The sequence below is a fragment of the Flavobacterium rhamnosiphilum genome (assembly GCF_004349195.1).
Taxonomy (GTDB): Bacteria; Bacteroidota; Bacteroidia; order Flavobacteriales; family Flavobacteriaceae; genus Flavobacterium; species Flavobacterium rhamnosiphilum.
Genome location: NZ_SMLG01000009.1, coordinates 57,672 through 115,342 on the forward strand (window position 1 = coordinate 57,672; position 57,671 = coordinate 115,342).

The following is a 57,671-nucleotide window of genomic DNA, read 5'->3' on the forward strand; positions in this document are numbered from 1 at the left end:
GCAACCCCTCCAAAAAGCCTTTATTTGGCGGAATACAACCCATATTTCCCGCAACAGGTTCCACGATTATTGCCGCAATTTCATTTTTATTTGCTTCAATTAAAGTGGCTACATTTTCTAAATCATTGTATTTTGCAAGTAAAGTATCCTTGGCTGTTCCTTCAGTAACTCCTGGACTGTTTGGCGAACCAAAAGTAATTGCTCCACTTCCCGCTTGAATTAAAAACGAATCCGAATGACCGTGATAACAACCTGCAAATTTTATTATTTTATCTCTTTTGGTAAATCCGCGAGCCAATCTTACAGCACTCATACAGGCTTCGGTACCTGAATTTACAAATCTGATTTTATCGATATTTGGAACCATAGCAACGGCTAGAGCAGCAATTTGTGTTTCTAATTCTGTTGGCATTCCAAACGAAGTTCCTAATTTTGCTTTCTCGATCACGGCTTGTACAACCGGTTCGTAAGCGTGTCCTAAAATCATTGGCCCCCAAGAATTGATATAGTCAATCAAACGGTTTCCATCTTCATCATACAAATAAGCACCTTTGGCACTTTTGACAAAAATTGGAGTTCCACCCACTGCTTTAAAAGCTCTTACTGGTGAATTTACACCTCCCGGAATTACTTTTTCTGCTTCAGCAAAAAGCTGACTGCTTCTTTTATACAACATTTATGAATTATGAATTATAGTTATTTTTTAATTATTTTACTACCAATCTCTGCCCAATAGAAAGTGTATTCTCAGAAAGATTATTTTTTTGTTTTAAATCATCGACTTTTAAATCGAATTTTTTTGAAATGGAGTACAGCGTATCTCCTTTTTGAACAACATATGAAAATAAGTCTTGACTGATTGTATTTCTGGATTCTATAGTCAATTCCTCAACCATTTGTTTTTCATTCGACACATAATCAACATCTAAAACCTGATTGTCATATTGATACAAATTGTAGCGCTCAATGTAAGAAATCAGCTTGTCCGGATATTTAGGATCTGTGGCATAACCCGCAGCTCTTAGTCCTTTTGCCCAAGCTTTATAATCGCCTTTTGAGAATTCAAATAGTTTAGAATACCTGCTTCTTCCCGTTAAAAACAAAGCATGATCTTTGAATGATTCTGAGGGGTTATCGTATTTTCTAAAGCATTCCTGATCAGCATCATCATCGTGCTTAACGCTTTCTCCTGTCCATCCTGCATGACATTTTATTCCAAAATGATTGTTGGCACTCATTGCTAAATCACCTCTTCCTGCACCTGATTCTAAAATCCCCTGAGCTAAAATAATACTTGCGGGAATCCCATAATTCTTCATGTTCCCCATCGCAATTTCTTTAAATTTAGAAATATAAGATACAACAACATCGTTTGTAACTACTGTTTTTGAAGTTGAAACGATTACTTCTGTTTCTCGATTACTTGGATCTTTTTTTACAGGTGTTGCAACAGTCGTTTTTACTGTGTTAGAGCTTGGCCTAGCTGGTTTTTTAATCGTGCGTACGACTTCTGATTTTGGTTTTAAAGGAGCTTTCTTTGTTACAATAACAGGTTTTGCGGCATTACAACCTATTAAAGTAATTATGGTAAGAAGCAGTAGAATTTTTTTAAACATAGATATCTATTGTTGGTAATTGTTTGTTTATTAATTTCATATTCATCCCTTGAATTCCCTGAATTCCACCCGTATGAATTAGTAAAATTTTTGATTCGGTAGGAAAATAGTTTTTTTTAATTAAATCTATAACGCCAAAAACCATCTTTCCCGTATAAATGGGATCCAAGGGAATTTGGTTTTCGGTATAAAACTGATTGATAAAAGCAATTAATTCCGGCGTCACTTTTCCGTAACCTCCAAAATGATACTCGGTAATTAACTCCCAGTTTTCATTTTGGGCAAAAATACGAATTTCCTCTTTCAAAAAATCTCCTTTTAAAGCGGGAAATCCTAAAACTTTTTGGTGTGGTAAAACACTGTTAATGATTCCCGAAATGGTTCCGCCAGTTCCTATTGAACAACAAATATAATCAAATTCAGCATCTTCCGGAGTTAGAATCTCCTGACACCCTTTGATAGCTAACGCATTTGTCCCGCCTTCAGGTATTAGATAAAAATCGCCAAATTGCTGTTTTAAGTTCTCTAAAAATGAAACCTCACTTTTTAATCGGTATTCCTCCCTTGAGATAAATTCCAGTTGCATTCCGCAATTTTGAGCGAATGACAACGTGGGGTTTTCCGAGATTTTACTCCCTAATTCATCCCCACGAATAATTCCGATGGTTTTAAATCCTTTTTCTTTTCCTGCAAAAGCGACTGCCGCAATATGATTCGAAAAAGCACCTCCAAAAGTAAGCAGCGTTTCGTAATGCTCCGTTTTCGCTTGCAGCAAATTGTATTTCAGCTTTCTGAATTTATTTCCGGAAACAAAAGGATGAATCAAATCTTCCCGTTTGATGGCTACTGAAATGGCGTTTGGAAACGAAGTTGTTAGGTGTTGATTCAAGCTAAGTAATTTTGGTACAAAGGTAAAATTTATATATAACAAAAATGCAACCTCTGCAGATTGCATTTTGCTTTCATTTATATTTACTCTTATCTTCTGATGATTATTTTCTGACCCACTTCTATTTTATCTTTAGTTGCTATTTTAACGATATAAATTCCATCACTAAGTCCCGAAGTAGAAAAGGTATAAGACGAGTTTGATCCCAAATCTTTTTTATTGAAAATTAATTTTCCGGCTACATCATACAAATTGCAAGTGGCAAGATCCAGTAGTAAAGGATTACTAATTGTTAGTTTTTTAGTGGTATTGTCTTGATAAACCACAAAGCTTTGATGCGCTGCATCCTCAACTCCTAAAGTCGAATTATTTTTAAAAGTAATTTCAAATTGTGTATTGTTCACTCCTCCGGGCAATGTCAAATCATAGAAATCGTTTTTGATATCATGATATAAATCAGTTGCTTTATCGTGCAAATAAACAGAATTAGCAGCTGTAATGTTCAACATTTCTTTCACTGTAATCTTAAAATTGGCTTGATTAGTATTTTTAAAACCGATTGGAATTTTTTTATCCATATCAAAACTTACTGTGTTTATAAGATACTCATCATCATCTATTACAAAGTAAACATCTGCCGGTGAATCATCACTAGAGGATATTGCATCCATAGCGCGATCAACTCCGTCTGTAGCTTCTGGAGCAAATGCCAAAACAATCTGACGAATTCCTTGATTGTTCAATAAGGTATTTAATCGTATTTGCGGTGTTGGGACTGTACTTACCGTTTTATAATCAAATCCGGATACTGATGGAATATCTGACAGGTAAGCCGAGATAGTTTTCGTTTTATTAGAACTTGTATTTCTTTCAAATTGAGAATAATTTAGTGGAGCTTCCTTAACAAATACTCTATAACTATTTTTCATTTCCACAGTTCCATTTACAAGTCCATCAATCATGAAACCTTGCCCAACAGGACTAAAACGTCTCTCATAAGCTCCTCCTGTTCCGGTCTCCCCTCCTTCATTACCTGATCCGTCATAAGAATAAAAGGTTGCAGGAACATAAATTCCAGACCCCAGTCTGCTTATAGGTGAAAAAGCGCCATATCCGCCTTTGTATTCGGCAATGTAATGCGTGTCAACTGTTTTATCCTGTTCCCAGAAATAAGCAATCCCAGTACAATTAGTCGCATCTGTTAAAAAAGCAGACAAATCTATTGCTGATGGATAAGGATTTCCTGTTAATGTAAATTGTTCGACAGCAACTGGAATAGAAATGGTTCCATCATTTGGCTTCCCTCTGAAATCGTACCTTTGTTTACTTCCTGGGTTGTTTTCAATTCCATTTACTGTTGTTAGATTGGTCCCTGAAGTTCCCTTCATCGTAAATCCTTCTCCTGCATTTATTGCAGAAGTTGTCCCAACCGAAACCCAATCTGAATAGCCCGATGAAGCGGTTAACTTAAAAATCCAATAGGGTGCAATTGCAAAAGGACTAGCCGTACCATCGTAATTGTTCATTGCTAAAGGAGTTGAATTATTACTATTTGTCAAGTCTACAATATCTTTAAGCTGAGTAATTCCAAAAGCAGCGTTTCCAGCAGTTACATCACCCCCTCCAACAGGCGAACACCAATAATTGAATTGAAAATTATTTGTAGTTCCTTCTTGAAAAACAGATAAGCTCCCAAGTCCTTTATTTGCTCCGGATGATGTAGAACCTTGAACCAACTGGGCGTCTTTCCTTAAATAGAAGTTACTGTTGGCAGCATTTAACTCTAATTGCTGTTTTATAAAAACGACTTCGTTATTCGCAAAAACGTAACTATTCGGACTTACATACATCTGGGCATTGACACCGTTCTGTAAAAATAATCCAGTAACAATCAACAGCGTTCGTCTAAGTAATTTTGAGTCCATAAGCTTGCTTATTAAATTAATTCGTCTAAAATCAGATTCTTTTATAAGACATTTTATTTCAGTATATTATTTTAATTATAAAAAAAGAAGCCCTATTATGAGTCCTAAAAAAGCTAAAAACACACATTTACAATCAAGGGTTTTAGAAAAAAAATCTGTTTTGAATTATTTTTATCTAAAGTTACAAAAAAATAGAATAAGAGTTAGTATAAAAATCGATAAAAAGTACAAATAATCGATTAAATACATGTTTTTATATTATAATTACATCATTTCTTACGATTAATTGAATTCCAAAATATTAAATATCAGTAATTAAATGATTCATAATTTTCAATAAAAAATTACTTTAACAAACTGTAAGTTAATCCTGTACATTGTTTTAGATTAAAAACAGAAAGTCGTAAAATGCAATCGAAAGTAACATCAAAATAGTATTAAGTCCTAAAATAATTCTGACAAGCACTACTTATTTTTTAAGTATAAATAGTTCCTAAAACCTAAAAAAGGCCTGCTTTTTAGATATTCAAAATTAGATTCATTAGCGTAAGCTTCTCTTTCAAAACTGATATTTCTATACGCCAAATAGGTATTTTTATATTGAAACAAGCGAACAAGATATTCTAACAAATACCAAACAAAAAAAGGCAGTATTAAAAGTTCCAGTTGCTGCCGAAGATGAATTTTTTCATGGTTGATAAAAATGACATTCTCTTTATCTACACCATATTTTACAAACACAAAAGGAAATACAGTTAGTCCGCGATATCCTTTAGGAATTAAATATTTAGCAACAATCAGAAACATTCGCTATAAAATTTATAAATTTGTAATAATAAAATGGTTCTATTTAATGAAAAACTCATTCGTTTGAGTTGATTTCATGAATTTTACAATCGAATAATCCCAAATATGATTGACCAAAGTAATGAAAATAAATTAATAGAAGGGGAAGATTTCTATTACACGCCTGAAGGCTATAAATGTTTTACTGAGAAACACCATTTAAAACGTGGTTATTGCTGTAAGAGTGGTTGTCGTCATTGTCCTTATGGATTTGATAAAAAAACAGGAACGAATAAAAAGTAAACAGTTTTCAGATAGCAGTTTTCAGTGTTCAATCACAAAATTAACTAACCCTAAAATATGGATAATCAATCATTAAAGTATAGGATTAAAATATACAAATCCTACCATAGATCGGATATCCGTTATCCATAGTCGTTTTTTTTTATTGGCTGCATTCCTTAACTAAAATGAGGAACAAAATGCGAATCGAGTATAAATACAATTCGAAAATGAGTTAATTTGAAGACATAAAAATGTAGAAAACATTGCTATTTCTTTAAATTTTTCAATATTTAAATTTTTCAATAAAAAAACATGACTTTTCAAGAACAAATACAACAAGGAATTCCATCGGTTTTACCAAAACCGAAACCATACGAAATAGACATCAATCACGCTCCAAAACGTAAAGAAATCCTTTCGATTGAAGAAAAAAAATTAGCGTTACGTAACGCCTTACGCTATTTTGAACCACAACACCACGCTGAATTAATAAAAGAATTCTCGGAAGAATTGGAAACGTATGGTCGTATTTATATGTACCGCTTGCGTCCGGATTATAAAATGTACGCAAGACCTATTGCCGAGTATCCCGGAAAATGTGAGCAAGCTAAAGCAATCATGTTAATGATTCAAAATAATCTCGATTATGCCGTAGCACAACATCCGCATGAATTGATTACATACGGTGGGAATGGAGCTGTTTTTCAAAACTGGGCACAATATCTTTTGACGATGCAATACTTATCGGAAATGACCGATGAGCAAACATTGACGATGTATTCCGGACATCCGATGGGATTGTTTCCATCACATAAAGAAGCTCCAAGAGTTGTAGTAACAAACGGAATGGTAATCCCTAATTATTCTAAACCGGACGATTGGGAAAAAATGAATGCATTAGGTGTTTCTCAATACGGACAAATGACTGCCGGAAGTTACATGTACATCGGTCCGCAAGGAATTGTTCACGGAACAACCATTACCGTTTTGAATGGTTTTCGTAAAATAAAACGCAGTCCAAAAGGTGGCTTATTTGTAACCTCTGGTTTGGGCGGAATGAGTGGCGCACAACCGAAAGCCGGAAATATTGCCGGTTGTATCACCGTTTGTGCCGAAGTAAATGCAAAAATAACACATATTCGTCACAGTCAAGGCTGGATAAACGAAGTGATTGAAGACATAGATAAACTGGTGCAACGAGTCGTTTTGGCTAAAGCCAATGAAGAAATCGTTTCTATCGGGTATCTAGGAAACGTGGTCGATATTTGGGAAAAATTTGATCAGGAAAACATCCATATTGATTTAGGATCGGATCAAACATCTTTACATAATCCTTGGGCTGGAGGCTATTATCCAATTGGAATTTCGTTTGAAGAAGCCAATGAAATGATGGCCAACAATCCCGATTTATTCAAAGAAAAGGTACAGGAAACGTTACGCAGACACACAACTGCAATTAACAAACACACTGCAAAAGGAACCTATTTCTTCGATTACGGAAATGCTTTCTTGCTGGAAGCTTCCCGTGCCGGTGCCGATATTATGGCAGAAAATCATATCGATTTCAGGTATCCAAGTTATGTACAGGATATTATGGGACCTATGTGTTTTGATTACGGATTTGGACCTTTCCGTTGGGTTTGTGCTTCGGGAAAACCGGACGATTTAGCCAAAACAGATGCTATTGCTTGTCAAGTTCTGGAAGAAATGGCAAAAACGGCACCTGAAGAAATTCAACAGCAAATGCAAGATAATATCCATTGGATAAAAGGCGCCCAGGAAAACAAACTGGTTGTAGGCTCACAAGCCCGAATTCTTTATGCCGATGCCGAAGGTCGTGTAAAAATTGCCGAAGCTTTTAATCAGGCTATTGCCAAAGGCGAAATAGGAACAGTAGTTTTGGGCAGGGATCATCACGATGTTTCCGGCACTGATTCCCCATACAGAGAAACTTCTAACATTTATGACGGCTCCCGTTTTACGGCTGATATGGCGATACAAAATGTTATTGGTGACAGCTTTAGAGGTGCCACTTGGGTATCCATTCACAATGGCGGAGGAGTTGGTTGGGGCGAGGTAATTAATGGTGGTTTTGGTATGGTTCTTGATGGTTCAAAAGAAGCTTCAAGGCGTTTAGCATCAATGCTTTTCTGGGATGTCAACAACGGGATTTCCAGAAGAAGTTGGGCTAGAAATGACGGAGCACTATTTGCCATAAAAAGAGCGATGGAGACGCAACCTTTATTGAAAGTTACCATCCCTAATATAGTCGCCGACAATTTGTTGGATTTTTAAAAAACTTGAGTATATCTTTAGTAAATATATAGTAATCAAATAATCACACCATGAAAGCAATGAAACTCCTTCCCGTATTTCTACTTTTCGTAATTGCCTCTTGCAGTTCCGTAAAAGTATATTCAGATTATGATAATAATGTAGATTTCAGTCAATACAAAACGTATGCTTTTCATAAAAAAGGCATCGATCGAGTGGAAATTTCAGAATTGGATAAGAAAAGAATACTTAATGCCATAGACCGAGAACTAAGCAGAAAAGGGATGTCCAAAAGTGAAAATCCAGATTTGCTGATTAACATTCTCACCAAAGAAAGAGAAAAAATTGACGTGAACCAATACAATGCCGGATGGGGTTATGGATGGGGTTACGGATGGAATCCTTATTTCTGGGGAGGACGCAGTACGTATGTTTCGTCTTCAACCGAAGGAACATTGTATATTGATTTAATCGATGCCAAGAAAAAAGAATTAGTTTGGCAAGGTGAAGGAGTTGGATATTTGACTGAAAACCGCAATGAAAAAGAAAAACAAATCAATGAATTTGTGGCAAAAATTTTAGAACAATTCCCGCCTTCGGCTTCAAAAAAATAAATATTTTGATATGATCTTATCAGATAATCTATATATTTGCAGCTCAAACAAAAACAATGAACAACTTAAATAACATTATTATCGCTATTAACATTATTGTAATTCAACAATAATGGCGAGGTGTTATATAAATAAGTAAGCAATATACAATTTATCAAACCTCCCACATCGGGAGGTTTTTTTATTTAAATCAACTATGAAAAATTTAGCAACAATTATCATTATCGTAATTATCATTATTCGTTTCACATGACGAGTCAGGATTATAGTATCAACTATCAGCCTTTCTCATCTAAAACTGAGAAAGGCTTTTTTTTTTTAAATCTAACACAATACCCAAAACAGAAAACTCATAAAAATCCAGAAACAAAAACAAAAAAATGAAAACAACAGTACGCTCACTAAAAGAAAAAACCAAAACAATCAATACAACAGGCAGTCTTGCCGTTATTGACGCTTTATTATCTGAAAAAGCAGATACTATTTTTGGCTATCCCGGAGGAGCCATTATGCCAATATACGATGCACTTTATGACTTTAAAGACAAGCTAAATCATATATTAGTGCGTCACGAACAAGGCGCTATTCATGCGGCTCAGGGCTATGCAAGAGTAAGCGGAAAAACGGGTGTTGTTTTTGCGACTAGCGGACCCGGCGCAACCAATTTGGTAACAGGCTTGGCCGATGCGATGATAGATTCCACTCCGTTAGTTTGCATCACTGGACAGGTATTTGCTCATTTATTAGGCACCGATGCTTTTCAGGAAACCGACATCATCAACATAACGACCCCAATAACAAAATGGAACTACCAGGTTACAGATGCCAAAGAGATTCCTGAAGCAATTGCAAAGGCTTTTTTTATTGCAAAAAGCGGGCGGCCAGGTCCCGTTTTAATAGATATTACCAAAAATGCACAATTACAATTGTTTGATTATATTGGCTACAGACCTTGTATTCATGTCAGAAGTTACCGTGCAAAACCAAATGTTCGTATAGCATACATTGAGAAAGCGGCCGTCATAATCAACCAAGCCAAAAAACCATTCGTAATATTTGGTCAAGGCGTATTATTAGGCAATGCCGAAAAAGAATTCCAAGCTTTTATTGAAAAAGCGGGATTGCCAGCCGCTTGGACCATTATGGGAATGAGCGCGATTCCTACAGACCATCCGCTGGGCGTAGGCATGCTTGGGATGCACGGCAATTACGGCCCGAATTATTTAACTAACGAATGCGATGTTTTGATTGCAGTAGGAATGCGTTTTGACGACAGGGTTACTGGGCGATTGGATAAATATGCCAAACAGTCTCAAATTATCCATATGGATATTGACCCGGCTGAAATTGACAAAAACATTCAAACGACCGTCCCTGTTTGGGGAGATTGCAAAGAAACATTGCCCTTGCTCACCCATTTATTAGATAAAAAAATACATCGAGAATGGTTCAACGAATTTGAAATAAAAAGAGAAAAAGAAACCACCGTAGTAATTCAAAAAGAGCTACATCCTACCGAAGGCGGCTTGACTATGGGGGAAGTAATAAACATACTTAACGAATTAACGGGAGGCGATGCCGTTATTGTTACCGATGTAGGCCAACACCAAATGGTAACCTGCCGCTATGCCAAACAAAACAAAACCCGAAGCAACATCACCAGTGGCGGTTTAGGAACCATGGGATATGCCTTGCCAGCTGCTATTGGGGCTAAATTTGGTGCGCCTGAAAGACAAGTCATAGCCATTATGGGCGATGGAGGTGCACAAATGAACATCCAGGAACTAGGAACCATTATGCAGTTTCAACCCAATGTAAAAATCTTAATTCTCAACAATAGTTTTTTAGGAATGGTACGCCAATGGCAAGAATTATTTCATGAAAAAAGATACTCCTTTACAGATATTCAAAGCCCCAATTTTGTTCAAGTTGCCAAAGGATATAAAATTGACGGAAGGCAAGTTTCCAAAAGAGAAGACTTAAGGGAAAGCCTGAAGCAAATGTTGGATCATCCAAGTGCATTCCTATTGGAAGTGGCAGTAATTCATGAAGACAATGTTTTCCCCATGGTGATGCAAGGAAAAGGGGTAGCAGAAATTATTTTAAGCAAAGAAGAAATCTAAACTCCAAACCCAAAAAAGGAAATTTAAAAAAATAAAAGCGATGAAACAAGAATATACATTAACCATCTACACCGAAAATCAAGTAGGTTTAATCAACAAAATTGCCATCATGTTCTCTCGGAGAAAAATTAGTTTAGAAAGTCTGAATACATCCCCTAGTGAAATCGAAAAAATATATAGATTTACCATCGTGGTAAAAGAGACCGAAACAGTGGTAAAAAATCTGGTTCGTCAAATAGAAAAAATAGTAGATGTTTTCAAAGTATATTGTAATACTAATGACGAAATTATCTGGCAACAAATGGCTTTGTACAAAGTGCCTACTGCTATCATTATGAAAGAGGTAAAAGTTGAACGATTATTGAGAGAATATGGCGCAAAGGCAGTAGTAATACAAGAAGATTACACCGTTTTTGAAGCCACAGGACAAGATGAAGAAGTAAACAATCTTCTTCAGGAACTGGACAAATTTGGCTTAATAGAATTCGTCAGAAGTTCCAGAATCGCTATCATCAAATCGAGTGAAGGAATCCACAAAAAGGTTTTGGACATGGAGAAAAATGACCCAACAAAACAGCCCATCAATAACGAATTTTTAAATCATAAGAGCGTAATTTTTGAAATGTAATAAAGAAAATCATGAATATATTTAAAGAAGTATTAGCGGCAAAAAATCAGTTACAAGGAGTGGTTCCCGCTACTCCATTGACTGAGAACCTGAATCTTTCCGATGAATTCGAATCAACCATCCTGCTAAAACGTGAAGATTTACAAATCGTTCGCTCCTACAAAATCAGAGGAGCCTACAACAAAATGAGTTCTCTTACTGAACAAGAAAAAAAGCAGGGTATTGTTTGCGCGAGCGCGGGAAATCATGCACAAGGAGTGGCATACTCTTGTAATCTGTTAAAAATAATGGGCAAGATTTACATGCCCAAAACAACACCTAAACAAAAAGTAAAACAAGTACAGTTGTTTGGAAAATCATATGCAGAAATTGTTTTAATAGGAGATACTTTTGATGACGCTTACGCAAAAGCCGTAGCAGACGCAACACAAAGCAACAAAGCTTTTATTCACCCGTTTGATGACGTAAAAGTCATTGCAGGTCAAGGTACAGTCGGATTAGAGATTCTAGAATCGTTTAAGGATCCTATCGATTATGTATTTATCCCTATTGGCGGTGGCGGATTGGCGGCTGGACTTTCGGAGGTTTTTAAACAGTTGAGCCCCAATACCAAAATTATTGGTATAGAACCCGAAGGCGCTCCTTCGATGAAAACATCTATTGCCAATGGCAAAAACACACCACTGGAAACCATTGACAAATTTGTAGATGGCGCAGCGGTAAAACAGGTAGGCGACATCACTTTTGAAATTTGCAGTAAAAATTTAGATGATATCATTCTGGTTCCCGAAGGGAAAGTATGTACCACTATTTTGCGATTGTATAACGAAGAAGCCATGGTTGTTGAACCTGCCGGAGCGTTAGCCATTGCGGCTTTGGACTTTTATAAAGACCAAATAAAAGGCAAAAACATAGTTTGCATCGTCAGCGGAAGTAACAATGACATTGAAAGAACTGCCGAAATAAAGGAACGCTCTTTACTGTATGAAGGATTAATGCATTATTTCATGATTCAGTTTCCGCAACGTCCTGGTGCATTAAAGGAATTTGTAAATGATATTTTAGGCCCTGATGATGACATTACCTATTTTCAATTTACCAAAAAGAACAGTCGTGAGGTAGGTCCTGCAGTAGTTGGATTAGAACTAAAAAACAAAAATGACATTCTATCCATCAAATCCCAGATGACGAACAAAGGTTTTGAGTTTAAATACCTCAATGAAAAGCAAGATTTATTTACGCATTTAATTGGGTAAAAGAATTATCCATTTTCAGCATAAAGGCCTACCTTTGCGTAGGCTTTTTTACACCCAATCATGACAACACTCACTGATATTACCAACTTGGAAGACATCAAATTACTTGTTGACACCTTCTATTCTAAAGTTCAAAAAGACAGCTTTATTGGACCCATATTCAACGAAAAAATAGGCAATAACTGGCCCGATCATTTGGAAAAAATGTATCGTTTTTGGCAAACTATTTTACTCGAAGTACATTCTTATTCCGGAAGCCCGTTTCCACCACACAAACAATTACCGGTTGCCAAGGAACATTTTGAGCGTTGGATGGAAATTTTCACAGAAACTACCGATAGTTTATTTGCAGGTCCATTAGCCGAAGAAGCAAAACTACGCGCCAAAAATATGGCTGAAATGTTCAATTATAAAATTGAGTATTTCCGCAATGCCGAAAAAAAATAAAATTAACAATCCGTAGTTTTTACAGCAGCTTTTTAATCCAGACATCAGTTCACTTTTGCAAATAGTAACACATTCTTTCATGCGTAAACTTTTATTTCTCGTTGTTTTACCAGCCGTTCTTCTTTCTTGCTCCAATTTAAAACAAACCATTGAAAACAAACCAACTCCCAGTTTAAGGCTAATCAGTTCGATCGAAATTCCATTTGATAAAACTTTTCAGAATACAAAAGTGGGCGGTTTATCCGGAATCGATTATGATGCGAAAAACGATTTGTATTACTTGATAAGCGATGAAAGATCCCAGACTAATGATTCCCGATTTTACACTGCAAAAATTCGTTTGGTCGAAAACAAATTAGAAAGTATTGATTTCACAGCTGTCATTACTTTAAAAAATGAAGCAGGAGAAAATTATGGCAATTGGAACACCATCCCATCAACCTCAGCCGATCCCGAAGACATCCGATTCAATCCTAAAACCAATTCCTTAATTTGGAGTAGCGAAGGAGCTCACGTGCTCACAGCAGACAAGACGGTTTTACAAAATCCATCGATAAATTTCATGGATTTAAAAGGTGATTTTCTTGGCAATGTCACATTACCGGAAAATTTAAAAATGCAGAAACTGGAAAAAGGTCCGAGAAATAATGGAACTTTAGAAGGAATTACTTTTGACAAAAACTACAAAAATATTTACACCAACATTGAAGAGCCGCTATTTGAAGATGGCGACCAAGCCAATACCAGCAAAGGAGGTTTGATTCGATTGTATCAATTTAATGCCAAAACAAAGAACAACACCGCCCAATACGGGTACCAACTGGAGCCCATTGCACATGAGCCCAGTCCAAAAGAAGCTTTTGCCGTAAATGGCATTTCGGCAATTCAGTATTATGGTAAAAACCAGTTGCTGGTTGTGGAACGTTCGTACTCTACAGGTACGCAAACCTGCACGGTAAAAGTATTTTTGTGTGATTTAAAAAAGGCAACTAACGTTAAAAATTACCCCTCGTTACAAAACCAGAAATTGGAATTAGCTTCTAAAAAACTGATTCTAAACATGGATGATTTAGGGATTTTTATTGATAATATTGAAGGACTTACTTTTGGACCAAAATTGACAAATGGCAATCCATCTATCATTTTTGTTTCAGATAATAATTTTTCAGATAAACAAAAAACGCAGGTTTTGGTGTTTGAGTTGATGAAGTAGTCGATCGCGCAGATATGCACAACCGTTCGCGCAGAATTGCATTCTGTGCCCACAACAATGAGAATACAAAACCTTTAAAGTAAAAAACTCAATGAAGCATAGTTGGAGAATATTTGAATTTATTCTATCAGGAATTCAGATTTGTTGTGGACTTGTTATATTATTTTTTGTCTACATAACATGTACTGAATATTATATTTTTTTATGGAAAAACCCATTAGTGGACCATCAGAGTATTGTTCAAATGGCTCTCAGAACAAATTCAACTTTAGTAATCGTTTCTCTTATTGCTATTTCATCAGCGTTACTTTTAATTAAAAACGTATCAAAAGGCTGGGTTATGAGTATTATAACTTGGATTATGTTTGTAGTAATATTGATAATTAACTCTTACAGATTAAACCTACTCAATCCTAGTGCGCTAGATTTGGTTTCAAAATTTATTTTAGGTGTAATGGCAATTGGATTTACAACAATCGTAGTACTATTAAATAATATAGAATTCAGACAGAAATACAAACCAACCAAAAACAATTGGATTGTTATAGCAATTTCTATTACTGCACTAACAGCTTTAAAATTTTTATAGACCTAAACGAGAATGACAAACGAAGCGTAATTTCTTTGAGAAATATTTTAGTGTGATTGCTTCGTTCCTCGCAATGACAGAATGCCGCAAAAATTATCTTAAATCAGACCTAATCTCAAATTACACCACAACTTCCCTAGCCCCGATTGCAATGAAAAGCTTTTTGCGAAAGCCGTTTTGGTTTTTCTTGTTTATAAAAAGCGACCGGAGGAAGCTATTTTATAAACTTTAGAAAAACAAACGGGTTTGCAAAAACTTGCAATGAAAAGCGGGAAATAGCTCCTGAAATTCGTACTTTTGCAGTTGAACTACAACGTTTTCGATATGAACACAACTATAGAAAGTAATCCGTTATTGGACCGATTGCCAAAACACTTAAAGCAATTTATTAAGCCTCAGGATTATAGCGATTATACGCCCATAAATCAAGCGGTTTGGCGTTATGTGATGCGCAAAAATGTGGATTATTTATCAAAAGTGGCTCATAGTTCCTACTTGGAAGGTTTGAAAAAAACAGGAATCGAAGTCGACAACATTCCTAGTATGTATGGCATGAACCGTATTCTGACCGAAATTGGTTGGGCTGCAGTAGCCGTTGACGGATTTATTCCACCGAATGCTTTTATGGAGTTTCAAGCATATAATGTCCTTGTAATTGCATCTGATATTCGCCAGCTTGAGCATATAGAATACACGCCTGCACCAGATATTATTCACGAAGGTGCCGGTCATGCGCCCATTATTGCCAATCCCGAATATGCGGAATACCTGCGTCGTTTTGGTGAGATAGGATGCAAAGCGATTTCTTCGCACAAAGATTACCAAATGTATGAAGCCATCCGACTACTTTCTATCCTGAAAGAAGCCGAAGATACGCCTCAAGCCGATATTGATGCTGCCGAAAAAGCAGTGGAAGATTTGCAGAATAACATGGGCGAATTATCGGAAATGGCGCAAATCAGAAACCTGCATTGGTGGACCGTGGAATATGGTTTGATTGGAACTATTGACAATCCAAAAATATACGGTGCCGGACTGCTTTCGTCTATTGGAGAAAGCGCCTGGTGCATGACGGATAATGTAAAAAAAATCCCTTACGACCTATCGGCAGCCAACCAAAGTTTTGATATTACGAAACTGCAACCACAGCTTTATGTCACTCCAGATTTTGCTTATTTAAGTTTGGTTTTGGAAGAGTTTGCCAATAAAATGGCGTTGCGTACTGGAGGATTATCAGGAATTAATAAGCTGATTCATTCCAATGCTTTAGGAACGATTGAATTGAGCACCGGAATTCAAATTTCGGGAGTTTTCACCAATGTTATCGAAGAAGAAGGAAAACCCGTTTATATCCAAACAACAGGAAAAACAGCATTATCATATAGAGAAAAAGAATTAGTGGGTCATGGAACTGCTAAACATGCCGAAGGTTTTGGAAGTCCTATTGGAAAACTAAAAGGAATAAATCTTGCGATTGAAGACATGAGCCCAAGAGATTTAAGTGCCTATTCTATTACTGAAAATCAAAGCGTAACGCTTGAATTTGAAGGTGATATTATCGTAAAAGGAGAAATCATTACCGGATCGAGAAACCTACACGGAGAGATTATTTTAATCAGTTTAAAGAATTGTACCGTGACACACAGAGAAACTATTTTGTTTCAACCGGAATGGGGAAATTATGATATGGCTGTAGGTAAAAAAGTGGTTTCGGCTTTTTCTGGTCCTGCTGATGTGAATAGTTTTAATTTAATTTCGCATGTGCCAACAAGTAAAACTATCAAGGCGAAACACACCGCGGAACGTGATGATTTAGAGGTTTTATACCAAACGATTCGAAACATAAGAGAAACCAAGGATACAGAAACTTCTTTGGTACCAATTTTTGATAAATTACGTAACAACCATCCAAACGATTGGTTGTTAGCTGTTGAAATCACTGAGCTTTTGAAAGACAGAAATGAACCACAATTACTACAGGAAATAATGGTTTATCTCGATCAATTAAAAGAAAAAAGACCCGAAGTAGCGCATTTGATTATTGGTGGTTTGGATTTAATTTTTGACAAAGAGAAAGCTTAAAATTACTTCAAGGAAGCGGACAGAGAATTTAAACACTAATTTCAGGAATTAACACAAATTAATTCGTGAAATTAGTGTTATTATTACTTTTTACAATTTTATTTTTTGTCCAAAATCTTTTTCACTTTCGATTACTTTTCCTTCGTATTGCAATTTCCAACCCATTGTATTGGTCAGAATTAATATTTTAGACAATTCACTTATTAGTCGGTTTTGAGCATTCGTTTTCAATGACGATTTTTCAATTTTCTTGGCAAGATTCGCTTTAACCGATTTATTGATTTTGTTGTAATCATCTCCCGTAAACGGATTCAATTTACTTTGTTCCACATCATAAAATTGAATATCGGAACTGATTTTTATTTCTTCTTTTGGAATGTATTTTATGGTAATCGTTTTATTTTTCTCATCAATATCGTAAACGACTTTACGCAAATCATAAGCCACTGTAACATCGGCATTGACAACAATGAGTGCTTTTTTCTCGAAAGAAAGCATCTCCATTAAATATTTTTCTTGATTTTTGTAAGTCAATACTTCCGAGAAATGACCTTCGGTAACAACTAGTTTGCCTACGTTTACAATTTGCTGCTGAATGAGATTCGTGTTGTAATCGATATCGGAATCATCGTTTTTCTTGAATTCACAAAATTTAAATAATAAAAATATCCCAACTATAATTCCTATTCCAATAAGTATTCTTCTAAGCATAATTAAAATTTCATGAATGAATATTGTGAAACCAATTTAGTGATTTTTTCTTTGAGTTTGGATTCAAACTTCAGGTGACTTTCTGAATCAGGATTAAAAGGTCTGTGAGACAAACTTTTTTGAATACTCTCTACTTCTTCCATCGTAGCAAAAGCCATTTCTGAAATGGTAGTTTCTTTGAAACGCTTCCAGATATAATCGATTGCCACTTGATTGGGATGCAACATATCTTCGGCATAAAAACGGTAATCCCGAAGTTCATCCATCATGATTTCGTAGGAAGGAAAATAGATTGCAGATTTTAGATTGCAGATTTCAGATTCCTCTAAAACTTGATGGATTGCGGAAATCAAATGTGATTTGCTTCTTTGATTTTCGACAAAACCGTCTTTTATGTGACGCACTGGCGAAACTGTGAAAATGATGTTACAATCAGGATTTACCGAGTGAATTAATTTGGTTGTCTTTACCAGACTTTCTTTTATCGTTTCAACTGAAAGTAATTCTTTCTGAAACTTCTTTTGTGGCACTTTATGACAATTCGCCACAATAGAATCGCTTTCAATATTTCGATAGACCCACGATGTTCCATACGTGATAATAACATGAGAAGCTTGATGTAATTGCAGTTTTGTTGATTCAAATATTGCGTTTAAAGATGCTAATAAATCCTCTTTATTTGAATTACTCAAATCCGAATGCACATCAAAACAATGCCAGCGTTCGTTATAGAAAAAAATATCTTCTTCCGTGAATAAAGTCGCATGTATGGCTTTATCAATAATTTTTTCAATAGAAACCGGATTAAAAATTATCCCGAAAGTATTTATGGTGTTTTGAAATTTAAAATATTGGAATTTTTCAGAAATATTTTCTGCAAAACAAGAACCTAAAGAGACAATCTTTGAATTGTAATCTAAAGGATGATTACTTTTAGAAATAGGTACTGGGGTCCTGAATTGCATTGTTATTTTATTTACTGCAAATTTGAATAATTTTAGCGAATTAAATGGTGTTTCACTCTTTTTTCATTCATCAGACATGCTTTAAATTAAAAAACCCTTTCAGAGTTTACTATGCTGAAAGGGTTGTTATAAAAATAAATATTTTCTTAGTAGAAGTATACTGATTTCAGATAACCGGCATTTCTATTAGTAGCACTAGCATTTTCTGAAACCTGTTCCGTTGGGTAATTATCTAAATCGTATTTAAAAGAACTTTTATAAAAATTAGCAGAAGATGTTATTTGGTCGTCTTTAGAAACACTTGTAATTACTGTACTTATTAAACTATTATTTGACGAGATTCCTTCATTATAATCCAATAGTTTTTTGTATCCCAATATATTATACAACGGATTGTGCTTAGAATCATAATCAAAACTCACACTATATTTTGACAAAACACCTGGTGCAGTATTATCCAATATCCTTTCCTCTTTGATGAGATTTTCGTTTTCAAAATACAATGTTCCGTGAAATTCTTTTACTTCCTGATTCCCTGAATTAATCGTTAATTTTTCATAAGAAACGGTTTTATCTGAATTATGAATGTAATTTATTCTATAATTACCTAAAGACTCCGCTTCAACCAATTTTCCCTCCAGATAACTATATTCAATAGTCTCACTTTGTTGATTTATTTTATTTAACGTTACAACTTTTGTAATCAAACCATCGGTATACGTAAAATCTGTACGTTTCTGAACACCGTCAATACTGGCAATTTCACCACCGTTATAGGTAAATAAAGTTGTTGCGGAAGTTCCATCTGCGGAAATCTCAACTGTCTTTTTTAGCAATTTTACACCCCCGTCAGTATCATTTGAGCACGAATAAAGTGTCAATAAAAAAATTGATAAGACCCAAAATATATATTTTTTCTGTTTCATAATAATTAAACAAATCGTATTAACCCTTTATAAAACCTTTTTAGCTCTATATAAATCAAACCTAAAAAAATAAAATAAAAGCTACAATATTCATCGTTACAATTCCTATATTTCGGTTAAACTGCTGTTTTTAAACCAAATACAACCCTATAAGTAACAGATTATCAAACAACAAACCCTTTTAGAACTTAAGCTCTAAAAGGGTTTTTATTATAAAAAATAAATTTGTTCTACTTTACAAACTCAACTGCTTTTTCCAAAGCTTGCTGAATTCCTGCGACATTCTTCCCTCCTGCTGTAGCAAAAAACGGTTGTCCGCCACCGCCACCTTGAATAAATTTACCCAATTCACGAACTACTTGTCCTGCATTTAGGTTTTTCTCAGCGACTAATTCTTTAGAAACATAACAGGTTAACATTGGTTTTTCTTCGTCGGCTGTAGCCAAAACTAGAAATAAGTTATTCCCTAAATTTCCTAATTCATACGCTAAATCTTTAGCTCCTTCCGGATTCAAATCTACTTGTTTTGCCAAGAATTGGACACCGTTTATTTCCTGTATTTCAGCAATTAAACTCGCTTTCAAATTTTTAACTTTATCTTTTACCAAAGCCTCAATTTGTTTGGTCAATTTGGCATTTTCTTCCTGCATCGAATGAACGGCTTTCAAAATATCCTGAGGATTTTTCAAGGCTGTTTTTACTTCATTTAAAGTGTTTTCATACGAAGCAAAATGTGCTTTTACCGCATCACTTGTAATCGCTTCGATACGACGAATTCCCGCAGCAACCGCTCCTTCCGAAACGATTTTGAAATGCCAGATTTCAGCCGTATTTTTCACATGAATTCCACCGCACAACTCCATGCTTTCGCCAAATTTAATAGCACGTACATGGTCTCCATATTTCTCTCCAAACAAAGCCATCGCTCCTTCTTGAACTGCTTGCGCAAAAGGAATATTTCGTCTTTCAATTAATGGCAATTGCTCTTGAATTCTTGCGTTTACAAAATCTTCCACTTGTTGCAATTCGGTTTCCGTCATTTTAGCAAAATGAGAAAAGTCAAAACGCAAGTAGTTTGGGTTTACCAAGGATCCTTTTTGCTCTACGTGAGTTCCAAGAATACTTCTCAAGGCTTGGTGCATCAAGTGTGTAGCCGAGTGATTTCTAGAAGACAAGCTTCTCAAATCCTGATTTACTTTGGCAACAAAACCAACATTTACATTTTCTGGTAATTGTTTTGTAAAATGTAAAATCAGGTTGTTTTCTTTTTTGGTGTCGATGATTTCGATAGTTTCATTTGCAGAAACCAATGTTCCTTTATCCCCAACTTGTCCACCACCTTCTGGATAGAATGGCGTGTTGTCCAAAACGATTTGGTATAAAATACCGTCTTTTTTACTGTCAACTTTACGGATGCGAGTGATTTTTACGTCACTTTCTGATTGGTCGTATCCTACAAATGTTTCTACATTTCCAGGAATCAATACTGACCAATCTTCGGTAGAAACTTCTGACGCAGCACGTGAACGTGTTTTTTGTTCTTGCATGGCAGCGTTAAAACCAGCTTCGTCCAATTCGAATCCTTTTTCTCTAAGAATTAATGCGGTCAAGTCAATTGGGAATCCGAAAGTATCGTATAATTCAAATGCTTTTGTTCCAGAAACGGTTGCCCCTTTAGTTTCGGCAACTACATTTTCCAATAATTGTAATCCTTGGTCTAATGTTCTCAAGAAAGAAGCTTCTTCTTCACGAATCACATTCGTAACCAATTGTTGTTGCGATTTGATTTCCGGAAAAAACTCCCCCATTTGATTGGCCAAAACAGCAACCAGTTGATTGATAAACGGTTCTTTGGTATTCAAGAACGTAAATCCGTAACGAATGGCACGACGTAAAATTCTACGAATTACATAACCAGCACCTGTGTTTGAGGGCAATTGTCCATCAGCAATAGCAAAAGCTACCGCACGAACGTGATCGACCACTACACGAATAGCGATATTGGTTTTATTTTGCTCTTCGCTGATATTTAAAACTTCGTTTGAAGTGTATTTTAATCCTGTAATTTGCTCTACTTTTTCAATAAGTGGCGTGAAAACATCGGTATCATAATTAGAAGTTTTTCCTTGCAATGCCATACACAAACGCTCAAACCCCATTCCGGTATCAACATGTTGTGCCGGTAATTTCTCTAAAGAACCGTCAGCTTTACGGTTGAATTCCATAAATACATTGTTCCAAATTTCCACAACTTGCGGATGGTCATTGTTCACTAAACTTTTTCCTGAAACTAAAGCTTTCTCTTCTGCAGAACGAATGTCAACGTGAATTTCTGAACAAGGTCCGCAAGGTCCTTGATCGCCCATTTCCCAGAAATTGTCTTTTTTGTTTCCAAGAATGATTCGGTCTTCGTCAATTAATTCCTTCCAAATATCCCAAGCTTCCTGATCGAATGGTACATTTTCATCCGGATTTCCTTCAAATACGGAAACGTATAAATTTTCTTTTGGAATTTTATACACTTCTGTTAAAAGTTGCCAAGCCCAGTTGATGGCTTCTTTTTTGAAATAATCACCAAAAGACCAGTTACCAAGCATTTCAAACATGGTGTGATGGTAGGTGTCAAAACCTACATCTTCCAGATCATTATGCTTTCCTGAAACACGAAGACATTTTTGTGTATCGGCAATTCTATTGCTTTTTGGCGTGGCGTTCCCAAGAAAATATTCTTTGAACTGCGCCATTCCTGAATTGTTGAACATCAGTGTTGGGTCATCCTTAAGAACTATGGGTGCTGATGGAACAATCAAATGTCCATTTGATGCAAAAAAATCCAGAAATTGTTTACGTACGTCTTGTGATTTCATTTTTATTGTTTGTTCGGTTATTTGTTAATTTGGTTAATCGGCTGTATCGCATAAACGAATGACCAAACGATCAAATCAACATTTTTTGCCCCAGATAACAGTATAAAGCTTCGAGATTTATAGATTTATTTTTTCTTGAGGTGGCAGAGCGGCCGGAGGAAGCTCCTGCTGACTCATTAGAAAAAAAGATTTATAAACGAGAACTTGCAACGAATAGCTGGAATAGGCACATTATTTTATTTATTATTGAAAAAAGGGTGTAACAAATGAAACATTTATTAAATTTGTTCGTCTAACCTTTTACAGTGTGCAAAAATAGGGTATTTTAAAATATGTCGAAAGTAAAATATTATTACGATTCCGAAAATCTAGCCTATAGAAAAATAAAAACACGAAAAAGAAGAAAATTTGGTGTTATTATCCTGTTTTTATTGGCATCGGTATTGTTTGGTTTTTTGAGTTTTATTGTTTTATTGAACACTCCTTATTTTGAAACGCCAAAAGACCGTTTACAAGCGCGTGAAATTGAAAATTTGAGATTGAATTATGCGCTGCTGAACAAAAAAATGGATCAGGTAAATGGTGTTATTGAAGCCATTGAAGATCGAGATAATAATTTGTATCGTGTGTATTTTAACAAATCGGCGATTCCTGATTCTATTCGAAAAGCGGGATTACCCGGAAAAAATAGGTATAAAGTATTAGAAGGTTATGACAATTCCCAGTTGGTAATGAATACCACAAAAAGGATTGATGTCCTTAGCAAGGAATTAGCGGTTCAGTCAAAATCATTGGATGCGATTTTGAAATTGGCAGAAGCCAAAAGTGATTTTTTGTCAGCTATTCCTGCCATTCAGCCAGTACGAAATGAAAATTTAAAACAAGTGGCATCTGGTTTTGGATACCGAACAGATCCTTTTACAAAAGTGAGAAAAATGCATAAAGGCATGGATTTCACAGCTAAAACAGGATCTCCCATCTATGCCACCGGCGACGGAGTGGTAGCAAAAGCAGACAATACCGCCTCAGGATATGGAAATCATATTGTTATTCGGCATGGATTTGGATACGAAACTTTATACGCACATTTGAGCAAATATAAAGCTAGAGCGGGACAACGCGTAAAACGAGGAGATGTTATAGGTTATGTGGGAAGCACGGGAAGATCCGAAGGACCGCACTTGCATTATGAGGTTCTCAAGAACAAAAAAGTGGTGAATCCGCTTAATTTTTATTACGGCAATATTTCGGCAGTGGAGTATGTTGCCATTGCACAATTGGCGAATCAGGAAAATCAATCATTAGACTAATGCTCCAAAAGAGTGTTCCGTATTCAGTCTTAACAGTTTATAAAAGAAGTGTTCAAAGAAAAGATTAAAATAAAAAAACATGCATATTGAACTTTCTAAAGATAAAAGATATTACAGCATTGGCGAAGTAGCCAAAGCATTTGACGTGAATGCATCGCTGATTCGTTTTTGGGACAATGAATTTGATATTCTGAAACCAAAAAAGAATGCTAAAGGCAATCGAATGTTTACTCCGGAGGACATCACTAATTTACAATTGATCTATCATTTGGTCAAAGAAAGAGGTTTTACGCTGGAAGGTGCCAAAACCCATTTGAAAGAAGGACAAAAGAAAACACTGGATAAGTTTGAAATTATTCGAAAATTAGAAACGATACGCACACAATTAACAAATATTAAAAACGAATTATAATCAACAGGACTTCTTACTGATATAAATTTTTAAACAATTAAATACTAAACTTAAATTAAATAAACATGAAAAGATTTTTGCCTTGGATTATCGGAGCAGTTGTAATTTTTGTAATTTACAGCTGGGTTAAAGGAATTAATAATACTGCAGTAACTTTAAACCAAAATGTAGAACAATCCTGGGGTGATGTTCAAACAGCATATCAAAGAAGAAATGACCTTATTGGGAATTTAGTAAATACTGTAAAAGGTGCCGCTGATTTTGAAAAAAGCACATTAACAGCAGTTATTGAAGCACGTTCTAAAGCTACCGCTGTAAAAATTGATCCTGCAAATATTACTCCGGAACAATTAGCGGAATTCAACAAAGCACAAAGCGGTGTGAGCAGTTCATTGTCTCGATTATTAGTAACGGTTGAGGCATATCCTGAATTGAAAGCCAACCAAAATTTCTTGAAATTACAAGACGAATTGGCTAGTACTGAAAATCAAATTCTAACGGCGAGAACTCGTTTCAACGAAGCTGTAAAACCTTATAATTCTCATATTAAAACGTTTCCAAACAGCTTATTTGCTGGAATGTTTGGATTCAAAGAGAAAGCATACTTTAATGCTGTTGAAGGTGCAGATAAACCTGTTGAAGTAAAATTCTAAAGTTAGATTATTAGACTTCTTAGATTTTTAGAAGCCAAAATAAATCAAATTTAAATTGAAGAAACAAACTTTAAAAATTAACGATTTTTGATTGCAGATTTAACAATTCTGAAATCAAAAATCGCTAATCTTAACTCAAAAATATTTCAATGTCAAAAGTAGAAGATTTTTTAACCAAAGAAGATGAACAAGAAATTGTTGAAGCTATTCGTATGGCTGAAAAAAATACTTCTGGCGAGATTAGAGTTCATATAGAAAAAACAACTTCCATGGATGCGTATGATCGTGCCTTGGAAGTTTTTCATGAACTAAAAATGGATGAAACCGAGCTTCAAAATGGTGTTTTAATTTACTTAGCTGTAGAAGATCGACATTTTGTAGTTTGTGGTGACAAAGGCATTAATGATGTAGTTCAAGATGATTTTTGGAATTGTACCCGCGATATTATGGTGGCAGAGTTCAAAAAAGGAGATTTCAAGCAAGGTCTAATTGATGGAATCACCAGAGCCGGAGAGCAATTGCAGAAATACTTCCCTTGGCAAGAAGGCGACACAAATGAATTATCAAACGAAATATCTAGAGGATAATGCTATTACAAAAAAAGAGTACCTTAATTTTTCTGAAGCTGTTTGTTTGTTTGTTATTCACACAAATTGGCTTTGCACAATTTACCATTCCTGAAAAACCAACTTTACAGACTTCTGTTTATGATTATGCGAATGTTTTAAGCGCAACCGAAAAAGCACAATTAGAAGAAAAGCTAATTAAATATTCTGATTCTACCACAACCCAAATTGTGGTGATTACCATCGAAAGCCTTAAAGGAGAAGACATTGGTATCCTTACTCCAAAATGGGGGCATGCCTGGGGAATTGGTGGAACCGCAAAAAACGACAATGGTGTACTTATTTTATTGGCAAAAGCCGAAAGAAAAATATGGATCTCGCCAGGATATGGTCTTGAAGATCGATTAACTGCCGGTATTGGTGGAGAAATTACCCGAAACATTATTATTCCTGAATTTAAAGCGGGAAGTTATTTCAAAGGGCTTGATAAAGGAACGGATGCTTTATTTGATGTTTTCAAAGGAAAATATAAAGGCGAACGAGTTAAAAAAACCAAAGATAAAGGATTCCCCATTTTACCATTAATCGTTATTGTCATCATTATACTGGTGCTGATTTCCAGAAACAAAGGCGGCGGTGGAAATTCCGGTAACAGAGGCGGTGGTATAGGACCCAGTTTATTAGATGTTATTATTCTAAGCAGTCTTGGAAGAAACAGCGGCGGAGGTAGTTTCGGTGGTGGTTCATCTGGTGGTGGATTTGGCGGAGGCGGTTTCGGTGGTGGATTTGGTGGCGGAGGTTTCTCTGGCGGTGGATCTGGTGGAGATTGGTAGTATACCGTTTCCATCTTGATAAGACAAGTACATCCGAAATTCAAAAATTAAAGGCTCTTTTAAATTGTAAATATTTTTTTAAATATTTGCAGCGTCTAATCTATTCAAAAAACATAAATCAATCATAGTAAATGCTTTCACATAAAGCCAAATACGCACTAAAGGCCCTCTTATATTTAGCGCAACAAGAAGAAACCCATGTTTCTCGAACTATCGAAATTGCCGAGGCGGCCACTATTCCAAAAAAGTTTTTGGAACAGATTTTATTGGATCTAAAACGCGGACATTTCGTAGGAAGTAAACAAGGGAAATTTGGCGGTTATTATCTTTTAAAACCTAAAAACGACATTACTTTAGCCGATATTCACAGACTTTTTGATGGCGCTATTGCTTTACTTCCTTGTGCCTCATTGAATTTTTACGAACGCTGTTCTGATTGTGTCGATGAATCGGAATGCCTGTTAAGACACGGATTAATTACCATTAGAGAGGAAACTTTAAAGGCAATGGAAGGCATTACTATTGCTTCGTTAGTAAAAAAATAAAAAAATATTTTTTAAACTCTACTAATTTTATAGAATTAATTATATATTTGCCTCAAATTTAACTCATGATTAACAATCAACATTTTAACTTATGAAAAAGTCTCGAAGTAAACTCCGTTTATCTACCCAAAATCAGAAAGAAACAAATCCAATACGTATTGAAAATTTCAACACTTTAATGATGTGTATGTGCTAGTTAAAAAAAAATTAATTTAAATTCTACTAATTACATATAATTAATAAAATAATGAAACCGATTTACACAAAAATAATTGCAAGCATAGTATTACTACTTATATTTTCTAACTCTTTTGCTCAAAACATTGAAGGGGTAATAACCAATAATCAAAATATACCTCTGGAAGGAGCCAATGTTGTAATAAAAGGCACAACCTTAAGTTCTACTGCCAATGCAATAGGAAAATTCTCAATTGACTCTCAAGAGAGATTTCCTTTAATCCTTATAATCCAACATGTTGGTTATACATCCAAAGAGATTATAATCAACAAAGTATCCAGTACTCCTTTAGAAATAATTCTGGGAGAAGAAAACCAACTTATAGAAGTTGTAGTTTCCTCAAGACGCCGAATAGAAAAAGTTCAAAATGTGCCTATCGCAATATCAGTTATAACAGGAAAACAGGCAGAACAAACTGGAGCTTTTAACGTTAATCGCATAAAAGAACTAGTGCCATCAGTTCAATTATATTCTTCAAACCCAAGAAATACAGGTATTAATATTCGAAGCCTAGGTTCACCTTTTGGACTTACAAATGATGGAATTGATCCAGGTGTTGGTTTCTATGTTGATGGTGTTTACTACGCACGTCCAGCGGCAACCACTTTAGATTTTATCGATGTAGAACAAATTGAGGTATTACGTGGCCCGCAAGGATCATTATTCGGTAAAAATACAACTTCGGGAGCCTTTAACATCACAACTCGTAAGCCAAGTTTTACTTCAGGTGCTGACTTCGAACTGAGTTATGGAAATTATGCGTTCCTACAAGCCAAAGCTTCTATTACAGGAGCTTTGAGTAAAAAAATTGCAGGTCGTATCTCTTTTTCTGGTACGCAACGTGACGGTCTAATAGATAATGTTGCAACAGGAAGAACTACAAATACACTAAATAATCAAGGAATCAGAGGACAATTACTTTATACGCCAACAGAAAACACGAATATTACATTGGCAGCAGATATTACAACGCAGCGCCCAGACGGTTATGCGCAAGTGGTTGCCGGTGTTGCCCCTACTAAAAGAGCTGCTTACCGTCAGTTCAACCAAATTATTGCTGATTTGAACTACTCTCTTCCAAGCCTAAATGCCTTTGATCGTAAAATTGACCACGATACTCCATGGCGTTCAGGACAAGATTTAGGTGGCGTATCTCTAACTATTGATACAAAAATTGGAACTGGAACACTTACGGCAACTACCGCTTGGCGTTTTTGGAATTGGGATCCATCCAATGACAGAGATTTTACAGGATTACAAGTATTGGCAAAATCGCAAAACCCTACCAGACATACACAAATAACGCAAGAAATTCGTTATGCAGGTCAACTTACATCTAAATTGAGTGGTGTTGCGGGTGTATTTTTTATTGACCAAACATCAAAAACAAACGGTACAGAAGAATCGGGTAATGCACAATGGAGATTTGCACAAAGTACTACCAGCTCATTATGGAAAACTCCAGGCCTTTTTGAAGGATACGGAATAAAAACTGATGCCAGAATCAGATCTTCCAGTGCGGCAGTGTTCGGTCAATTAGACTGGGCAATAACAGATCGCTTACATGTATTACCAGGTTTACGATACAATTTTGACAAAAAAGATGCAGATTACAGCCGTAAAACATACGGAGGTCTTCAAACTACCGATCCTGCACTACTTGCTTTAAAAAAATTAGTTTATTCTGACCAAGCTTTTACATCAAATACTGATAATACTGACTTTTCTGGAAACTTAACCGTGTCTTTTAAAGCTTCAGACAAAATCAATGCGTATGCAACTTATGCAAAGAGCTACAAACCAGTTGGTGTGAATGTAGCCGGGCTTCCAACTAATTCAGCAGGTCAGCCTTTACTTGACCTTGCGGTAATTAAACCAGAAAAAGTAGATCATTATGAAATAGGGGTAAAAACTTCTCCTTTTAAAAACTCAATATTAAACTTGACATTCTTTAATACAGATATTAAAGATTTTCAAACAAATGTTCAAGCTGCCGAATTAGGTGTAAACCGTGGCTATCTTGCCAATGCAGATAAAGTACGTGTAAGAGGTGCAGAACTAGATGCAAGTTTTGTAATTAACAACCACCTAACCATAAACGGAGCTGCAACTTATACTGACGGAAAGTATATTAAATTCACAAATGCCCCACTTCCACTAGAAGAAACAGGAGCTTCAGTAGCTTTTAAAGATGTTTCAGGAACTGATTTACCTGGTGCTTCAAAATGGGCTGGATCTTTAGGAGGTGAGCTTTCTGACAATGCAAAATTCTTTGGGAATTCAGGCAAAATTTTCATTGCCGTTGATTCTTATGCTCGTTCTGAATTCTCATCAAGTCCTTCTGCTTCAAAATACTTAATCGTTCCCGGTTACGCTATTTTTAACGCCCGTTTAGGTTTCCGTGCATCTCAAGGTTTATCTGTTCACTTCTGGGGACGTAACCTTTTAAATAAGGATTACTACGAACAACTATTGCCTGCTGGTGGAAATACAGGACAATATGCTGGTGTAATAGGAGATCAAAGAACCTATGGCATCACTTTGAAATATTCATTATAGTGGTTGAAAAACCTTTACATTAGAATAAAATTGTACATTTCTAAAAATACCGCGATTCGTTTATGACTGCGGTATTTTTAATTTCTATTACTGAAATCTAGATATATTTTAAACAAACTTCCGATTTGGAAATCACAAAGTATCTCTTCTTAAAGACTGCTTTTTCAATTTGGAATCGCATTTTAATAAACTATTCATTTAAAATACATGAGTGAATTCAAAAAGACAACTGCAAATTATACCTTATTCGACTTAATAAAATATTTTCTTAAGTTGGGGACAACTGGTTTTGGCGGTCCCGTTGCTTTAGTTAGTTATATGCAACGTGATTTGGTTGAAGATAAAAAGTGGATTAGTGAGTCTGACTATAAAGAAGGTTTGGCTCTTTCGCAATTAGCCCCAGGTCCGTTAGCCGCACAATTAGGAATTTACATTGGATACGTACATTATGGTATTTTAGGCGCTACGGTTTCAGGATTAGCATTTGTCTTACCTTCTTTTATCATGGTAGTATTATTAGGAATAGCATATCAAGCCTATGGCGGTTTGCCATGGATGCAAGCTGTTTTTTACGGTGTAAGTGCCGCTGTAATTGGCATCATTGTTCTGAGCTCCTATAAACTCACCATTAAATCTATTGGCAAATTTGAAATTTCTACTATCAAAAAAAATTGGTTGCTATGGGGATTTTATATCTGTTCAATCATTCTCACAGCGGTCACACAAAAAGAAGAAGTCCTTTTGTTTGTAGGTCTAGGTCTTATTTATATGATTGTAAAAGCTCCTCCTGAATGGATAAAACGTCCTAACACAGCATCTTACTTGTTATTAGGCACTGCAGGTTTCTCTACTATCGAACTGGAGAAATTAGGAGATATTGCTTGGTTTTTTATTAAAGCTGGAGCCTTTGTTTTTGGAAGCGGACTGGCAATTGTTCCTTTTTTACACAGTGGGGTTGTCAATGAATACGGATGGTTAACCGAAAATCAATTTGTTGATGCAGTAGCCGTGGCCATGATTACTCCGGGCCCAGTTGTTATCACAGTTGGCTTCATTGGCTATTTAGTCGCAGGATTTACAGGAGCTTGTGTCGCTGCTTTAGCCACTTTCCTGCCTTGCTATTTGTTCACCGTTATTCCTGCCCCTTATTTCAAAAAAATCGCCCAAAACAAAAGCATTAAAGCATTTGTTGACGGAATCACTGCTGCGGTAATTGGTGCTTTGGTTGGAGCAGTAATTGTAATTGCCAGCCGTTCGATTGTAGATTTACCAACAATACTGATTGCCATAGGAACCATTTTGCTTCTGGTTTATACTAAAAAAATTCAGGAACCTCATATTATTGGTATTGCTGCCCTTTTTGGTGTTTTATTGAAACTGGTATAACCCCATAAAGAAAGCGGTTGTGAATCACAACCGCTTTCTTTTTAATTCTCTCCCATAGTCTCCCGGAAGCCCTCTCTCCTGTTTTCACCTCTTGGAAGCTTCTTCATACCCGAAAAATCTTGAATTTTATAGGTTAGCGAAAACATGCCATATCGTTTTAAAATGGTGTTTTCTTCATCGCGAATGGTAGTAGCCGAAATAGTTCTGGAAAAATTCTGATTCTGATTGAGAACGTCATATACTTTTACTTTGGCAATCATGTTTTTATTAAAAAAGCTATAGGACAAACTGGTGTTCCAGAGATAAAAATCTTTCTTAAAACCACTTGCAATTCTGGAATTGTAGTTATAACCGAAATCATTTCCGAAAATCCAGTTTTTTGGCCAATAACTGGTAGTTTGCAGATTAATCCGATGAACCACATTAGAACTTCCATTGGTTACATAATTGGAATATTTTGATTCATTATAAGATAAACTATATGATGGCGCTATAGTCAACGCTTCTCCGTAATCATAATTTAAATATACCCTTGGTGTAATTACCAATGATTTAGCACTATACAAAACGCCATTGGTAAACCCTTTATCCAAAGAATAACTACTGTTCAAGCCAACCCCATATCGTAACGTATGTGCTTCTCTTTTTATGGATTGATTCCAATTTCCTCCTATAGCAGTAGCGTATGTTCCTGAAATATTTTCATAAGTCGTAGTCCTTTTTCTACTGGCATCGTATACCGAAATGGAAACCACTTGACTATTATTATAATCTCCCCTTGCATACAAACTATAACCCGAACGGGTACGGAAATCAAAATTCCTGAAATTGATATTGGCACTATGCTTTTCATTGGGATTCAAATTAGGATTTCCTATTATCGTATTCAAAGGATTAGCCAGATTTTCTACTGGCAGCAATTGACTTGACGAAGGCAGACTTTTGGAATAATCATATTGCAAAGTGATAAATTTCGAACGATCCAACTTGTATCTAATTTGTGCTCTTCCATAAGGCAGTACATATTTTTTGTTCAAATCGGTTACTTTATTTAAGTATAGCGAATGATTATCAAAATCAATAATGGAAGTACTGGAATTCAAATTAAATGTAAATTTATTTTTTTCGAAAGTGATACCCACTTTGGGACTAACGGAATTTTGTTTGGAGGTGGTGAAATTAGACAAGGACTCATTTAGAACCGAATACGATTGAGAATTACCATCAAAATCGAAAGTTTCCAAATCTTTTATCTCCTTCCTCCAATCAAAATCGGCACCAAAACGAACTCGTATAGAATCGGTTATCGGCTCTGTATATTCAATATCAGCTGAGTAGGAATCATTCGTGTTTTCATTTTTACTATTTTGATTTCTCTCATCATCAGATTGTCCATCTTGATAAAAAATAGTTTTAGACTCTGTTAAAACATCTGAACCACTATTGGTATTACTATTAGTGAAAACAAAACTTAGATTACGAGTCTTTTTTTGGAAGGCTTTATTAAAATTTATCGTGTTCCCAAAATTAGTCGATTTGTTTTCTCTATACGATTTTGATTTGCTTTCATTTAAAAGTTCTTCATCTTCATCTCTGGAGAAACTTGCTGCACTTGAATTACTATTAGAATTTGAAAGGTTCAATTTTGGAGTAACTACAAGTCTCATTGTTGGATTAATTTTATATTCAAACTCCAGATTTGCTTTATTTCCGGTATTTTCGTCTCTTGACTCCGACTCCGATTCGGTGGAGAAACTACCGGTAGGCAATAAATTGATTTGTTTGGACTTACTGTCATTTTGGGTATTGGTATTCGAAAAATTATAACTTGCAGTAGCATTGAAATCTTTGTACCACTCATCGGTATAATTGAATCCCGCCAAATTAGACTGGGTAATTCCTTTTCCACTTACTGAAGAAGTATTCCCTCCTCTACTGTTTCTTCCTCCACCCATACTATCAAATACCTCATCCATAGAAAAACCGGAAGAATTAATGTTGTTGGAAGAAGCTAAAACACTTATTTTTTGTTTGTTATTAAAAAAGTTCATTACCATACTGCTTTCATAACGATCATCAGTACCATAACCACCTAAGAATTTTCCAAAAAAACCTTTATTTTTCTTTTCGTCAATAGTCAAATTGATACTCGAATAATCTGAAGTTGACTCTTGTTTAGACAATTCCTCTTTTTTGGTTTTAAAATCGGAAACCTGAACTTTATTAATGATTTCTGCGGGAAGGTTTTTTAATGCCATTGCCCCGTCCTTATCAAAAAAAGTTTTACCGTTTACTAAAAACTGGGTAACTTCTTTACCATTTACCGTAATCTTTCCGTCATTATCAACTTCAAAACCGGGTAATTGCTTTAATAACGTTTCTACATTAGAATCAGGGCGCACCTTAAAAGATCCTGCATGAAACTCCAGTGTGTCTTTTTTTACACGAATTGGAGGTGCTTCGCTTTTTATAGTCACACCGGCTAAAGCATTTGCATTTTCTAACAAATAAAGTCTTCCAAAATCTTTATTCTCCAAAATCCCTTTTTGTTCCTCAACATAGGTTTGATATCCCAAATAGGATATCTTCAAAAAAACGGGTTTTTCATATTTTTTGGACGTAATTTTAAAAAGGCCATTTTTATCCGTGGTTGTATATTCTAATACCGTAGAATCTTTTACATTGGAAAAATAAACCGTTGCCGCCTCTAAAGGAATTTGGGTATTCACATCAAGAACAGTTCCTTTAATAATATATTCTTCTTGTGCATTGGCAGAAAAACAAAAAAGCAAAAAAAGTAAAAAAAAGTACAATTTAGACATATAAAACTTTGTTTAGAAAGGGGTAAGACCCCGAAATAAATAAAAGGTTTAACCTAAGTGATTCTTTTTAAAACGTTTGCTTAGATTTGCCGAAAATTGAATGAAACTTCATGAAAATAACCAAAATCCTCTTCTTTTTCTTAGTCTGCTTTATATCCCGAGCTCAAACGGAGAAAAACATAGATCATCAAAGCATTCTTTGGACACGCTATTACAATCAATTGCTATTAAATGAAAAATGGTCTTTACATACAGAATTTGATAATAGGCTTTTTTTAAAACCCGTAAAGGAAAATTTATATGTCATACGAATTCAAGGCCGCTATAAAATCAATGAACATTTAGAAACAGGAATTGGCTTTACTCATTTCTCCGTTGCTACACAAGAACCTGAAGTATCTTATACTTTTAAAACTCCGGAATACAGAGGACAACAAGACATTACATGGAAACTAAACGTTGGCAAAGTAACATTGAATCAACGATTTCAAGCAGAAGAACGATTTATACATAATGCCAATAAAGAAGCGTTGTTACCTGGCACTACATTTTCTTGGAGATTCAGATATAGACTTCAAGCCGATTATACTTTTTGGAAAAAAGAAAATCAATATTTAAAAACTATTCTTTCAGATGAAATAATGTTCAATGCGGGAAAAACTATCCTTAAAAACACATTTGATCAAAATAGAATTTATGCCGCAGTACAATACGGCATAAATAAAAATATTGCATTAGAATTGGGCTATTTAAACAGTTTTCAACAACGAACCAATGGAATCGATTATTTCAACAGAGATATTATCCGGCTCAGTATTTTCCACAAAATAAAAGTCTCAAAAAAGGTTTAAACAGTATTTATGACTTTTCATTGATAAGAAAAACAAATAATTAATTTTATTTTAAATATTGATTATCAATACATTAACTTAAAATTTAAAATTCCTGGCGTAACTTTATTAAAAAGATATAGCCATGAAAAATTTTGCAATTAAACTCGTGTGGTTTACCACCATTTATGTTTTTGTATTTGCCGGTTTATGTCAAACTAACGTTACTTTGCCGGTAATAATGACCCTATATTGCATTGGCATACCATTAATCCTGTTTATGGTTTATACCGTATTGCATGATGATTATAAAACCACTAAAACATTTAAAGATTGGTACGGCGATCATCCAATGGAAACTTTGGAAGAAGAAGAAAATTAGGAATACTCTTTACTATTAAATATTGATTTTAACCAAAAAAAGTCCCGATTTCTCGGGACTTTCATATTATTTCTCTCTGATGTAAATATCGATTGGCACTCCTGAAAAGTCCCAGTTTTCTCTAATTTTATTTTCCAGATAACGTTTGTACGGTTCTTTAACATATTGTGGCATATTGGCAAAAAACACAAACTGTGGTGTTGGTGTTGGCAACTGCATGCAATATTTAATTTTTACATATTTTCCTTTTGTTGCTGGTGGCGGATATGCTTCAATCACTTTCAACATAAATTCGTTGAATTTAGAAGTCGCAATACGTTGCTGTCTGTTTTCGAAAACTTTTACGGTTGCTTCCAATGCTTTCAACAAACGTTGTTTTGTTAAAGCTGAAACAAAAAGAATAGGCACATCCGTAAATGGCATTAATTCTTCTCTGATTTTAGCTTCATAATCACGGGTTGACATCGTTTCTTTTTCGACTAAATCCCATTTATTTACTAAGATTACAACTCCTTTTCGGTTTTTCTCGGCCAACCAAAAAATACTTTGGTCCTGACCTTCAAATCCGCGAGTAGCATCAATTATTAAAATACAAATATCAGCATGCTCAATCGCACGAACCGAACGCATCACCGAGTAAAACTCTAAATCTTCCTTTACTTTCGCTTTACGACGAATTCCTGCCGTATCAACCAAGTTAAATTCGAAACCAAAACGGTCAAATTTTGTATCAATAGAATCACGGGTTGTACCCGCAATGTCCGTAACAATATATCTTTCTTTACCAATCAAGGCATTTATAAAACTTGATTTTCCAGCATTAGGTCGACCTACAACTGCAAAACGCGGCAATACCACTTCTTCTTGTGTTGGTTCTGGTTTAATTGGAAAAGCATCAATCAATGCGTCCAATAAATCTCCGGTTCCACTTCCAGAAATACTGGCAAATGTGTAATATTCTCCTAAACCAAGGTTATAAAACTCAATGGCATCTTTCTCACGCATGGCGTTATCCACCTTATTTACAGCAAGTAAAACAGGTTTAGTCACTTTACGCAACAATCTCGCAACAGCATCATCCATAGGCGTAATACCTTCTTCGACATCAACTACAAAAATGATAACATCAGCTTCATCAATAGCAAGTTCTACTTGTTTACGGATTTCGGCTTCAAAAACGTCGTCTGATCCACGTACATAACCGCCCGTATCAATTACAGAAAATTCCTTTCCGTTCCATTCGCTTTTTCCGTAGTTTCTATCACGGGTTACTCCCGAAACCGAATCTACAATCGCTTCTCTTCTTTGTATCAGCCTATTAAAAAGGGTTGATTTCCCTACATTAGGTCTTCCTACTATCGCAACAATGTTATTCATAATTCTATTTTCAAATATTTTGCAAAGGTAGTCTATTATTTTGTATTCTTACTATCCGTTTTTTGCGTGAAGGATAGCAGTGAAAATCCTTTGTTGCAATTCTTTTTGCAACAAAGATTGTAACGTATAGCCTGACCCTTGTGGTCACGCCCAAATTATACTATTGGTTGTATCCGAAACGCTTCAACATATTAGCGTTGCTTCTCCAGTTTTTATTCACTTTCACGTACAACTCAATATGGATTTGTTTACCAAAAAACTTCTCTAAATCGGCACGGGCTTCCATTCCTACTTTTTTCAAAGCGGCACCTTTATGTCCTATAATGATTCCTTTTTGGGTATCGCGCTCCACCATAATCAAAGAACGGATTCTAATGATGTTTTCGTCTTCAAAAAACTCTTCGGTAACAATTTCTACCGCGTATGGGATTTCTTTGCTGTAATTCAACAGTATTTTCTCACGGATAGTTTCATTCACAAAGAAACGTTCCGGTTTGTCTGTCAATTGATCTTTCGGGTAATATGCAGGAGATTCCGGTAACAATTCAATGATTCGTCCAAAAACTTCCGGCACATTAAAATTCTGTAATGCCGATATTGGGAAAATTTCTGCATTAGGAACTTTGGCAGTCCAGAAAGCCACTTGCTCTTCCAGTTGCGCCTGATTTGAATTGTCAATTTTATTCAACAACAATAAGACAGGAATTTTGGCATGGATTATTTTATTGAAAAACGCTTCGTCTTTTAACTCTTGTTCTCCAATTTCCACCATATAAATCAGCACATCAGCATCTTCAAAAGCGGATTTAACGAAATTCATCATCGATTCCTGCATTTCGTAGGCCGGTTTGATGATTCCAGGTGTATCCGATAAGATCATTTGAAAATCTTCTCCGTTTACAATTCCAAGAATTCTATGACGTGTTGTTTGTGCTTTTGAAGTAATAATTGATAATCTTTCTCCAACAAAGGCGTTCATCAACGTTGATTTCCCGACGTTTGGATTCCCTATGATGTTTACAAAACCTGCTTTATGTGACATTTTTATTATAATTTATTTTGCAAAGGTAGGCATATCAAGTCAATAGACGAAATAAAACATTTTTTAAAGTTTTTATTGGAAATACGATATTTCGTCGTACATTTGCACCCGAAACAACGCGGGATAGAGCAGTAGGCAGCTCGTCGGGCTCATAACCCGAAGGTCACAGGTTCGAGTCCTGTTCCCGCTACTAAGAATTTATTGAAATTACAAACGCACATCGCGGGATAGAGCAGTAGGCAGCTCGTCGGGCTCATAACCCGAAGGTCACAGGTTCGAGTCCTGTTCCCGCTACTGAGAGAAACCCATCAACATTTTGATGGGTTTTTTCATTTCTAACACCTTCCTCAACCCCTACAAACACTGAGATTAACTCAAAAATACCATTCACTTTTTTGGTTAGATACTCCCTATTTTCTGCCCTAATAGACAAGCCTTGTGGAAATACTAAATTTTGAATTCTTATTTTATCCTCGATATCTCCTCTACCCCAGCATTCACTGATGTTTTTAATTTTATCGACCACTTTTTCTACATGTATTTTGTGGTTAGATATTTTTTTTTCGTTCCTATCCATTTGTTCTTCAATTGCCTTTAATTCGTCTGTAAACTGCAATACATACTTGTTGTATTTTTCATCCCCAAAATTTGGATTATCAAAATAGCGCTTGTCCAAATTCTCTATTTTCATTTCTAACTCTTTTTTCTTCACCAGCAAACCCTTCATTTCACCCTTACCCTCAGTGTTCATAGTATCAAAGAGCTTATGCAACTGCAATTTAAAAGGTTCGATAAACCGACTGTTAAGTGTATAATTTGACAATAAATTTTCAAAAGAGTTATTCAAACCTTCCGATTTTGATTTTTCAGTAGTCGAAGCGTTAAAACTAACATTTTTACATTTTTGACATTTGTAATAATGTTTGTTTTTTATCCGAACCTCGTAACTTGTAAGTAAGCATCCGCATTCACATCGTAGAAAACCTGTCAGAGGTCTAAACTTGCAAATTCCAGTGATATTGACCACCCAATTCCAATTTAAAGTGAGCACTTGATTCCAATTCAAAATGACCACCCAATTCCGGAGCAAAATGACCACCCCATTTTTTATTAAAAACTACTCTTTTTCATCTGTTAATTAGTATTCAAATATACTTAAATATTACCCTTTGTTTATCCCTCTTTTTTTTCTCATAGATTCTCCATGTAATTCGAGTCGATGAGATTGATGTATGAGTCTATCCAAAATGGCATCAGCTATGGTTTTTTCTCCAATTATGTCATACCAGCCTTGCACTGGGATTTGTGAGGTTACAATAATAGAACCGTTATTATGTCTGTCTTCAATGATCTCTAAAAGGGTAATTCGGTTACTGCTATCCAAAGCTTGGAGTCCAAAATCGTCTAATATAATAACATCTTGCCGTTCTATTTTGGCCAATTCTCGCAGGTAAGAACCATCTGCTTTGGCCATTTTTAATTTAGCAAACAGCTTCGAAGTATTAAAATAACTTACTTTAAAACCTTGGATACAGGCTTGATAACCTAATGCGGTGCCTAAATAGCTTTTACCTACACCAGTACTTCCCGTGATTAAAATGTTTTCATTTTTTTCGACAAATTCACATTCTGCCAGACGCAGTATGGTATTTCTATCCAGATTACGGGTTTGGTCAAAATTGATACTTTCAATATTTGACTTGTAATGGAATCGGGCGTTGGTGATACTGCGGGCAATACGCCGATTGTGCCTTTCATCCCATTCGGCATCAATAAGCATCGATACAAACTGATCGAGCGTATAATGGTCTGTTTTCCCGCTTTCAATGGCTGTTTTAAAGGCATTATGCATGCCGTAAAGCTTCATTTGTTTCATTTTTGTTACTGTGGATTCATTCATGATTACTGTGTTTTAATTTAATTATAATACTGTTTTCCTCTTATGTTACCGTGAATTGGAAGTTCCTGCTCAGGTTCTTGTTCAAATTCAATATGATCTAAGTTGTTTTCTAAAATATTTTGGATGGTCTTAAAATTGTAAATTTTAAAATCAAGTGCCCGCTTACAGGCATTTATTAATCGCTCTTTCCCTACCTTTTTTTCGAAGTTTAATATTCCCAAACAACTTTTATAAGCCTGTTCAGGATGGTTTCTACTTTCGATTATTTGCATAATATATTCTGCTACTGACTCGTCAATACTACTGGCCCAATCAATGAAGCGGGCAGCACTCCACTGGGCTACAAATTGATGCGTGCTGGCTAAATGTTCCGGGGTTGTGGTATAGATATAAGGTTTGTAATTCCTTGGATGGATGGCTATTCGATTGTATTTGTGATAGATCTCTACCGTTGATTTGGTATACAATAGTTTCGCTTTTTTCTTGACATATTGATACGGAACACTGTAGTAATTTTTGTCCTGACTTAATTGAACATGTCCGTTTTGCATCACTGTTGCAAAGGATTGGTATTTGATTTCAAAACGTTCTTGTGGTAATGGACTTAGTTTTTGTTGCTCATCTTCTAAAAATAATTCTATCCGAGAGTACGGACGTCCTGTGAGTTTTCGACTATTATGAGCATCTAATAAATCCCATATTTGCTGGTTTAATTCTTCCAGAGAAAAGAATTTAGTTTCTTTTAGATTTACATAAATCCTTCGATACAAGATCTTGACAGCTCCTTCAACCAATGACTTATCTCTTGGTTTGTAAGCCCTGGCAGGCAAGATTGTAGTTTGGTAATGTTCGGCTAAATCAGCCAAGGTTTCATTAATTGTGGGTTCAAAACGACTACTTTTTATTACTGCAGATTTTAAATTATCCGGAACAATTGCCGCAGGAGTACCTTCAAAAAAACGCATAGCATTTTCTACCGAAGTAACAAAATCTTCTTTTTGCTGGCTCATGGAAGCTTCTGCATAGGTGTATTGGCTGGCTCCCAATATGGCTACAAAAAATTGTACTTCTTTGATTTCTCCCGTGTCTTTATCAATAATGGAGAGTGTTTTTCCAGCATAATCCACATACATTTTATCACCAGCTTTGTGATTCATATGCATCACTGGATTGACTCGTTTGCTCCATGTTTTATAATGATATCCAAATTGCGAGCTTCTGTAACCATTAGGATTTAGGGCAATATATTGCTCCCACATATGGTGTATAGTAATGCCAACTTTTTTTAGTTCGCGTTCCATTTTAGGAAAAAAATCATAAAGAATCTGCAGTTTGGGACTGATTGATTCCACGGTAGTGTGTGAGAACAAAAGTTCTAACTCAGCATCTGTTTTTTCGTTAATTACTTCAAAACTTAATCCTAGCACTTCAAATAAAGAAATATACTTCTTTACCGTATTTCTAGAAATAGATAAGTACTTACTTATGAATAACTTACTTTTCCCGTTACAGTAGAATTTAATTGCTTTTCTAATTTTACTCATGTCTGTTATTTTGTTTGCCATAATCCGTATTTTTTTAACGAATGTATGGTGCTAACAACATGAAAAAGTTAGTAGTTTTTAATGTCCAATTTTACCCCAAAATTAGGTGGTCAATTTGAACTGGAAAGTGGTGGTCAGTTTGCTCCGAAACTGGTGGTCAATTTGCACTGGAATAGGGTGGTCAATTTGACCGGTTTTTCCAGAATACATATAAAAAGCCACCAAAATTTAGGTGACTTAACTTCATTATTTAAATAAATCCGTATTTCTTTTTGAGAATTGGCAGAATAGTTGTTGCACTTTTTATTGTTTGATAAACATCTGTTAAAAGAGCCACATCGATATTTCCCACTACTCTTTCAGGGTTAGTAATTAAAAAATCAATAATTTCTTGTTTAGGAAATTCTTTCAAATCACTACAATTAATATAACTATCATGCGCTAAAAAACCATGTCTTGCTCTATCAATTTGCAAATGAAGACTTTGTAAATATGATGTTGGAGCTACGTTTTGATTTACTTCTGTGTTAATAATTACATAAGCCACAGCCATCTCCATGTTGTTAATCCCAACAATAATTATGTATTTGTCATAATTGACTTGAATATCTATCAATTTAATCAACAGAGCATTACCGATATTTATATTTCTTTCGGCAAACTGTTCTTTTAAATTATCTGGAAATAAATCACCTAAACTCATGCAAGCTCAATGTTATCGTTAACCATTTGTTGGTTAATGTACATCAAGGTTTTGTCATCTGCCCCTATAGCTCTTGCCATATCAAGATAATCAATTGCCCAATTGGCTTTGTTGTAGGCATAATCATGAGACTTATCAGTCAAATCATCAAAAATTAAATTTTTATTTTCATTGATTGACTCTGTCAAACATTCAATATCACTCTCAGAAAGGTAGTCTAAGTTAACTTCTCTCAAAGGTTTGATAAAATATCTATTGTATTTAGCAACAATTTCTTCTAACCCTTGAATTTCTTCGTTTACTATATCTTTAATAAACGATGGGACAGGACCGTATTGCATTTTTACATAAGTATCGCCAACAATAGGACGACCATATTTTAATAAATGTTTTTGGTCTGCGAAGTATAGAATTTTGTATGTTTTGTGCGTATCAGCTTTCTCTAGTCGACTTATCACAAACAAAAGACTATTAACCGCTTTCTCTTTATGTAAATTAAAATTTTTCATATTTAGAAGGGTGCACTTTAGGTAAAGTGATTAATGCAAAGGTATAAAAAAATAAAAGCGCACAAGCTTTATTTTGAATAAATAGCTAATTCCGTGCCAAATACGCCTTTTCACAAGTCTTTGAAAACAGAAACTACAATGGGAAAAATTTAATAAATAGTTCCCGCTGTTCCAAACTATCCATCTTGATATACTTCTCTGTAGCTCCAGTCCACTTGTGTCCAGCTAATTCTTGAACATCTTCTAACGTCATGGGTTTAAATTTAAAGATCATCAATACAAACAATTTTATAATAATCATCCGGAAATTCGTTAGGCTTTTCAAGATTATCCGCCCTCAATATTTGGATATTTTTTCTTTATTTTCCAGCACACCGCCCTTAATCCAATGTCATAAATACAATTAAACCAAAAACATTGTTCACTTTTTTTAGTTAGATACTCGTTTTTCCAAATACATCATTTATGCTTTGTAGAAGGTGAAATCTATTTATGATTTTAGCCATAAATAAAAGAGCTGCTTTTCAGCAGCTCTTTGTCTTTCAAAAAAATAACTAATTCAAACTTCTACAATAAAATTAATGAAAGACATTACAATTGTTTATGGAATAGGAATGCCGTCTTAATTTGACAATTACCATTTTTATCTAATTTTGGATACTTTTTTATTACATCATTTACTTCTTTCAATGTAACGCGCTAAATATCTTTGGGTTATTTTTCTACATTTAAAAGAATCCGAAACTTCCTCAACAAACCTTAAAATAGTCCATGCCATAGTACTTTTACCCGACTCCTAAACACTCAGAGATAATTTTTATAAAACAAAAAATAAGGCGGCTGATTTTTCGACTCGAAAAGCATACTGCGCAGTATCAGGAGTACGATCGAAAACCTGTAACAGAGTAGATCATAAACATTAATACTTTTTATTATGAGAACAAATTTTAAAAAACTGATGATGCCTTTGGCAGTCATCATTTTGGGATCCATTGGAGCATTTGCAACAATGTCAATGGGTAGTGTAAAAGATGCACCGGGCGATAAGCGTGGTTACTTATTTGTGGATGCCCTGCACCCATGTGTTCAGAATATTATGTGTAGTACCATAGTAGATGACATCTGCAAGACACCATCGTTGCAGACATTAAAGGGCAAAATAAATGAAAGTGATACCTCTTGTCCACAAACACTTTACAAAAAAATATAACGATCTTCGTTCTATTTTTAAAGTACGATGCGGTTAATCAATGATTAACCGCATCGTTGTTTAGTATAAACTCTATTCCGGACTACTCCAGACTGGTTTGGGACAATCTTTAAGATAATGATTAAACCAATCCATAATTTTTGAACTCAGGTCAGCCTGACGAACCATATCCAAAATAACATGGCCTTCTTTGGGATACCTCAGCATAACATGATTCTTTTTCAATCTCCTCATGGCCATATAAAAGATCATGCTTTGTTCTGGATTGACTTGCGTATCAGAATCCCCAGTCCACGACAAAATCGGGCTTGAAAAATCACGGGCAAATGTAATAGCCGAATTTCTCCTATATCCTTCAGCATCTTCAAAAAGGGTCTTCCCCATGCGAAACTGCTGGTGTTCAAAACGCCAGGCATCAGGTGTCTTGTAATTCCATCCCATTGAAAGATAAAAACTGCCCATATCGGAAATGCCAGCACCAGCTATAGCGGTCGCAAATAATTGCGTTTGCGAAGCAATGAAAAAAGTTTCATAACCTCCAAAGGATTGACCAATCAGACCTATTCTTGCAGGATCAATACACCCCTTTGAAATAACAGCATTGGTGGCAGCAATCACACAATCTACCGCTGAAACACCCGGATCACCAATGGTATAATTGATATCGGGATGCAGTACAAAGTATCCTTGGCTTGTCAAATTTGAAGTATTGTAGCCCGTTGTATTATACAAGGAGGGAACAATGTAGGTATGCAGAGAGTTCCCTTGTTTTTGATAAATCCGCACCACCATTGGGTATTTTTTTTCAGGCTGATAGTCAAAAGGATAGAATAAAACCCCTTGCAAAGACTCCCCTGCCTTATTTTGATAGGAAATTAACTCGGAATGCCCCCATGGATATTGACTGTGTTGAGGATTGCTTTTAAAAATAACCGCATCTTTCCATTTATCCCCAGAGACAACCACAATTTGTGGTGGCAAATCATAATCTTCCTGCCTGTAAAGAAAGATATTCTTATTTTTTGCTTTTTTAAGTCCGCTTAGTTTCTTATCCGTAAAAGTCTTGATGCTTAATTTTCCACTTGGAGACAAAACGGCATAACCACTCTTATCGTTGTCTTCGCTATGAGCATCCAATAGAATAGTACTGGCAGTATCAATCTCATTTCCTGTTTCTACAAACCAAAGCTCGTCTATTGGCCTAACATTGCCAATGTCAGCAACACGAAAAATGATTCCCTCTTCCCTTCCCCTTGTCAGTCGTTTGCTCTCTGTACCATCTATTGAAAACGACCAGAGGTCAAATTGGTCAAACAACAGTAACCTATTGCCATCGGCAGTCCAGCCTGCAAATCCGTAAGGACTTCTTGGTGCACTAAAATCTGCTTCGTAAGCAAGTGGTAGTGCAGATGGCATCGTAATATGGGTCTTGTTAGCAAAATTGTACACTTTCCATTCGTTTTCCCTAAAATAGGCGACTGATTTTCCATTTGGCGAAAATACCAAAGCAGCATTTTCGAAAGGTACCTGATGTAAAAAAAGAGAGACTTCTCCACTAAGCAGATTGGTAACATAATAGTCTGCTTCAGGCCTTTCCTTGTCACTGGGTAAATAAGGAAATATATCTTTAGTAATAGCATACTGCTGATCTCCATTAAGCATATAAATATCCTGTTTTCCTCTACCGGCAACCATTATCCTGCCGCTAAGAGGTTCCCAAACACCCATTTTATTAACACCCTGTCTACCAGATTGCTTTAGATGTGGATACACGTTTGAATCTGATGCATTCCATACTTCAACATCTGATGTACTTACCTTATTACTCCTTTCCTCTTGATCCTTTAGCGTAAAAAAGACCCGCATCCCGTCATCCGAAACAATAAGAGAAGAACTCCTATTACCATTGAAATCAAATCCTTTAAGAGAACTGTTTTCTGTCATACTGAAACTGTAACTTTTCTGTTCGTGCACGGTATAGAAAATAACTTCAGGCCCCGATGAACCAGTTTTTAGGATTGGCTGCCCTAAGAAAGCTACGGCATTGCTGTTCGGCTGCCAGACTGGATTGAAATACGCATAGTTGCCTGACGCTATTGTCTTCTTTTGAACTTTATGATCCAAAAAGACCAGCAATGTTACTTTCTTATTTCCACCGTCATTATGGCAATATACCAATGAATTGCGATCTGGACTAATCATAGAGGAACTGACACTTTTTATGATTTCGATCACCGTACAATCTGAATCTAATACCTTTATGGTTGTTGTTCCGTCTTCTTCATTGGAAGTAAGTAACAGAAAACCTCCCTTGCCCGCAATCTGATAACTAGCAACACCTTCAATATTTTTTTCCTTCGCATTCATTAGGTTTGAAATTCCTATTCTTTTATAAGGAAGCATATAAACAAACGAGTTGTCGTTAAAAAATTGTCCATCATACCCTTTTGCAACAGCCAAAACCTCTTTGCCTTTCGTATTCCTTACAAACAACGTATCATTCCCTGAATCATAGACAAGCTGGTTCTGCACCCAATTGCCATTATCAGAGATACCCTCCCGGATCATTTGGCTCCACTTACCATAGTCATCCTCTGTCAATAGCTTTACTTTCTTGACCTGCCCGAAAACCGGGCAGGCAGAAAGAAAACAAATTAAACTAATAAAGATGAAATTTTTAATGTTATAGACGGGCACCATCAGTATCCTGGATTTTGAGGTTCCAAATTCGGGTTTAAACCTATTTCCGTTTCCGGAATTGGAAACAAGGCGTCATTGCTATCCCAGCCGGGTTTTACAGCCGAAAGTACCGGATCAATAACTCCAAATCGTTTCAGGTCAAAGAAGCGATGACCAAATTCGGTAAACAGTTCGATCCTTCTTTCCCGCAAGATAGCCTGCAGGATTTCATCCTGCGAAATGGCATTTGTATCAACAAGTCCTGCAGTATTGCGAATGATATTCAAATCTTCCTTGGCTCCAATCAGGTCACCTGCCCTAGCCCTGGCTTCCGCCCTGATTAGGTAAAGTTCACCGGTTCTGAAAATGATGGAAAATTCCATGGAGGTGGATGTATTTTCCTTTTGTTTGTATTTATAGGGATGATACCAAGTCTGGCTTCCGTTTGTCACTGCTTTGGTCCATGCAGCTTTACGAAGGTCGCCCGGCTCAAAACCCGACATTAATCCCATGCTGATAGCCGAAAGCGGAGGTGTTCCGCCAGTAAAAATAAAAGTGGCACCTTCATAGGTGTTGCCACCTGCATTTTCAGGACTTAGTTGCCATACAGTAGTGGTACTGCTATTGAGAAAAATTTTCGAAAGATCGCTTTCAAATGCATACAGTTCCGTATTATTCAGCACGGCAGATGCAGCGTTTGATGCTTCATCCCATGATCCCTCATAAAGCGCTACACGGGCGAGTAAAGCCTGAGCCGTGTATTTATTGGGACGTGTTCGGTCTGCCACAACATAGTTTTCAGGCAACAGTAGAATGGCTGTTTCTAAATCAGCTTTTGCTTTCGCATAAACGTCAGCTACAGCATTTCTTGCAACATTGCTATTCGTCTTATAATCCGTCGTGCTTACATAAGGCACACCTCCAAAAACATTGGCAAGGTAAAAATGGATCAAGCTTCGCACAAAGAGCGCTTCTCCCTTTAGTTGATCCTTGTATTCCTGTGGAAGTGTCTTTGAGTGCTCTACTCCTTCTATAATCGCATTCACGGAATAAATTTGATTATAGCTACTGTCCCACAAGCTTTTTACATCAATATTTGCAGCGGTTAGCGAATTATTGTAATACGATAAGGTACTAAGATAGGATTCACCATAAAAATCAAGCTCATCACTATAGTTGCCCAGTGCAACCGAAAGACCGTCGGCAGAACCGGTCAATAATCCGGCTCCTCTTATTTTCGCATAAACTTCTGTCATCGCAGCGGTGGCAGTCGACTTTTCTTCAAAGACTCCATTGGCAATAAGCTGGTCACTTGGAAGGTCAACTTCAACAAAGGAGTCGCAACTATGCAGCAACAAGACAAGCACAAGCACATATAGTGATAAAAAAAGGGAATTTCTACAGGCATGTATTGGAAGCCCTGAACAAATATTCTTACTATATTTTTTCATTTTCATAAGATTTAAGTTAAAAGGTGATTTGGAGCCCTGCACTAAGGACACGCAGTGGTGGTAGATAACCTGCCGATTTGAATTCTGGATCAGCACCTGCATACTTTGTAAAAGTCAACAGGTTCTGTCCCTCGACAAATACTTTGCAACGCATATCCTTTAATTGGAGAGGAAGATCATACGAAAGTGAAATGTTTTTCAACCGTATATACGATGCATCACTGATTGCCGCATCACTGCTGGCATATCGGCTTGCCGCATTAGCCGCCTCACCATTCGCTCCCGTAGTATACATTTGGTGCGAGGCGATGTCCCCCGGCTTTTTCCAACTGTCAAGAACCGTTGTTGGTTGTTGCGATAGCATTCCTGCAGGGGCAAAAAAGGCGGTAGCGTTGTAATTCTCCTGCTTCACAAACTGGAATAAAAAATCCAATTGTAGTTTTTTATAGCGGAAACTATTTTGAAAGCCTCCAAAAAATTTAGGATTAAAATCCTTTACCAGCGTTCGATCACCGCTAAAGGTAATTTTTCCGTCTCCATCTCGGTCCGCAAAAGTATAGAGTCCCGTTGCAGGATCGACTCCAGTAAATTGATACACCTTTTTGATATTTAAGGGTTCTCCAATAGAATAAATGTTTTTGTAGGTCGAGGATTCAAGGTCTGGAAATGCAACCAGCTTGTTGCGCGAAACAGTTATATTCAGGTTACTTGTCCAATTGAAATCTTGGGTCTGTACGTTAACAGTTCTCAAAGTCAATTCAAATCCTTTATTCTCCACCGTAGCGGCCAGATTAGATTGTATCGAGGAGAATCCCGTTGTTCCCGGCAGTGGCATTCCTGCCAGTTGGTTCGAGGAGCGATTCTTGTAATAACCAGCCGTAATAAAAATGCGGTCGTTTAAAAACCCTGCTTCCACCGCAGCCTCCAATTTTCGGTTGGTTTCCCATCCAAACGCGGGGTTAAAGAGTCTTGTAGGCTCCAGCCCTATGATACCTCCGTAGTTACTACCGGTAGAACCATAGGTATCTAGATATTGGTAATCACCAATCTGGTCACTTCCTGTCACGCCATAGCTTGCCCTGATCTTTCCAAAGCTTAGTATTTTGTTATCCTTCAACAGATCTTCACGCGAAAAAAGCCACGCTCCACCTATCGCACCAAAGGTAGCAAACTGCTTCCCGGGTCCAAATCGGCTGGAGCCGTCACGTCTTCCCGTCAGGTTCACTATATACTTGCTGTTCCAATTAAGGTTTATCCTTCCAAAAAGGGCCGCATAACGGTACTCCTGCTCTTGGCTCAGCAAAATGCTTTTTACCGAGGCTGAGGCAAGGTTATAGATAAGGCTGTTACTTGAGAAACCTTGTCCAAGGTCATCCCTCATTCTTCCTTGTTGAGATTGAAAGCTGCTTCCTACTAATACATCCAAGCCCATTTTTCCAAACTGCTCTTTGTAATTAAGCTGCGGTTCAATAATCCATGATTTGCGGGACATAGTTCCGACTTTCAAAGACGAATAGGCTGCTCCCAAGCCGTAGGCGGGATCATACTGTGTGGAGGGCAATGCAGCAGTTTCATTGTTATCGGTGGAGGTATAACCAAAATTCGACTTAATTTCAAAATTTTTACTGATCTGGTACGATAATACTGAATTGGCAATCAGGTCATAGGTTTTTGCCTCATATTCGCCTTCAAGACTGCTCAACGGATTGATCCATGTGCTATTTTCCCAGTTCAGGCTTCCGTCTTCTTTGTAGAGTGCAGGTGCGTTGGGTGCTAGTGCCAAAGCCGAGGTCATCAAATCGTCACGGGGTTGAAGATTATGCTGTATCGTATAGCCTACCGTGAAGATCGAACGGAAGCGTTTGTTTTCAGACTCATGGTTTACATTCAGGTTAAAATTGGCTTTCTTGTAATTGAAATCACCAGGAAACACTGTCGTCTGTTTGTTGAAGCTTCCACTTGCAAGATACTGTGTACCTTGTGAACCTCCCGAAACGGAAGAAGATAGCGTGGTGATTTCACTAGTGTTTCCTAGCAGTGTTTCCTGCCAGTCTGTATAGCGGTTCCTGTCCCAAGTGCCGTTCACATCATATGCACGGTCAGGTAAAGGACTGATGCCGTCATTCGCAAAGGCTTGTTCACGCATCGCAAGATACTGTTGGGTATTCAACAGATCCATAAATCGAGTAACGCTCCCCACACCTTTTGAAACATTGGCGGTAAATTGCGTCCCACCCCTCTTGCCTTTCTTGGTGGTAATCAACACAACACCGTTGGCACCTCGAGAACCGTATATGGCCGTAGCATCGGCATCCTTCAATACTTCTATGCTCTCAATCTGTTCGGGATTGATGCTGTTCAGCGGGCTTGGTTGTCCGGGCAGTACTGGAGATGCCTGTCCACTTCCTATCGGATCAGTAGAATAAGGCACTCCGTCGATAATAAAAAGAGGGTTGTTGCCATTAGTTCGTACACTGTTCAGTCCTCGTATCTGGATATCAAATCCCCCTCCTGGTACTCCTGTAGTCTGCGTAATACTCACCCCGGCCATCCTGCCCTGCATAGCAGCAAGCACATTCGTTACAGGCTGTTTTTCTATGTCCTTTGATGTGATTTTGGAAATACTACCCGTTCGTTCTTTTTCTTTAACATTGTAATACCCCGCATTCACTACAACATCCTGTAGAGAAATTTCATCCTCTTGCATTATAACATTAATAATAGGACGCCCATTTATAGCAATTTCCAAAGTTTTAAATCCTAAAAAGGAAAAAATTAGTATATTGCTTTGATCAACGTTAAGAGCATATTCACCATTAGAATCGGTTATCACTCCAATTCCTGTTGCTTTATCCATAACTGAGGCTCCAACCAAAGGATTTCCATTATTGTCAGTTATTTTTCCAGTAACACTGCTAACTTTCATTGGTTGCGAAATAGGATGTTTTAAACTAGTAGGTTCCTTTCTAGCCATTAAAACAATGTGAGTCCCCGTTATTTTGTAACCAGTATTAGTACCTTTAAAAATTGTATTTAATACCGACTCTATTTTCTCGTCTTTTACTTTAATACTAATAGTACGGTCTAAATTCACTGATTTAATATTATAAACAAACTGAAAATCAGTTGCTATTTCTATTTTTTCAATGACTGCTGAGACTACCATATTATTCACATTCAAAGAAAGTTTCTTTTTTTGTGAATAGGAGTCGTTGGCATACATTCCAAACAATGTGGTCAATAAAAATAAGGCAGTTAATTTCATTTTTAAATCGAATTTAAAAAAAGGTTTATCAAACCTGGTTGGGTTCAAGAGTTTTTTCATACTTTTAAATGTTTTTAATTGTGGTTAGTTTAATTAGCTTATCACTTTTATATGCCGGGAAATGTTGACGCATTTTCCGGTTTTTTTTATTAAGTAAGGACAAACTGTTCTTTCTTTAATTTTTTAAAACATAGGCATCATTTTTATATTTTTATTTAATTATAATTTTATTATCTTTTATTGTATAATCAATAGCATAACTATCACTAAAATAAGCCAAAACTTCCTCTATAGATTCTCCCTTAAAACTGGCATTAAAAATTTCCTTTCCTAAAGTTTTATTTTTATTTATAAAAGCTACATTATAATGACGCTCTAACTTTTTAATAATAGCATCAAATGATACATTTTTAAAAACTAAATTACCCTGTACCCAAGCTGTGTAAGCTCTAGTATTTACACTCTCTGTAGTAATAGTTTCTCGTCCTTTTATATTTGATCCTTTCAAGCCAGCGGTTAATTTTACCATCCCATCTCTTGTTTTCACTTCTTTGTAAAGACCTACTTTACCTTCAACAAGAACAACATCAATAACAGGATCATCAGTATATGAACTTACATTAAAGGTGGTACCTAAAACTTCAACATTCAGTTCTTGGGCATTTACTGTAAAAGGATGTTTTTTATCTTTGGCAACTTCAAAAAAGGCCTCTCCAGTTAATAAGACTTGTCTGTTTTGATTTTTTAAAAATCTGATAGGATATGTTAATGAAGTTCCTGAGTTCAAATGAACAATAGTTCCGTCTGATAATTCTAATTCGAAACGTTTCCCGTACGGTATTTTTAATGTATTATAAACCAAACTACCAGAGGCATTGGCATCAGAGTAACTAATTCTACTCTTGTCTTGTTTGCCCATTACTTTACCAAATTTATCGGTAATGTTTTTAGAATTAGAAGGATTAATGATTTGTAAACTTCCATCTGCTAACTTTAATGTAATTACTCCTTCTTTCGGAATTAACACACCCTTTTCTTGTTCAAAAAAACTTCCATTTTTAAATACAAACACTAGCCCAATAAACAAAACAGCTAGTGCCGCATATTTAAAATACGATTGTAATCTTCGTCTATAGAAAATGCTTTTATCTTGATTAATTTTTTGTAATAATTGTTTTTTAGTCTCGACTGAATCAAACGAATTCATTGTATAATCAATCGCATAATTAATTTTGACAAAATCCTTAAACGCTTTTTGATTTTCCAAATCTTCAAGCCATTGCGAAAGAATTTCAATCTCTCCTTGACTGGCGTGATTTGTAATAAATTTCACAATTAACAGTTCTGATTTTTTCACGGTCATGATGTCTCTTTATTAGTATTACGAATCTAAAAAACAAAACCCTAACAATTTTTTTAAACTTTTTTTGATTCTGATAAATGTTAAAACTTGAATTGTTAAGCCAAAGAAAAATAATTAGTCTGTAAAAATTAAAAACTTTTACTTCAATTGACTTTAGCCTTTTTTGGCCAAATAACGTTCTGCATCTATTACCGCAATACTTCCTGTGTTTTTTGGAGTGATAGATTTACAACAAACATGATCAATAGTGCCTCTAGCGACAAAGACTCCATTGATATTTGTTTTAGAAGAACTGGAAATAGTAACAATATAACCATTTTTATCTAGAGCCAAATACTCTTTAAAAATAGTAGTATTGGGTTCATGACCCATAGACAAAAAGAAGCCAGTAGCAGGAATATCAAAAATTTTCATCGTAATTTTATTTCTAGCTTTAACTCCAGTTACCACTTCACCATCTCCTAAGACTTCAAGTATTTCATGGTACTTTAAAAGAGTAATGTTTTCGGCTTTGCGAATCCTTCTTATCAAATTTTTTGAAGCTCTAATCCTAATACTTTTTACCAATAAGGTCACTTTTTTACAAAGAAGAGACAAATAAAGTGCTTCCTCACAAGCAGAATCTCCGGTTCCCATTATTACAACTTCTTGATTTCTGTAAAAAAATCCATGACACACAACACATGTTGAAACACCAATACCTTTTTTTAAATAATATTGCTCTGATGGTAATTCTAAATATTTAGGGGATAGTGCTGTTGAAATAATCACAGTATCACAATGCAACTCAATATTATTATTTATCCAAACTTTGCGAACATCATCAGAGAAATTAACTTTTGTAACCAAGCCATCTCGGATTTGAGCGTCAAAACGTTTTGCTTCATTTTGTAATTGAATTATTATTTGAGACTCCAAAATTCCCTTATTGTAATTTAAAAAATCACTTTCTTGAATATTATTAACTAGACAAGTTTCGTCCTTAAACGGATAGAAAACGGGATTCATTTTAGCTATGGCAGCATATATTACTGACAAATACGCTTCTTTACCAGAACCAATAATAAGGCATTTAATTTTTTCAACAGTCTTCTCCATAATATGTTTTCTTTTTTTTAAACAAAGTACTTTATCCTTGCTATTTTAAGCTATTCCTATGATTATTACGAAGTAAAAAACTAAAACCCTAAGGATTAGATGTTTTTTTTTTAAATTTAGATTAATTTTTAATTAATAATTCATTTATTTGTGAAATGAAATGCCAACTTTATAAAGACAATGATATCTTAATTGAATGCCTTAAAAAGGGAGATGAAAATGCATATGTCTATCTTTTAGAAATGTATCATCATAAGCTTTGTGTTTATGCTAATAGTCTTGTGAAAAACATTTATAATGCGGAAGATATTGTTCAAAATGTTTTTTTGAGAACATGGGAACAAAGTAGTAGATTAAAGCCAGATCATTCAATCAAAAGCTTCTTATACAAATCAGTATACAATGAATTCATTGACCAATATCGTAAAAAACAATCTCTTATTAAACTTGAAAAAACATACTTCGATGCTTTAAATGAAATTATTCATGATGATAATTCAGAATCTCTAGATCAGATAATTATAGTTGTAAAAAAAGAAATTCAAAATCTCCCCCCAAAATGCAAAGAAGTTTTTATCTTAAGCAAACAAGAAGGCTTAACTAATATAGAAATAGCAGAACATCTTAATATATCTATTAAAACTGTAGAGGCACAGATAACAAAAGCTTTTTCGATTCTGCGTTCTACAATGAAAGATAAAGTTAAGGTATTTTTATTATTACTATTTGGATACGGGAAAACTATATTCAGTAAAAAGCAATTACTAAAAACATAAAGTACATACTTCCATATCAAAGTATCTTAATTAGACAACTCTTAAGGATAACGTGAAGGAGTTATCAAGCAGTAAACAATTATTTATACAATAATGTATAAAGTTGCAAAAAAGACATCTCTCCTAAAAGAGATGGTATAGCAATATTTATGAAGAAGGCTAATTGATATCTACACCGATTTACTTGCCAACTCTAACGAAACTATAAAATAAATAGCCCATCGATTTTCCTACTAGGCCTTCAACTTTACTAAATTCTGTAGACGACATACATTAACTGCATACAAAAATAATGAAACTAACATTTTAATTCACAAATAGCACAGAGCATCATTTAAACAAAAAAACTAACTGCCTTTTTTCACAAAACTCCTTCTAATTTCATGTCATAGGATATTCGTCAACAAGTTAAAAATTCACTTATTTAAAGATCGTCATTAACACTAACAATTTTATAATAATCTTCAAGAAATTCGTTAGATTTTTCAAGATTACTCGCTACTAGAAAAGCTTCAGAGAAATCTGGAGCTTTTTTTATTATATATATTTCACTCTTTCTAACAAACTACATATTTCCTGAGAAGAACCACTTCAAAATTTACTCAGATTCAGATACCGCAGACAAAATCTTAACAGTAAAAAACAAACAATTTAATTTCATATAAATTTCAAATGATTAAGTTGATTTGCATCGTCAAAAAAATAGGCAGAAAAAACAGCTAAAGTTTCAATTCCTTAAAACTGAACAAATCCGGCCTTATACAGTAGTATTGCAACCGTTAGAAATCCAGAAATATTTTTGTAACAGCTTTACAAATCAGACTCTTTAAAAAAATCCCTAAGTTATTTTTTTATACAAATTAATAAATCATTTTAGTTAATCATTTCTTAATCCCTTAAGAAAAGTCACCACTATTACTATAAATTCGCCTTATCAATTCGTATGAAATAAGTTATGTTTTAAAAAAAACAACTAATTACCATGATATCCCAAAACAAATCTTAAAAACAACTTTTATATTAAAAAATTGATTTATACAACACTTTTAAATATTGCGATTTTTCAGGGAATAGTCTTAGGCTTAATTATTTTGAAGTCTTCCTTATTCAATAGTAATTCAAATAAACATCTGGCATACTTACTATTTACACTTTCAATTATTTTACTGAATCATGTTTTCGAGATTGAAGAAGCATTTACTCCCTATCCTTTTCTACGCTTTATTGACCACGTCGAGTGGGTATTCCTAATACCTGCTTTCCTATTCCTGTTTATTATAAACCGGATTGATGATCCTGTAAAAAGCAAACAAAAAGGTTATTTGTATTTTATTCCATTTGCCTATTCCGCTCTCCTTAATATTACACAAGATCTTGATTATGTTGCAGGAATTTATACTATTCCGCAGTCAGGCCTCAATCTAATCAATATACTTGGTCTAATACATCTTATTTTAGCCGTTACATTCATCCCATTCCTGTCGCTTTACTCTTATTTTATGATAAGACATATAAAAAATTCACAGGAAAAAAAATGGATAATATCCTTATTAACAATTGTTTCTTCATTCTTATTTGCTTGGCTTATTACCTGTCTAGCCGACTTATTTTTTCAATATGACATTTCTTCTACTATGAGTGTCCTGGCTTTATCTGCAACATTCATAATTCACTGGACAGCTTATATAGGCATTTACAAATACAAACTGGCCAAAAACAAAGATGCTATCTACAATTTTCTAAATAAAGATTTATCTATTTCGTATACCAATCTGCAAATTGTAGAAAATAATACACCAGAAGAATATAGAGAATCTATCACGGCAGATAATCTTTATTTTCAAAAACTAGAACTTCTTTGCAAAGATCAGCACATTTATACTGACAGTACATTAAACAGAGAAAAAGTCGCTGAAAAACTAGGCATAAGCACTGGATATGTGTCACAAATCGTAAACACGATAACAGGAGATAACTTTGCCAATTACATTAATCAATACCGGGTTGAAGCTGTCAAGGAAATGATCTCAAATTCTGAATATGAAAACTATAATTTGTTGACGATGGGATTAGAATCTGGGTTTACTTCAAAAACGACTTTTTATAAAACCTTTAAAAAAGTTACTGGTCAGACACCAAATGAATATAAAAACACCAGCAAATAAGTACCAATTTATACAATTTTAAGCTTTTGAAACCTTTTTTAATTTTTCTTATGTGAATTTTGCATTTAAATAATTCAAATCACTTTTTATGAAAAAAATTTTGCTACTAGCTGTTGTTACAGTTTTAGGATTTACAAATGTTAATGCCCAAAAAATTAAATTTGGCGCCAAAGGAGGTTTAAACTTTGCATCTATCAGCGGAGATAATACAAAAGCTATTGATGTCGTAACATCATTTAATTTTGGTGTTTTATCAGAAATTCCAGTTTCCGATAAATTTTCTTTTCAACCTGAATTAATGTATTCTGGTCAGGGATATAGTTTCAATAATAATACAATCGCCTTAAGTTATCTGAACATTCCTTTAATGGGAAAATATTATTTAACAAAAGGATTGAGTGTTGAAGCCGGACCGCAAATAGGTTTTTTACTTGCTGCTAAAAATGAAAAGACAGATGTAAAAGATTCGTTTAATACTTTTGATTTTGGTGCTAATTTTGGCTTAGGCTATAAACTTGACAACGGACTTAATTTTGGCGCAAGATATAATCTGGGATTAACTGATATTAATAATTTAGAGGGTTCTTCCAGTAAAAATAAAAACGGAGTATTTCAAGTATCTGTTGGTTATTTCTTTTTCTAAAACTTAATAATTTTGCCCTTTCGATATCTTTAAATCATCCACAAAACGATTCGAGAACTGTCCCGTTAAGGCTACTAAGAAAAAGCTTCAGAGAAATCTGGAGCTTTTTTATTTATTATATTTAAACAAGATTGATTTTAAATAAAAAAACCTGTGAAGCAAGCTTCACAGGTTTAAACTACTAAATTCATTAAAACTAACGTATTAAAATCTACTAACCAATAACATAAAAGAGCGTCAGTACAAACTCTTTTTTATTTCACAACTAATCTTCAGAAACAATCGCTGTATTTTTACCCGTATTTACTTCTAATAAAACCGCTACACCTTTATCATTTATCATTGTCATATTCAACGTATCCAAAATCGCTAAATTTTTAGATATTAATCCATTAAACATATTATAAGAAATATTCATTTCTTTCAATTTATTTAATTTCTCAAGCTCAAAAGGCACTTGACCATTCATTTTATTGTCGAATAAACTAAGATTCTCAAGTGATGCCATATTTGCCACTTCACGACTTAACCCTCCCGAAAGTTTATTACTGTTTAAAAGTAATGTTTTTAACGTTTTTATATCATATAAAGAACTTGGTATTTGCCCTACTATTTCATTATTGAATAAAGACAGAATTTCTAATTGATTCAAAGCGCCTATTTGCATTGGCAATTCTCCTGAAATCAAATTCATATACAATTCTAAATTTTTCAAATTAGCCATTTCACAAATAGAAGAAGGAATCGTTCCTGAAATTTTATTGAAAGAAAGATCCAATACTTTCATTTCTTTTAATTTTCCGATAGAAGAAGGAATCGCTCCTGATATTTGGTTTTTGTGTAAATCCAATTCCTGCAGACTTACTAAGTTTAAAATTTCTTCTGGAATTTCACCAACCAGATTATTATCTTCTAAAGTAATAGAAATTACCTTACCGTCTTGTAACTTAACACCGTGCCAGGTAGAAATTGGCGATGCTAAATCCCATTTTACTGTCCACTGATTTCCATTTGTAGATTGATATAATTTCACCAAAGCATCTTTCTCTGACTGAGAGACATCTGCCAACATTGAAATTGAGAACAAAAGGGTTAAAAATAGAGTAGTTATATTTTTCATAACGTTTTGGATTTATTTTTTACACACCTAAATTTACACACATTGTAGTCAATCAGCAAATAAAATCGACAAAATACACTGTTTTATAATTTTT

Annotated in this window: 47 protein-coding genes and 2 tRNA genes (1 of these 49 only partly in view); 27 read left to right on the top strand and 22 right to left on the bottom strand. The window is 35.3% G+C overall.

The window, feature by feature from the left end; all coding sequences use genetic code 11:
* The 5 genes from hemL to E0I26_RS12100 form a co-directional block, all read right to left on the bottom strand.
* Positions 1 to 676, bottom strand: the 5' portion of a protein-coding gene (gene hemL / locus E0I26_RS12080) for a glutamate-1-semialdehyde 2,1-aminomutase (RefSeq protein ID WP_131916725.1). 611 nt of this gene lie to the left of the window's left edge; the window shows 676 of its 1,287 coding nt (coding positions 1-676); the start codon lies at positions 674 to 676; its stop codon lies beyond the left edge, outside the window.
* Between the two features lie 31 nt (positions 677 to 707).
* Positions 708 to 1,616, bottom strand: coding sequence for a glucosaminidase domain-containing protein (locus E0I26_RS12085; protein ID WP_131916726.1), 909 nt, complete (start codon positions 1,614 to 1,616; stop codon positions 708 to 710).
* The gene (locus tag E0I26_RS12090; protein WP_235831766.1) at positions 1,609 to 2,505 is read right to left on the bottom strand and encodes a 1-aminocyclopropane-1-carboxylate deaminase/D-cysteine desulfhydrase; all 897 of its coding nucleotides are present in this window, start codon (positions 2,503 to 2,505) and stop codon (positions 1,609 to 1,611) included. The genes E0I26_RS12085 and E0I26_RS12090 overlap by 8 nt, the downstream gene beginning before the upstream one ends.
* Before the next feature lie 89 nt (positions 2,506 to 2,594).
* A complete protein-coding gene (locus E0I26_RS12095) occupies positions 2,595 to 4,430 on the bottom strand; it encodes a T9SS type A sorting domain-containing protein (protein WP_131916728.1) in 1,836 nt (611 codons plus the stop codon).
* Positions 4,431 to 4,895: 465 nt separating this feature from the next.
* Complete coding sequence (locus tag E0I26_RS12100) at positions 4,896 to 5,237, bottom strand: hypothetical protein (RefSeq protein WP_131916729.1); 342 nt, start codon at positions 5,235 to 5,237, stop codon at positions 4,896 to 4,898.
* A gap of 105 nt (positions 5,238 to 5,342) precedes the next feature.
* Between E0I26_RS12100 and E0I26_RS16515 the strand changes: the two genes are divergently transcribed.
* The 10 genes from E0I26_RS16515 (at position 5,343) to E0I26_RS12145 (ending at position 16,727) form a co-directional block, all read left to right on the top strand.
* A complete protein-coding gene (locus E0I26_RS16515; RefSeq protein ID WP_158634650.1) occupies positions 5,343 to 5,519 on the top strand; it encodes a DUF5522 domain-containing protein in 177 nt (58 codons plus the stop codon).
* Between the two features lie 294 nt (positions 5,520 to 5,813).
* Positions 5,814 to 7,796 carry a urocanate hydratase gene (locus E0I26_RS12105; protein WP_131916730.1) on the top strand — a complete coding sequence of 661 codons (1,983 nt, stop codon included), beginning with the start codon at positions 5,814 to 5,816 and terminating at the stop codon, positions 7,794 to 7,796.
* 50 nt (positions 7,797 to 7,846) lie between these two features.
* Positions 7,847 to 8,389 carry a DUF4136 domain-containing protein gene (locus E0I26_RS12110; protein WP_131916731.1) on the top strand — a complete coding sequence of 181 codons (543 nt, stop codon included), beginning with the start codon at positions 7,847 to 7,849 and terminating at the stop codon, positions 8,387 to 8,389.
* A 380-nt stretch (positions 8,390 to 8,769) separates the two neighbouring features.
* A complete protein-coding gene (gene ilvB, locus E0I26_RS12115) occupies positions 8,770 to 10,512 on the top strand; it encodes a biosynthetic-type acetolactate synthase large subunit (RefSeq protein ID WP_131916732.1) in 1,743 nt (580 codons plus the stop codon).
* A 40-nt stretch (positions 10,513 to 10,552) separates the two neighbouring features.
* Positions 10,553 to 11,140, top strand: coding sequence for an acetolactate synthase small subunit (gene ilvN, locus E0I26_RS12120; protein WP_131916733.1), 588 nt, complete (start codon positions 10,553 to 10,555; stop codon positions 11,138 to 11,140).
* An 11-nt stretch (positions 11,141 to 11,151) separates the two neighbouring features.
* Positions 11,152 to 12,396, top strand: a complete 1,245-nt coding sequence (gene ilvA / locus E0I26_RS12125) for a threonine ammonia-lyase IlvA (RefSeq protein WP_131916734.1) — start codon at positions 11,152 to 11,154, stop codon at positions 12,394 to 12,396.
* A gap of 60 nt (positions 12,397 to 12,456) precedes the next feature.
* Positions 12,457 to 12,843 carry a group III truncated hemoglobin gene (locus E0I26_RS12130; protein WP_131916735.1) on the top strand — a complete coding sequence of 129 codons (387 nt, stop codon included), beginning with the start codon at positions 12,457 to 12,459 and terminating at the stop codon, positions 12,841 to 12,843.
* Between the two features lie 79 nt (positions 12,844 to 12,922).
* Positions 12,923 to 14,056 carry an esterase-like activity of phytase family protein gene (locus tag E0I26_RS12135; protein ID WP_131916736.1) on the top strand — a complete coding sequence of 378 codons (1,134 nt, stop codon included), beginning with the start codon at positions 12,923 to 12,925 and terminating at the stop codon, positions 14,054 to 14,056.
* A 91-nt stretch (positions 14,057 to 14,147) separates the two neighbouring features.
* On the top strand, positions 14,148 to 14,645 hold the full coding sequence (locus tag E0I26_RS12140) for a hypothetical protein (protein ID WP_131916737.1): 498 nt from the start codon (positions 14,148 to 14,150) through the stop codon (positions 14,643 to 14,645).
* A 324-nt stretch (positions 14,646 to 14,969) separates the two neighbouring features.
* Complete coding sequence (locus E0I26_RS12145) at positions 14,970 to 16,727, top strand: aromatic amino acid hydroxylase (protein WP_131916738.1); 1,758 nt, start codon at positions 14,970 to 14,972, stop codon at positions 16,725 to 16,727.
* A 90-nt stretch (positions 16,728 to 16,817) separates the two neighbouring features.
* On the opposite strand, the gene E0I26_RS12150 is transcribed toward E0I26_RS12145, so the two are convergent.
* From E0I26_RS12150 to alaS, 4 genes are all read right to left on the bottom strand, one after another.
* Positions 16,818 to 17,438 carry a DUF4230 domain-containing protein gene (locus E0I26_RS12150; RefSeq protein WP_131916739.1) on the bottom strand — a complete coding sequence of 207 codons (621 nt, stop codon included), beginning with the start codon at positions 17,436 to 17,438 and terminating at the stop codon, positions 16,818 to 16,820.
* A gap of 2 nt (positions 17,439 to 17,440) precedes the next feature.
* Positions 17,441 to 18,403, bottom strand: a complete 963-nt coding sequence (locus E0I26_RS12155; RefSeq protein ID WP_131916740.1) for a GSCFA domain-containing protein — start codon at positions 18,401 to 18,403, stop codon at positions 17,441 to 17,443.
* Between the two features lie 146 nt (positions 18,404 to 18,549).
* On the bottom strand, positions 18,550 to 19,239 hold the full coding sequence (locus E0I26_RS12160) for a hypothetical protein (RefSeq protein ID WP_235831767.1): 690 nt from the start codon (positions 19,237 to 19,239) through the stop codon (positions 18,550 to 18,552).
* A gap of 320 nt (positions 19,240 to 19,559) precedes the next feature.
* Positions 19,560 to 22,196, bottom strand: coding sequence for an alanine--tRNA ligase (alaS, locus tag E0I26_RS12165; RefSeq protein ID WP_131916742.1), 2,637 nt, complete (start codon positions 22,194 to 22,196; stop codon positions 19,560 to 19,562).
* A 332-nt stretch (positions 22,197 to 22,528) separates the two neighbouring features.
* Here alaS and E0I26_RS12170 point away from each other — a divergent pair, with 332 nt between their 5' ends.
* The 8 genes from E0I26_RS12170 (at position 22,529) to E0I26_RS12205 (ending at position 30,698) form a co-directional block, all read left to right on the top strand.
* Positions 22,529 to 23,506 carry a peptidoglycan DD-metalloendopeptidase family protein gene (locus E0I26_RS12170; RefSeq protein WP_131916743.1) on the top strand — a complete coding sequence of 326 codons (978 nt, stop codon included), beginning with the start codon at positions 22,529 to 22,531 and terminating at the stop codon, positions 23,504 to 23,506.
* A gap of 79 nt (positions 23,507 to 23,585) precedes the next feature.
* On the top strand, positions 23,586 to 23,918 hold the full coding sequence (locus tag E0I26_RS12175; RefSeq protein ID WP_091165014.1) for a MerR family transcriptional regulator: 333 nt from the start codon (positions 23,586 to 23,588) through the stop codon (positions 23,916 to 23,918).
* A gap of 65 nt (positions 23,919 to 23,983) precedes the next feature.
* Entirely contained in the window at positions 23,984 to 24,571 is a 588-nt protein-coding gene (locus E0I26_RS12180) for a LemA family protein (RefSeq protein ID WP_131916744.1), read from the top strand.
* A 149-nt stretch (positions 24,572 to 24,720) separates the two neighbouring features.
* Positions 24,721 to 25,158: a TPM domain-containing protein gene (locus E0I26_RS12185; protein ID WP_131916745.1), complete on the top strand. Its 438-nt coding sequence runs from the start codon at positions 24,721 to 24,723 to the stop codon at positions 25,156 to 25,158.
* A complete protein-coding gene (locus tag E0I26_RS12190; protein ID WP_131916746.1) occupies positions 25,158 to 25,970 on the top strand; it encodes a TPM domain-containing protein in 813 nt (270 codons plus the stop codon). Before E0I26_RS12185 ends, E0I26_RS12190 begins: the two co-directional genes overlap by 1 nt.
* A gap of 131 nt (positions 25,971 to 26,101) precedes the next feature.
* Positions 26,102 to 26,515 carry an RrF2 family transcriptional regulator gene (locus E0I26_RS12195; protein WP_131916747.1) on the top strand — a complete coding sequence of 138 codons (414 nt, stop codon included), beginning with the start codon at positions 26,102 to 26,104 and terminating at the stop codon, positions 26,513 to 26,515.
* A 247-nt stretch (positions 26,516 to 26,762) separates the two neighbouring features.
* Complete coding sequence (locus tag E0I26_RS12200; protein ID WP_131916748.1) at positions 26,763 to 29,312, top strand: TonB-dependent receptor; 2,550 nt, start codon at positions 26,763 to 26,765, stop codon at positions 29,310 to 29,312.
* 207 nt (positions 29,313 to 29,519) lie between these two features.
* Positions 29,520 to 30,698 (top strand): chromate transporter, encoded by a 1,179-nt coding sequence (locus E0I26_RS12205; RefSeq protein WP_131916749.1) that lies wholly within the window; start codon positions 29,520 to 29,522, stop codon positions 30,696 to 30,698.
* A gap of 41 nt (positions 30,699 to 30,739) precedes the next feature.
* Here E0I26_RS12205 and E0I26_RS12210 read toward each other — a convergent pair whose 3' ends face one another.
* Positions 30,740 to 33,520, bottom strand: a complete 2,781-nt coding sequence (locus tag E0I26_RS12210; RefSeq protein ID WP_131916750.1) for an outer membrane beta-barrel protein — start codon at positions 33,518 to 33,520, stop codon at positions 30,740 to 30,742.
* A 110-nt stretch (positions 33,521 to 33,630) separates the two neighbouring features.
* On the opposite strand from E0I26_RS12210, the gene E0I26_RS12215 reads away from it, so the two are divergent.
* Positions 33,631 to 34,371 carry a DUF2490 domain-containing protein gene (locus E0I26_RS12215; RefSeq protein ID WP_131916751.1) on the top strand — a complete coding sequence of 247 codons (741 nt, stop codon included), beginning with the start codon at positions 33,631 to 33,633 and terminating at the stop codon, positions 34,369 to 34,371.
* 124 nt (positions 34,372 to 34,495) lie between these two features.
* Entirely contained in the window at positions 34,496 to 34,732 is a 237-nt protein-coding gene (locus E0I26_RS12220) for a hypothetical protein (protein WP_131916752.1), read from the top strand.
* 66 nt (positions 34,733 to 34,798) lie between these two features.
* Here E0I26_RS12220 and der read toward each other — a convergent pair whose 3' ends face one another.
* Positions 34,799 to 36,109: a ribosome biogenesis GTPase Der gene (gene der / locus E0I26_RS12225; protein ID WP_131916753.1), complete on the bottom strand. Its 1,311-nt coding sequence runs from the start codon at positions 36,107 to 36,109 to the stop codon at positions 34,799 to 34,801.
* Between the two features lie 160 nt (positions 36,110 to 36,269).
* Positions 36,270 to 37,151: a GTPase Era gene (gene era, locus E0I26_RS12230; RefSeq protein WP_131916754.1), complete on the bottom strand. Its 882-nt coding sequence runs from the start codon at positions 37,149 to 37,151 to the stop codon at positions 36,270 to 36,272.
* 117 nt (positions 37,152 to 37,268) lie between these two features.
* Here era and E0I26_RS12235 point away from each other — a divergent pair.
* Both E0I26_RS12235 and E0I26_RS12240 read left to right on the top strand, forming a co-directional pair.
* Positions 37,269 to 37,341: transfer RNA gene (locus E0I26_RS12235), tRNA-Met, on the top strand.
* Positions 37,342 to 37,372: 31 nt separating this feature from the next.
* A tRNA-Met gene (locus E0I26_RS12240) sits at positions 37,373 to 37,445 on the top strand.
* 868 nt (positions 37,446 to 38,313) lie between these two features.
* Here E0I26_RS12240 and istB read toward each other — a convergent pair.
* Positions 38,314 to 39,051 carry an IS21-like element helper ATPase IstB gene (gene istB / locus E0I26_RS12245; protein ID WP_113667236.1) on the bottom strand — a complete coding sequence of 246 codons (738 nt, stop codon included), beginning with the start codon at positions 39,049 to 39,051 and terminating at the stop codon, positions 38,314 to 38,316.
* 17 nt (positions 39,052 to 39,068) lie between these two features.
* Positions 39,069 to 40,616 carry an IS21 family transposase gene (gene istA / locus E0I26_RS12250; RefSeq protein WP_131916755.1) on the bottom strand — a complete coding sequence of 516 codons (1,548 nt, stop codon included), beginning with the start codon at positions 40,614 to 40,616 and terminating at the stop codon, positions 39,069 to 39,071.
* 60 nt (positions 40,617 to 40,676) lie between these two features.
* Here istA and E0I26_RS16520 point away from each other — a divergent pair, with 60 nt between their 5' ends.
* Positions 40,677 to 40,853, top strand: a complete 177-nt coding sequence (locus tag E0I26_RS16520; RefSeq protein ID WP_165929445.1) for a hypothetical protein — start codon at positions 40,677 to 40,679, stop codon at positions 40,851 to 40,853.
* Here E0I26_RS16520 and E0I26_RS12255 read toward each other — a convergent pair.
* Positions 40,846 to 41,298, bottom strand: coding sequence for a hypothetical protein (locus E0I26_RS12255; RefSeq protein WP_131916756.1), 453 nt, complete (start codon positions 41,296 to 41,298; stop codon positions 40,846 to 40,848). The two genes, E0I26_RS16520 and E0I26_RS12255, sit on opposite strands and share 8 nt — an antisense overlap.
* Entirely contained in the window at positions 41,295 to 41,807 is a 513-nt protein-coding gene (locus tag E0I26_RS12260) for a Panacea domain-containing protein (RefSeq protein ID WP_131916757.1), read from the bottom strand. Before E0I26_RS12260 ends, E0I26_RS12255 begins: the two co-directional genes overlap by 4 nt.
* A gap of 934 nt (positions 41,808 to 42,741) precedes the next feature.
* Here E0I26_RS12260 and E0I26_RS12265 point away from each other — a divergent pair.
* The gene (locus tag E0I26_RS12265; protein ID WP_131916758.1) at positions 42,742 to 43,017 is read left to right on the top strand and encodes a hypothetical protein; all 276 of its coding nucleotides are present in this window, start codon (positions 42,742 to 42,744) and stop codon (positions 43,015 to 43,017) included.
* Between the two features lie 72 nt (positions 43,018 to 43,089).
* Here the strand turns inward: E0I26_RS12265 and E0I26_RS12270 are convergent, their stop codons facing one another.
* The 5 genes from E0I26_RS12270 to E0I26_RS12290 form a co-directional block, all read right to left on the bottom strand.
* On the bottom strand, positions 43,090 to 45,717 hold the full coding sequence (locus E0I26_RS12270; protein ID WP_131916759.1) for a S9 family peptidase: 2,628 nt from the start codon (positions 45,715 to 45,717) through the stop codon (positions 43,090 to 43,092).
* Positions 45,717 to 47,249: a RagB/SusD family nutrient uptake outer membrane protein gene (locus tag E0I26_RS12275; RefSeq protein WP_317126124.1), complete on the bottom strand. Its 1,533-nt coding sequence runs from the start codon at positions 47,247 to 47,249 to the stop codon at positions 45,717 to 45,719. The genes E0I26_RS12270 and E0I26_RS12275 overlap by 1 nt, the downstream gene beginning before the upstream one ends.
* Positions 47,164 to 50,472: a SusC/RagA family TonB-linked outer membrane protein gene (locus tag E0I26_RS12280; protein WP_165929446.1), complete on the bottom strand. Its 3,309-nt coding sequence runs from the start codon at positions 50,470 to 50,472 to the stop codon at positions 47,164 to 47,166. Before E0I26_RS12280 ends, E0I26_RS12275 begins: the two co-directional genes overlap by 86 nt.
* A 151-nt stretch (positions 50,473 to 50,623) precedes the next feature.
* On the bottom strand, positions 50,624 to 51,769 hold the full coding sequence (locus E0I26_RS12285) for a FecR family protein (protein WP_165929447.1): 1,146 nt from the start codon (positions 51,767 to 51,769) through the stop codon (positions 50,624 to 50,626).
* A gap of 159 nt (positions 51,770 to 51,928) precedes the next feature.
* Positions 51,929 to 52,873 (bottom strand): NAD(P)/FAD-dependent oxidoreductase, encoded by a 945-nt coding sequence (locus E0I26_RS12290; RefSeq protein WP_131916762.1) that lies wholly within the window; start codon positions 52,871 to 52,873, stop codon positions 51,929 to 51,931.
* A gap of 155 nt (positions 52,874 to 53,028) precedes the next feature.
* Here E0I26_RS12290 and E0I26_RS12295 point away from each other — a divergent pair, with 155 nt between their 5' ends.
* The 3 genes from E0I26_RS12295 to E0I26_RS12305 all read left to right on the top strand — a co-directional run bounded on the left by E0I26_RS12295 (position 53,029) and on the right by E0I26_RS12305 (position 56,457).
* A complete protein-coding gene (locus E0I26_RS12295) occupies positions 53,029 to 53,649 on the top strand; it encodes an RNA polymerase sigma factor (protein ID WP_131916763.1) in 621 nt (206 codons plus the stop codon).
* 1,028 nt (positions 53,650 to 54,677) lie between these two features.
* Positions 54,678 to 55,814, top strand: coding sequence for a helix-turn-helix domain-containing protein (locus E0I26_RS12300; RefSeq protein ID WP_131916764.1), 1,137 nt, complete (start codon positions 54,678 to 54,680; stop codon positions 55,812 to 55,814).
* An 88-nt stretch (positions 55,815 to 55,902) separates the two neighbouring features.
* Positions 55,903 to 56,457 carry a porin family protein gene (locus tag E0I26_RS12305; RefSeq protein WP_131916765.1) on the top strand — a complete coding sequence of 185 codons (555 nt, stop codon included), beginning with the start codon at positions 55,903 to 55,905 and terminating at the stop codon, positions 56,455 to 56,457.
* Between the two features lie 265 nt (positions 56,458 to 56,722).
* Here E0I26_RS12305 and E0I26_RS12310 read toward each other — a convergent pair whose 3' ends face one another.
* A complete protein-coding gene (locus E0I26_RS12310; protein ID WP_131916766.1) occupies positions 56,723 to 57,577 on the bottom strand; it encodes a leucine-rich repeat domain-containing protein in 855 nt (284 codons plus the stop codon).
* Positions 57,578 to 57,671 lie beyond the last annotated feature (94 nt).

Bases quoted from the DNA above. Each gene is read 5' to 3' on its own strand.
- E0I26_RS12130 (WP_131916735.1), top strand. From the start codon at position 12,457: ATGACAACACTCACTGATATTACCAACTTGGAAGACATCAAATTACTT.
- E0I26_RS12305 (WP_131916765.1), top strand. From the start codon at position 55,903: ATGAAAAAAATTTTGCTACTAGCTGTTGTTACAGTTTTAGGATTTACA.
- E0I26_RS12190 (WP_131916746.1), top strand. From the start codon at position 25,158: ATGCTATTACAAAAAAAGAGTACCTTAATTTTTCTGAAGCTGTTTGTT.
- E0I26_RS16515 (WP_158634650.1), top strand. From the start codon at position 5,343: ATGATTGACCAAAGTAATGAAAATAAATTAATAGAAGGGGAAGATTTC.
- E0I26_RS12265 (WP_131916758.1), top strand. From the start codon at position 42,742: ATGAGAACAAATTTTAAAAAACTGATGATGCCTTTGGCAGTCATCATT.
- E0I26_RS12290 (WP_131916762.1), bottom strand. From the start codon at position 52,873: ATGGAGAAGACTGTTGAAAAAATTAAATGCCTTATTATTGGTTCTGGT.
- istA (WP_131916755.1), bottom strand. From the start codon at position 40,616: ATGGCAAACAAAATAACAGACATGAGTAAAATTAGAAAAGCAATTAAA.
- E0I26_RS12095 (WP_131916728.1), bottom strand. From the start codon at position 4,430: ATGGACTCAAAATTACTTAGACGAACGCTGTTGATTGTTACTGGATTA.
- E0I26_RS16520 (WP_165929445.1), top strand. From the start codon at position 40,677: ATGTCCAATTTTACCCCAAAATTAGGTGGTCAATTTGAACTGGAAAGT.
- E0I26_RS12280 (WP_165929446.1), bottom strand. From the start codon at position 50,472: ATGAAAAAACTCTTGAACCCAACCAGGTTTGATAAACCTTTTTTTAAA.
- E0I26_RS12140 (WP_131916737.1), top strand. From the start codon at position 14,148: ATGAAGCATAGTTGGAGAATATTTGAATTTATTCTATCAGGAATTCAG.
- E0I26_RS12215 (WP_131916751.1), top strand. From the start codon at position 33,631: ATGAAAATAACCAAAATCCTCTTCTTTTTCTTAGTCTGCTTTATATCC.
- E0I26_RS12310 (WP_131916766.1), bottom strand. From the start codon at position 57,577: ATGAAAAATATAACTACTCTATTTTTAACCCTTTTGTTCTCAATTTCA.
- E0I26_RS12260 (WP_131916757.1), bottom strand. From the start codon at position 41,807: ATGAAAAATTTTAATTTACATAAAGAGAAAGCGGTTAATAGTCTTTTG.
- era (WP_131916754.1), bottom strand. From the start codon at position 37,151: ATGTCACATAAAGCAGGTTTTGTAAACATCATAGGGAATCCAAACGTC.
- E0I26_RS12170 (WP_131916743.1), top strand. From the start codon at position 22,529: ATGTCGAAAGTAAAATATTATTACGATTCCGAAAATCTAGCCTATAGA.
- E0I26_RS12100 (WP_131916729.1), bottom strand. From the start codon at position 5,237: ATGTTTCTGATTGTTGCTAAATATTTAATTCCTAAAGGATATCGCGGA.
- E0I26_RS12155 (WP_131916740.1), bottom strand. From the start codon at position 18,403: ATGCAATTCAGGACCCCAGTACCTATTTCTAAAAGTAATCATCCTTTA.
- ilvB (WP_131916732.1), top strand. From the start codon at position 8,770: ATGAAAACAACAGTACGCTCACTAAAAGAAAAAACCAAAACAATCAAT.
- E0I26_RS12185 (WP_131916745.1), top strand. From the start codon at position 24,721: ATGTCAAAAGTAGAAGATTTTTTAACCAAAGAAGATGAACAAGAAATT.
- E0I26_RS12220 (WP_131916752.1), top strand. From the start codon at position 34,496: ATGAAAAATTTTGCAATTAAACTCGTGTGGTTTACCACCATTTATGTT.
- der (WP_131916753.1), bottom strand. From the start codon at position 36,109: ATGAATAACATTGTTGCGATAGTAGGAAGACCTAATGTAGGGAAATCA.
- E0I26_RS12105 (WP_131916730.1), top strand. From the start codon at position 5,814: ATGACTTTTCAAGAACAAATACAACAAGGAATTCCATCGGTTTTACCA.
- E0I26_RS12210 (WP_131916750.1), bottom strand. From the start codon at position 33,520: ATGTCTAAATTGTACTTTTTTTTACTTTTTTTGCTTTTTTGTTTTTCT.
- E0I26_RS12110 (WP_131916731.1), top strand. From the start codon at position 7,847: ATGAAAGCAATGAAACTCCTTCCCGTATTTCTACTTTTCGTAATTGCC.
- istB (WP_113667236.1), bottom strand. From the start codon at position 39,051: ATGAATGAATCCACAGTAACAAAAATGAAACAAATGAAGCTTTACGGC.
- E0I26_RS12200 (WP_131916748.1), top strand. From the start codon at position 26,763: ATGAAACCGATTTACACAAAAATAATTGCAAGCATAGTATTACTACTT.
- E0I26_RS12175 (WP_091165014.1), top strand. From the start codon at position 23,586: ATGCATATTGAACTTTCTAAAGATAAAAGATATTACAGCATTGGCGAA.
- ilvA (WP_131916734.1), top strand. From the start codon at position 11,152: ATGAATATATTTAAAGAAGTATTAGCGGCAAAAAATCAGTTACAAGGA.
- alaS (WP_131916742.1), bottom strand. From the start codon at position 22,196: ATGAAATCACAAGACGTACGTAAACAATTTCTGGATTTTTTTGCATCA.
- ilvN (WP_131916733.1), top strand. From the start codon at position 10,553: ATGAAACAAGAATATACATTAACCATCTACACCGAAAATCAAGTAGGT.
- E0I26_RS12205 (WP_131916749.1), top strand. From the start codon at position 29,520: ATGAGTGAATTCAAAAAGACAACTGCAAATTATACCTTATTCGACTTA.
- E0I26_RS12150 (WP_131916739.1), bottom strand. From the start codon at position 17,438: ATGCTTAGAAGAATACTTATTGGAATAGGAATTATAGTTGGGATATTT.
- E0I26_RS12180 (WP_131916744.1), top strand. From the start codon at position 23,984: ATGAAAAGATTTTTGCCTTGGATTATCGGAGCAGTTGTAATTTTTGTA.
- E0I26_RS12255 (WP_131916756.1), bottom strand. From the start codon at position 41,298: ATGAGTTTAGGTGATTTATTTCCAGATAATTTAAAAGAACAGTTTGCC.
- E0I26_RS12275 (WP_317126124.1), bottom strand. From the start codon at position 47,249: ATGCAGGTGCTGATCCAGAATTCAAATCGGCAGGTTATCTACCACCAC.
- E0I26_RS12195 (WP_131916747.1), top strand. From the start codon at position 26,102: ATGCTTTCACATAAAGCCAAATACGCACTAAAGGCCCTCTTATATTTA.
- E0I26_RS12135 (WP_131916736.1), top strand. From the start codon at position 12,923: ATGCGTAAACTTTTATTTCTCGTTGTTTTACCAGCCGTTCTTCTTTCT.
- E0I26_RS12085 (WP_131916726.1), bottom strand. From the start codon at position 1,616: ATGTTTAAAAAAATTCTACTGCTTCTTACCATAATTACTTTAATAGGT.
- E0I26_RS12270 (WP_131916759.1), bottom strand. From the start codon at position 45,717: ATGGTGCCCGTCTATAACATTAAAAATTTCATCTTTATTAGTTTAATT.
- E0I26_RS12145 (WP_131916738.1), top strand. From the start codon at position 14,970: ATGAACACAACTATAGAAAGTAATCCGTTATTGGACCGATTGCCAAAA.
- E0I26_RS12295 (WP_131916763.1), top strand. From the start codon at position 53,029: ATGAAATGCCAACTTTATAAAGACAATGATATCTTAATTGAATGCCTT.